46 protein-coding genes (1 of these 46 running past the window's edge) are annotated in these 50,629 nt (G+C 52.7%); 34 read left to right on the forward strand and 12 right to left on the reverse strand.

Annotated features, from left to right (window positions below; translation table 11 throughout):
• Together yghU and QN359_RS04500 are read right to left on the reverse strand one after the other, a co-directional pair.
• On the reverse strand, nt 1-373 hold the 5' portion of the coding sequence (gene yghU, locus QN359_RS04495; RefSeq protein WP_322248297.1) for a glutathione-dependent disulfide-bond oxidoreductase. 491 nt of this gene lie to the left of the window's left edge; 373 of the gene's 864 nt are visible here — the first part of the coding sequence; the start codon lies at nt 371-373; the stop codon falls past the left edge of the window.
• A gap of 74 nt (nt 374-447) precedes the next feature.
• The gene (locus tag QN359_RS04500; protein ID WP_323493556.1) at nt 448-1,221 is read right to left on the reverse strand and encodes an EAL domain-containing protein; all 774 of its coding nucleotides are present in this window, start codon (nt 1,219-1,221) and stop codon (nt 448-450) included.
• Nucleotides 1,222-1,680: 459 nt separating this feature from the next.
• On the opposite strand from QN359_RS04500, the gene QN359_RS04505 reads away from it, so the two are divergent.
• Entirely contained in the window at nt 1,681-2,928 is a 1,248-nt protein-coding gene (locus QN359_RS04505; protein WP_322248299.1) for an MFS transporter, read from the forward strand.
• 153 nt (nt 2,929-3,081) lie between these two features.
• Nucleotides 3,082-4,524: a hypothetical protein gene (locus QN359_RS04510; protein ID WP_322248300.1), complete on the forward strand. Its 1,443-nt coding sequence runs from the start codon at nt 3,082-3,084 to the stop codon at nt 4,522-4,524.
• A gap of 7 nt (nt 4,525-4,531) precedes the next feature.
• On the opposite strand, the gene QN359_RS04515 is transcribed toward QN359_RS04510, so the two are convergent.
• Genes QN359_RS04515 through QN359_RS04525 form a run of 3 tightly spaced genes read right to left on the reverse strand, consistent with a single transcriptional unit; the run spans nt 4,532 to nt 6,605 of the window.
• Nucleotides 4,532-5,275: an NRDE family protein gene (locus tag QN359_RS04515; RefSeq protein WP_322248301.1), complete on the reverse strand. Its 744-nt coding sequence runs from the start codon at nt 5,273-5,275 to the stop codon at nt 4,532-4,534.
• A complete protein-coding gene (locus QN359_RS04520; RefSeq protein ID WP_322248302.1) occupies nt 5,266-5,553 on the reverse strand; it encodes a DUF4936 family protein in 288 nt (95 codons plus the stop codon). The genes QN359_RS04515 and QN359_RS04520 overlap by 10 nt, the downstream gene beginning before the upstream one ends.
• 14 nt (nt 5,554-5,567) lie before the next feature.
• Nucleotides 5,568-6,605, reverse strand: coding sequence for a folate-binding protein (locus tag QN359_RS04525; protein ID WP_322248303.1), 1,038 nt, complete (start codon nt 6,603-6,605; stop codon nt 5,568-5,570).
• A gap of 208 nt (nt 6,606-6,813) precedes the next feature.
• On the opposite strand from QN359_RS04525, the gene mltG reads away from it, so the two are divergent.
• From mltG to QN359_RS04585, 12 genes are all read left to right on the forward strand, one after another.
• Complete coding sequence (mltG, locus tag QN359_RS04530) at nt 6,814-7,800, forward strand: endolytic transglycosylase MltG (RefSeq protein WP_416200189.1); 987 nt, start codon at nt 6,814-6,816, stop codon at nt 7,798-7,800.
• Between the two features lie 11 nt (nt 7,801-7,811).
• Entirely contained in the window at nt 7,812-8,453 is a 642-nt protein-coding gene (gene tmk, locus QN359_RS04535) for a dTMP kinase (protein WP_322251115.1), read from the forward strand.
• Entirely contained in the window at nt 8,450-9,484 is a 1,035-nt protein-coding gene (holB, locus tag QN359_RS04540) for a DNA polymerase III subunit delta' (RefSeq protein WP_322248304.1), read from the forward strand. Before tmk ends, holB begins: the two co-directional genes overlap by 4 nt.
• Before the next feature lie 19 nt (nt 9,485-9,503).
• A complete protein-coding gene (locus QN359_RS04545; protein ID WP_322248305.1) occupies nt 9,504-9,884 on the forward strand; it encodes a PilZ domain-containing protein in 381 nt (126 codons plus the stop codon).
• Between the two features lie 6 nt (nt 9,885-9,890).
• Nucleotides 9,891-10,394, forward strand: coding sequence for an N-acetyltransferase family protein (locus QN359_RS04550; protein ID WP_322248306.1), 504 nt, complete (start codon nt 9,891-9,893; stop codon nt 10,392-10,394).
• A 107-nt stretch (nt 10,395-10,501) separates the two neighbouring features.
• The gene (locus tag QN359_RS04555) at nt 10,502-11,446 is read left to right on the forward strand and encodes a 23S rRNA (adenine(2030)-N(6))-methyltransferase RlmJ (RefSeq protein ID WP_322248307.1); all 945 of its coding nucleotides are present in this window, start codon (nt 10,502-10,504) and stop codon (nt 11,444-11,446) included.
• A gap of 327 nt (nt 11,447-11,773) precedes the next feature.
• Complete coding sequence (locus QN359_RS04560) at nt 11,774-13,426, forward strand: 3-(methylthio)propionyl-CoA ligase (protein ID WP_322248308.1); 1,653 nt, start codon at nt 11,774-11,776, stop codon at nt 13,424-13,426.
• Between the two features lie 58 nt (nt 13,427-13,484).
• Nucleotides 13,485-14,723, forward strand: a complete 1,239-nt coding sequence (locus QN359_RS04565; protein ID WP_322248309.1) for a branched-chain amino acid ABC transporter substrate-binding protein — start codon at nt 13,485-13,487, stop codon at nt 14,721-14,723.
• Between the two features lie 95 nt (nt 14,724-14,818).
• Complete coding sequence (locus QN359_RS04570) at nt 14,819-15,766, forward strand: branched-chain amino acid ABC transporter permease (protein WP_322248310.1); 948 nt, start codon at nt 14,819-14,821, stop codon at nt 15,764-15,766.
• 4 nt (nt 15,767-15,770) lie between these two features.
• Nucleotides 15,771-17,057 carry a branched-chain amino acid ABC transporter permease gene (locus QN359_RS04575; protein WP_322248311.1) on the forward strand — a complete coding sequence of 429 codons (1,287 nt, stop codon included), beginning with the start codon at nt 15,771-15,773 and terminating at the stop codon, nt 17,055-17,057.
• The gene (locus QN359_RS04580) at nt 17,054-17,821 is read left to right on the forward strand and encodes an ABC transporter ATP-binding protein (RefSeq protein ID WP_322248312.1); all 768 of its coding nucleotides are present in this window, start codon (nt 17,054-17,056) and stop codon (nt 17,819-17,821) included. Before QN359_RS04575 ends, QN359_RS04580 begins: the two co-directional genes overlap by 4 nt.
• Nucleotides 17,818-18,537 carry an ABC transporter ATP-binding protein gene (locus QN359_RS04585; RefSeq protein ID WP_322248313.1) on the forward strand — a complete coding sequence of 240 codons (720 nt, stop codon included), beginning with the start codon at nt 17,818-17,820 and terminating at the stop codon, nt 18,535-18,537. The genes QN359_RS04580 and QN359_RS04585 overlap by 4 nt, the downstream gene beginning before the upstream one ends.
• A gap of 33 nt (nt 18,538-18,570) precedes the next feature.
• Here QN359_RS04585 and QN359_RS04590 read toward each other — a convergent pair whose 3' ends face one another.
• Genes QN359_RS04590 through QN359_RS04600 form a run of 3 tightly spaced genes read right to left on the reverse strand, consistent with a single transcriptional unit; the run spans nt 18,571 to nt 23,234 of the window.
• Nucleotides 18,571-20,160, reverse strand: coding sequence for a DUF3369 domain-containing protein (locus tag QN359_RS04590; protein WP_322248314.1), 1,590 nt, complete (start codon nt 20,158-20,160; stop codon nt 18,571-18,573).
• 12 nt (nt 20,161-20,172) lie between these two features.
• Complete coding sequence (locus QN359_RS04595; protein ID WP_322248315.1) at nt 20,173-22,233, reverse strand: sensor histidine kinase; 2,061 nt, start codon at nt 22,231-22,233, stop codon at nt 20,173-20,175.
• On the reverse strand, nt 22,230-23,234 hold the full coding sequence (locus QN359_RS04600) for a substrate-binding domain-containing protein (RefSeq protein WP_322248316.1): 1,005 nt from the start codon (nt 23,232-23,234) through the stop codon (nt 22,230-22,232). Before QN359_RS04600 ends, QN359_RS04595 begins: the two co-directional genes overlap by 4 nt.
• A 343-nt stretch (nt 23,235-23,577) precedes the next feature.
• On the opposite strand from QN359_RS04600, the gene QN359_RS04605 reads away from it, so the two are divergent.
• The 6 genes from QN359_RS04605 (at nt 23,578) to QN359_RS04630 (ending at nt 31,146) form a co-directional block, all read left to right on the forward strand.
• Nucleotides 23,578-25,656 (forward strand): 3-hydroxyacyl-CoA dehydrogenase NAD-binding domain-containing protein, encoded by a 2,079-nt coding sequence (locus QN359_RS04605; RefSeq protein WP_322248317.1) that lies wholly within the window; start codon nt 23,578-23,580, stop codon nt 25,654-25,656.
• 67 nt (nt 25,657-25,723) lie between these two features.
• Complete coding sequence (locus QN359_RS04610) at nt 25,724-26,953, forward strand: voltage-gated chloride channel family protein (RefSeq protein WP_322248318.1); 1,230 nt, start codon at nt 25,724-25,726, stop codon at nt 26,951-26,953.
• Nucleotides 26,954-27,075: 122 nt separating this feature from the next.
• Nucleotides 27,076-28,575 (forward strand): PhoPQ-activated pathogenicity-related family protein, encoded by a 1,500-nt coding sequence (locus QN359_RS04615; RefSeq protein ID WP_322248319.1) that lies wholly within the window; start codon nt 27,076-27,078, stop codon nt 28,573-28,575.
• A gap of 129 nt (nt 28,576-28,704) precedes the next feature.
• Nucleotides 28,705-30,306, forward strand: coding sequence for an ABC-F family ATPase (locus QN359_RS04620; RefSeq protein WP_322248320.1), 1,602 nt, complete (start codon nt 28,705-28,707; stop codon nt 30,304-30,306).
• A gap of 314 nt (nt 30,307-30,620) precedes the next feature.
• Nucleotides 30,621-30,905, forward strand: a complete 285-nt coding sequence (locus tag QN359_RS04625; RefSeq protein ID WP_323493557.1) for a BrnT family toxin — start codon at nt 30,621-30,623, stop codon at nt 30,903-30,905.
• Nucleotides 30,889-31,146: a CopG family antitoxin gene (locus QN359_RS04630; protein ID WP_322248322.1), complete on the forward strand. Its 258-nt coding sequence runs from the start codon at nt 30,889-30,891 to the stop codon at nt 31,144-31,146. Before QN359_RS04625 ends, QN359_RS04630 begins: the two co-directional genes overlap by 17 nt.
• Nucleotides 31,147-31,279: 133 nt before the next feature.
• On the opposite strand, the gene QN359_RS04635 is transcribed toward QN359_RS04630, so the two are convergent.
• The 3 genes from QN359_RS04635 to QN359_RS04645 form a co-directional block, all read right to left on the reverse strand.
• Nucleotides 31,280-31,837, reverse strand: a complete 558-nt coding sequence (locus QN359_RS04635; protein ID WP_322248323.1) for a hypothetical protein — start codon at nt 31,835-31,837, stop codon at nt 31,280-31,282.
• A gap of 352 nt (nt 31,838-32,189) precedes the next feature.
• Nucleotides 32,190-34,091: a ferrous iron transporter B gene (gene feoB / locus QN359_RS04640; protein ID WP_322248324.1), complete on the reverse strand. Its 1,902-nt coding sequence runs from the start codon at nt 34,089-34,091 to the stop codon at nt 32,190-32,192.
• On the reverse strand, nt 34,092-34,385 hold the full coding sequence (locus tag QN359_RS04645; RefSeq protein WP_322248325.1) for a FeoA family protein: 294 nt from the start codon (nt 34,383-34,385) through the stop codon (nt 34,092-34,094). It lies immediately after the preceding gene.
• A gap of 319 nt (nt 34,386-34,704) precedes the next feature.
• On the opposite strand from QN359_RS04645, the gene QN359_RS04650 reads away from it, so the two are divergent.
• Together QN359_RS04650 and QN359_RS04655 are read left to right on the forward strand one after the other, a co-directional pair.
• Nucleotides 34,705-35,523, forward strand: a complete 819-nt coding sequence (locus QN359_RS04650) for a phytanoyl-CoA dioxygenase family protein (protein WP_322248326.1) — start codon at nt 34,705-34,707, stop codon at nt 35,521-35,523.
• A 5-nt stretch (nt 35,524-35,528) separates the two neighbouring features.
• On the forward strand, nt 35,529-36,116 hold the full coding sequence (locus QN359_RS04655) for a class I SAM-dependent methyltransferase (protein ID WP_322248327.1): 588 nt from the start codon (nt 35,529-35,531) through the stop codon (nt 36,114-36,116).
• Here QN359_RS04655 and QN359_RS04660 read toward each other — a convergent pair.
• Nucleotides 36,113-37,153, reverse strand: a complete 1,041-nt coding sequence (locus QN359_RS04660) for a DNA-binding protein (protein ID WP_322248328.1) — start codon at nt 37,151-37,153, stop codon at nt 36,113-36,115. The two genes, QN359_RS04655 and QN359_RS04660, sit on opposite strands and share 4 nt — an antisense overlap.
• Before the next feature lie 184 nt (nt 37,154-37,337).
• Here QN359_RS04660 and QN359_RS04665 point away from each other — a divergent pair, with 184 nt between their 5' ends.
• The 12 genes from QN359_RS04665 (at nt 37,338) to QN359_RS04720 (ending at nt 50,516) form a co-directional block, all read left to right on the forward strand.
• Nucleotides 37,338-38,312: a tyrosine-type recombinase/integrase gene (locus QN359_RS04665; protein ID WP_322248329.1), complete on the forward strand. Its 975-nt coding sequence runs from the start codon at nt 37,338-37,340 to the stop codon at nt 38,310-38,312.
• Nucleotides 38,313-38,698: 386 nt separating this feature from the next.
• The gene (locus tag QN359_RS04670; protein WP_322248330.1) at nt 38,699-39,163 is read left to right on the forward strand and encodes a type IV pilin protein; all 465 of its coding nucleotides are present in this window, start codon (nt 38,699-38,701) and stop codon (nt 39,161-39,163) included.
• Entirely contained in the window at nt 39,157-39,756 is a 600-nt protein-coding gene (locus tag QN359_RS04675; RefSeq protein ID WP_322248331.1) for a GspH/FimT family pseudopilin, read from the forward strand. The genes QN359_RS04670 and QN359_RS04675 overlap by 7 nt, the downstream gene beginning before the upstream one ends.
• Nucleotides 39,757-39,763: 7 nt before the next feature.
• Nucleotides 39,764-40,168 carry a type IV pilus modification PilV family protein gene (locus QN359_RS04680; protein WP_322248332.1) on the forward strand — a complete coding sequence of 135 codons (405 nt, stop codon included), beginning with the start codon at nt 39,764-39,766 and terminating at the stop codon, nt 40,166-40,168.
• On the forward strand, nt 40,165-41,355 hold the full coding sequence (locus tag QN359_RS04685; RefSeq protein ID WP_322248333.1) for a PilW family protein: 1,191 nt from the start codon (nt 40,165-40,167) through the stop codon (nt 41,353-41,355). Before QN359_RS04680 ends, QN359_RS04685 begins: the two co-directional genes overlap by 4 nt.
• Before the next feature lie 3 nt (nt 41,356-41,358).
• On the forward strand, nt 41,359-41,976 hold the full coding sequence (locus tag QN359_RS04690; RefSeq protein ID WP_322248334.1) for a hypothetical protein: 618 nt from the start codon (nt 41,359-41,361) through the stop codon (nt 41,974-41,976).
• A gap of 40 nt (nt 41,977-42,016) precedes the next feature.
• Nucleotides 42,017-45,820 (forward strand): pilus assembly protein, encoded by a 3,804-nt coding sequence (locus tag QN359_RS04695; RefSeq protein WP_322248335.1) that lies wholly within the window; start codon nt 42,017-42,019, stop codon nt 45,818-45,820.
• Between the two features lie 50 nt (nt 45,821-45,870).
• A complete protein-coding gene (locus QN359_RS04700; RefSeq protein WP_322248336.1) occupies nt 45,871-46,512 on the forward strand; it encodes a hypothetical protein in 642 nt (213 codons plus the stop codon).
• 162 nt (nt 46,513-46,674) lie between these two features.
• Entirely contained in the window at nt 46,675-47,187 is a 513-nt protein-coding gene (locus QN359_RS04705; RefSeq protein ID WP_322248337.1) for a hypothetical protein, read from the forward strand.
• A gap of 409 nt (nt 47,188-47,596) precedes the next feature.
• Complete coding sequence (locus tag QN359_RS04710) at nt 47,597-48,790, forward strand: site-specific integrase (RefSeq protein ID WP_322248338.1); 1,194 nt, start codon at nt 47,597-47,599, stop codon at nt 48,788-48,790.
• Nucleotides 48,787-50,169, forward strand: coding sequence for a tyrosine-type recombinase/integrase (locus QN359_RS04715; RefSeq protein ID WP_322248339.1), 1,383 nt, complete (start codon nt 48,787-48,789; stop codon nt 50,167-50,169). Before QN359_RS04710 ends, QN359_RS04715 begins: the two co-directional genes overlap by 4 nt.
• A 53-nt stretch (nt 50,170-50,222) precedes the next feature.
• The gene (locus QN359_RS04720) at nt 50,223-50,516 is read left to right on the forward strand and encodes a transposase (RefSeq protein ID WP_323493223.1); all 294 of its coding nucleotides are present in this window, start codon (nt 50,223-50,225) and stop codon (nt 50,514-50,516) included.
• Nucleotides 50,517-50,629: the final 113 nt, after the last annotated feature.

Raw genomic sequence — 50,629 nt, forward strand, 5'->3', positions numbered from 1 at the left:
ACATCAAAATCGCGCCTGACTCAAAGATGCGGACTGGGCTGGAATCGCTGCGGTCAACCAGCACCGGAATTTTTGAATTCGGATTGATCTCCGTGTACCCGCTGCCGAATTGATCGCCCTCACTGATATTGATCAGCCAAGCATCATACTCGGCACCGCTATGCCCAGCCGCCAGCAATTCTTCCAGCAATACCGTTACCTTGACGCCATTTGGTGTGCCGAGCGAATACAGTTGCAGCGGATGTGCGCCCACCGGCAAGATGCGCGTATGTGTGGGGCCGGCAATGGGTCGATTGATATTGGCGAAGCGCCCGGTGGCGAGCTCTGGGGGTGTCCATATTTTTGCCGGGGTGTAAGTCGACGATTGATTCATAGTGTCGCTGCCTTTATGCACGTGAATGATGAGTGATCAGCTTAAATAGCATGCAAGCTGATCTCCGCTGATACCTAATCCCAAGCGAGCTCGGGAATTTCTCCCAAGCCTTTGAATACAGGTTTGGAAAACCAATACCCCTGCATTAAGTCAATCCCAGATGCTCTCAGGAAATCTCTTTCAGGACGCGTTTCTACGCCCTCGGCCAGGATCTGTATGTCTAAAGTCTTGCAAATGCTGACTAAGCCATTGACGATAGCTTGTCTTGGCAGATTATCGTCAATCCCGCGTACTAAATCCATATCAATTTTAATGATATCGGGCTGGTATTCGGATAATAAATTGAGTCCGGCATAACCGGCACCAAAGTCATCAATCGCAGTATGAAAACCAAAGCGTCGGTACTCCCTGAAAATATTCACCAGATGCGGACGATCTTCGATGCGTTCACCTTCAGTGACCTCGAAGATAATCCTCTCTATCGGGAAATTGAACTTGGTCGCCGCTTCAAAGGTAGTGCGAATACACACTTCGGGACGGTAGATCGCATTCGGCAGGAAATTAATTGACAGCAACTCTTGCATATTCAGGCGAGCCGCACCCTCGATTGCTTTTGAGCGGCAAAGTTGATCAAATCGATAGCGATTGCTATCATTAATTTTGGCTAAAACAGACGCCGCCGACTCGCCATTTGGGCCACGCACCAGTGCTTCATGCGCATAGATGCTGCGAGTAGATAACTTAACAATTGGCTGGTAAGCATACTCAAACTCAAAATCGAAGGGTTCACCGTTTTGACAACCAGCGCATGCTTTGGCCAAGCTCGCTTGATCTGGCAAGCTATTCATGTCCCCTCGATATGACAAATCAGGGTGAATTTGAATCATCGCTATGCCTCCATTTCTGTATCAGAATTAAAACCAAGCACCGTTGCAAAATAAGCCAACTGTCACGTCGATAGGTTCATTATTCGTTTTGGCGATTTTATGTATTTCTTGTAGGTCTACGAGAGACAGCTTGCGAGTGGCTTGACTAATACAAATTAATTGTTTTATTGACACGTCTATCCTATAGGGTAGGTTTTTCGGTGCTTTGATGGTACTCCGAAATACCTGGGCGTGTTGAATTTAGGAAATGTTTGATGGGGCAGGTGCGTTTGGCAGGAACGCGGCTACGGGCGCTTGTGGTGATGATCTGGTAAAGGCCGCAAGCGCTCAGCCTGTCGCAGGCGCGCAGCAGCGGCGTGCGAATCATGGAATAATGGCAGCCTAACCACCACCGAGTCGGCAGCGCTGCCGCGCCTGCCCATGCCTTTTCGCTCCCTGTTTTCGCTGTTTGCGTATGCCGCATTCGGTTTCCCTTTAGCCCTTGTGGCGCTGCCGGTGTATGTCTATGTGCCGCAATTTTATGTGCAACGCTATGGCATGTCGCTAGGCTTGATTGGTGCGGCCTTGCTGGTTTCACGCTTGGCCGACGCTTGCTTCGACCCTTGGATCGGCGCGCAGATCGACCGTCGTGCGGCAGGACATGGCTTCGGGCGCTATATCGTGATCGGTTTACCTTTTTTGGCGGGGGGATTTTTTGCCTTATTTCACCCGCCAGAAGTCAGTATTGGCTTGGTCTATGTCTGGTTTTTTGCCAGTTTGTTACTGGTGTATGCGGGGCTGAGTCTGGCCAGCATCGCCTTTCAAAGCTGGGGTGCGGCCTTGACCCAGGCACCGGGATTGCGCCTGCGCTTGACGGCCGCCCGTGAATTCTGCGGTTTATTTGGTGTAATTTGCGCCGCTGGCTTGGCCCAGCTTGGGGATATCGACTGGCTCAGCGCCGTCTTTTTACTCAGTTTGGGTTTGACTGCCGCACTGCTGTTACGTTATACCCCGACGATAAGCAATGACCAGCGCGCACAAGCAGCTTCACTGACTTGGTCGCAGTTACTGGGCGGGCGCAGCTTTCGCGTCTTGCTGACCGTATTCATTATCAACGGCATTGCTGCTGCCATTCCGGCCACACTGTTTCTGTTTTTTACTAAAGACAAACTGCAGCTCGGTGCGTATGCCGGGTATTTGTTGCTCGCGTATTTTCTTGCCGCAGCACTGTCGATGCCGCTCTGGTTACGCGCTGCTGCGCTCTGGGGGGAGCAGCGTACTTGGCTGATCGCCATGCTGGCCTCGGTGGCCAGTTTCATTTGGGTGTATGGCTTGCAAGCCGGCGACTTGACTGGATTTGTGGTGATTTGCCTGATTTCCGGCATGAGTTTAGGTGCTGATCTGGCTTTACCTCCAGCCTTACTGGCTGCCTTGATTCACCGTGCCGGTCACAGCGGACGATATGAGGGGAGTTATTTCGGTGCCTGGAATTGGGCGGCAAAAATGAATTTAGCCTTGGCCGCCGGGATCTCTTTGCCGCTGCTTGATTACTTCGGTTACCGCCCCGACAGCATGGTGCCGGCGGCCTTACAAATTCTGACGCTCGGCTATGCACTGTTGCCCTGCCTGTTAAAAGGCATTGCTGCGGCGATTCTTTGGCGCATTCCGCTGCACCCAGTGCGCGAATAAACACGGCGTGGCGCGCTATTTCCACAGTATAAGGTAAAAAAAGGTTAAAATAATTTCTTATCATAAATTATATGCCTTAATGCAATGGCTGTAAAGCAAATTATTGATTTTTTTTGCCACTTCGCATATTGCCTTCGCCAACGGAGAAATTGAATGACCCAGCTTGAGTATGAAAAAGTAAATGGTGGAATAGCCCGCGTGCCTGATATGTTTAATCAAATCAATCTGATGAGCATGCCTGAGTTACAGCAGTGGTTGCAAGACGAGACGCACGCAACCCCTTTGATGCGCCAGAATTTGGCGGAAGATTTTGTTGAGGAAGCACGCTTCTTCCATTCTGATGCGAAGAATTTCAGCTTGGTGTTGGGCTTGTTACGTAAAGCCGTGTTGTTGGCGCCGGCGATATTGACCCCTTACTTCTATCTATGGCAATTTTTGGAAGCCGATCAAGTTGCACCGACAGAAATCGAACATATCTTGAGGCGTGTCGTTCGTGATGATGGGCAATCACAGCCACGCTCTATCGCCTACATAGAAGGTTTGCTCAATGGCGTCTATTCTTTTTTGCAGCAATTCAATCATGCTGATGCCGTTGATCAAGTCAGTGAGCGTGCGGTCTTGCATCTGGCGGATGATTTGAGTTATGAAGATATTTTTTACATCGATTCGCTGCAGCAAGTCCATTTCCTCGGACGCATAGATGAGCCGCGCTTGATCTACTCCTCATGGCAGCACAGCAGTTTGTCGCCGGGCGCCCAGACGATTGCCGAAGAAATTATGAAACGCGGCAAAGACAATCGCATTATTCATCACTGTGGCACGGCGCTGACCGTTACTTCGCGCGCGATTTTCGGGCCGGCGATCGATACCCTGTTACTCAATCAAATTATCGTCCATATCGTGCTGAAACACGCGGTGTTTCGTGCCGCCGTCGATACCGCGGTGGAAATTGGCCCTGGCTCGGGGTTTTTGATGTTGACGACGGCGCGTTTGCTGGCCGGTCGAGAGGGGGTACGTTGTTTTGGCTTCGATATTGCTCCTACGGCTTGTCATCACTCGCGCCATGCCAGCAGCTTATTGACCACCGAACTCATCGCAGCCGGACAAATCGCGCCGACCATCAGTATTGTCGAAGATGGTGCCGGCTTGCTGCGCTTTGCCGATGGGGAGGTTGATTTTCTCTACACCAATCCGCCGTATATTCCTCGGCCACCATCCGGTGAGCGCGATGTCTATGGGGCTATTGAGGGGGTCAGTATTTACCAAGAATTGCTGCTGCATGCAGGGCCGCGGGTGCTGAACCGTCAGCGCGGCGTCGCCTTACTGCTGTATTCTTCGCTGACCAACGAGGTGCTACAGGAATTATTACGCAGCACGCCCTTATGTCATGAACTGGTTGGGCCGGAGCTGACGGTGCCACTCGATTTGCATGAAGTGTTGGCAGATCCAGCTTGGTCGGCCGATTTGCGGCGTAACCGCGGCTTGATACGCAACTATACCGGCGACGGTAAAGTGCGGCATCACAGCTTGCGTGTGCTGGCTCTTTACTGGCCCGAGAACGTATTGCGCCAAGAGAATGGGCGGATTTTTTCTTAAACCCGCTTCAGCGCAGGATTTTCTCGGTGAATTCTGGTGCCGCCGCCAGATGCATTTTCAAGAGCGTCGACACGCGCGTGCCATAGTTCTCTGAGACGATGCAAGGTGAGGAGAGCAGGCGTTCCATTTCTATGGAAATGCCGGTATCAGGTAAGCGACAATCAGGTGCTTGCGTGGTATTGCCGAGCATTTCGAAGAAGGCATCGGTCGGTGCCAATTGGCACAACAAGCTGGCGAATTCAGCCTTGGTTCGTATCACTTTATGCCAACAGGTATCGAGCGCGGCATTCGAGACGCCGTAAATGCCCGGTGCCAACGGCACCCCGTTACGCGCGTCATCGCCGTGACGATTGGAAAACCAAATCAACTCCCGGCCGTCACCGAGCAGTAAATTGAATCCATTATGCAAGTCAGGCTGGGTTCGCAAGAGTGCGACATATTCCTGCGCCGTACCGGGAAAATTCAGAAAGTCGACCACCAAATCGCCGCGCGAAGGAGCATTGCTGCGCTTTTCTTCCGGCGCACGAATATTCGTGACGGCCGCGAATTTTTCCGCTGGCAGCGCTGGTGCGGCACTCTGTATGCCTAGCCAAGTGCCACCGGAACGCAGATCACGCCCGGCAAAAATATGCGGGTGATCTTGCCACCAAGCGGCGGGGGCGGCCGGACGCTCGTAAAACTCATCGCGATTCGCAGCGAGCAACAGGGGCGTGCAGGGCAAAATTTTCCAAGCAAAAACAATTAGGCACATACGTCGACATTCAAAAAGTATTCAGCATGACGACCACTGTACTGCAAATCGGGCAAAGCTGTTTGCGCCAACAATTCGGCCAGTTGTATGCTCCAGTCTGGACTGACCTCATGGTAAATTTCCATCCAAGTATGCAGGCCTTCGCTATCGTGCGGCCGGCGCTGCAATTCCATGCTGCGGCCAGTATGCTGCAGCAGCAAACGCTGCAGCAGCGCTTCGGCGGCAAGCACGCGCGCCTCATCGGCCACGCGCGTTTTAAAATAGATATAGCATTCCATTGGTGGCGCTATCCTCAGCGTGTGATGTCGGCAATTTCATACGGCAAACTCAACATCTGTGCCAGTGGGCCGGCCGGACTGCCGCAATGGATCTGGCCCTCTTGTTGGTCGGCCAAAGTCATTTCCAGCAAAGCCAAACTACGGCTGGCATCGAGTGCTTCAACATTGACGATCGCACCGCAGGGCTGATCGGCCGCACCAGCCTTGAATAACTCGTCGCCGGCAGCGAGACCGACCCCGCTGATTTCGGCCAGGATAGTGCGCCGTTTCAGCTTGCCCAGATACTGGCTGCGCGCGACGATTTCTTGTCCCGGGTAGCAGCCTTTTCTGAAGTTGACGCCGCCGATAAGCTCGAAATTCACCATTTGCGGCACGAATTTTTCGCTGGTCAGTGCATTGATCGTGGCGATGCCGGCGCTGATTTCACTTAAATTCCAATCGGCGCTGTTGGTCACCGTCAGCGTCGTTTGCAATGTGCTCCAAGCCGCGTCGGCCAAGGCGAGCGGACACCACCATTGGTAGCGTGCGACGCCAGCGGCATCCGGGCAGCGCAGCAGGGTGCCGTAGTCATTGCTGACGTGCAGATCGCTGGCACTCGGCAAGACTGGAAACCAGTTTTGCAAGGCTGTCGCCGCAGCGCTGCCACCAAGGCCGAAACACACGGTGCTCGCGCTGATATCGGTGAGCTTGGCTTGCGCGCGCATGATGAACATGCTTAAGCGTTTTTGCACGGCAGCGAGCAGCGACTGTGACAGTTGCAGATGGATGAAGTCGCCGACGCGCCAATACACCAAACTGGCTGACATCCGCCCTTTAGGTGTGCAGTAGGCGGCACGCCGCACCGCCGTCGGTGTCAGGTTTTCGACGTCATTACTGAGTTGATTGTGCAGAAATTTGGCCGCATCGGCACCGCTGGCTTGCAGCAAACCGTGCTCGCCGAGCACGCTGACGAAGCCCTCGGCAAAGGACGCCAATCCCCATACTGGAGTGCGCTCAGTGAGTCGGCCGGCTTGGAGTTGCAAATGTTGTTGAGTTAAGAATGCTTGCCACATGATGTGAATTTCTCTCTTTGTTAGCGTCATTTGTGCCGAGCGCCTGCGGGCGTCGACAGCCGATTGTCCGTCAATTATAGTGGTGCTGGCAGAATCGGGTACGCGACAGTGAAATTTAATGCTGCCACAGCGTCGGCCAGTGAGGTTTACTTGCTACACTACGCGGCAATAGCGCCCTCTGCGCTGACTTTTTTTGTTGATGGCACTTATGCGTTTTATTCGAAATATTTTCCTCCTGTTAATCTTCACTGTCGCCGCGCTGGCGGGCGGCGGCTGGTACTGGGCTAATACCGTGATCGATACCGATGGCAAAGCTATCGCGCTGACGATCCGCCCCGGCAGCGGTGCGCGCAGCGCAGGGCGTCAAATTGAACAAGCCGGCATTGCTATCCCAGCCTGGATGTTCGAATTATTGGCACGCGCCAGCGGTCACGAGAGTCGCCTCAAAGCCGGCTCCTACGAACTCGAGCCGGGTAAAACGCCGCTCGACTTGCTGGCTAAAATTGTCAACGGTGAATTCTCGTATGCCTCGGTAGTGATTATCGAAGGCTGGAGCTTTGCGCAAATGCGTAAGCAGATCGATGCCAGCCCCGATCTGCGCCACGAGACCCGCAACTTGTCTGAGCATGAACTCATGATGCGGATAAATTCTATCTATCCGCATGCGGAAGGTATGTTTTTTCCGGACACCTATTTATTTGCCAAAGGCAGTAGCGATCTTTTACTCTACCAACAAGCCCATGCCGCGCAATTGAAATTGCTCGATGAAGCATGGCAGGCGCGTGCCGCCGGCTTGCCCTACGAGAATAAATATCAAGCCCTGATCATGGCCTCGATCATCGAAAAAGAAACCGGGCAAAAATCTGAGCGCGCCATGATTGCCGCCGTATTCACTAACCGACTCAAGACTGGCATGCTGTTGCAAACCGATCCGACCGTGATTTATGGTATGGGTGAGCAGTATCAGGGTAAAATCCGCAAAAAAGATTTACTCACCGATACACCTTACAACACGTATACGCGCGCCGGCTTACCGCCGACGCCGATTTCCTTGGCCGGCTTGGCCTCGCTGACGGCGGCCTTGAGTCCGGCGCGCAGTGCGGCCGTGTATTTTGTCGCGCGCGGCGATGGTACCAGTGTGTTTTCTGAAAGTCTGGAAGAACACAATCGGGCCGTCAATAAGTATCAACGTTGAACTCATTATTTATGAAAAAAACTGGAAAATTCATCAGTTTCGAAGGTATAGACGGGGCCGGGAAATCGACTCACATTGCCTATGTCTCCGAATTATTGCGCGCGCCCTTGGCGGCGCGCGGTGCCGCCGTGGTGTGCACCCGCGAACCCGGTGGTACGGTGCTGGGCGAGGCTTTGCGCGAATTGCTGCTGAAACAAAGCATGCATTTGGAAACCGAAGCCTTACTGATGTTCGCTTCACGGCGCGAACATTTGGCGCAAGTGATAGAGCCGGCGTTGGCACGTGGTGATTGGCTGATTTCCGATCGTTTTACCGATGCCAGCTTCGCCTATCAGGGCGGCGGCCGCCATCTGTCTATCGACAAGCTCAATACTCTCGAACAGTGGGTGCATCCGCATTTGCAGCCCGATCTCACCTTATTATTTGACGTGCCGCTCGAAGTCGCGCGCGCACGGCTCGATGCCAGCCGTGAACTCGATAAATTTGAACGCGAGCAGGCGGACTTTTTTGCCGCTACGCGGGCCGAATATTTACGCCGCGCCGCTGCATTCCCGCAGCGCTTCCGTATCATCGATGCCACCCGCAGCATCAGCGCGATTCGCGCCGACTTACAGCTACTGATCGCCGCATTGCTGGCGACGGAGGCGACATGAACCAAGCTTTATTCAGCTGGCAAGAGCCGGCCTGGGAATATTTCATCTCACTGCGCGAGCGCATGCCACATGCTTTTCTACTGCATGGCCCGCAAGGTATAGGCAAGACCGTGTTGGCTGAACAGATGGCACAATCTTTATTATGCGACGCGCCTGATGCGCGCGGCCATGCTTGCCAACAATGTGGCTCTTGCAATTGGTTTCGTCAATACAGTCATCCCGATTACCGGCGCGTGCGTCCGGAATTGCTCGACGAAGAAGAAGCCTCAGCCGCCGATGTTGAACCCGAAGCCGGCAGCAAAAGTGCTAAGGCCAGCAAAGCGCCATCCAAAGAAATCGTGATCAATCAAATTCGTGCACTGGCTGATTTCATGAATTTGTCTACCCATCGTCAAGGGCGCCGGGTCATCGTCTTGTATCCGGCCGAAGCACTCAATGTTCCGGCGGCGAATGCTTTGTTGAAATCTTTGGAAGAACCGGGTGCCGCCACGGTATTCATTCTGGTTACGCATAGTCCTGATAAATTGCTGCCGACGATACTGTCGCGCTGCCATCAGTTTGCTCTCGGTTTGCCGGCGCCGGCCCAAGCTTTAGCTTGGTTGCAGCAACAAGGCGTCAGCGCAGCCGCTGATTGTCTGGCGCAGCAGGGTGGGGCACCACTGGCGGCCTTGGAATTGGCGCAATCGGAACGCTACACGGAAATCGATGAATTTCTACGCCAATTGTGTAAGCCAGCTATCGATGTGAGCTTGAAATTGGCAGAAAAAATGCAGAAAAGTGAGATGCCAGTCTTGGTCAGCGCCTTGCAACGCTGGCTGTATGATATATTTTCTTTTAAACAAAGCGGCAGAATCCGGTATCATCCACGCTATGAACGAGAATTGAAGGGATTGGCTGCGCGAGTAGACGGCGATGCCTTGCTCAAACTGATAGACAATACCAATGAACGTCAGGCGATTGCTAATCATCCTTTGTCGGCCAAACTGTTTCTAGAAGATATGTTGCTGGAATATTCTGCACTCTTCGCATAAACCACGCGAAAGCATTACGATGTCCGATTTATCAAGCGATTCCGCCATTCCTGCCGTTCCGAACCGTCCTTCGGTGCTGTCTTTGGCGATCAAAGAAAAGGCCGCCTTGTTCGCGGCCTATATGCCGTTCTTAAAGAATGGCGGCATCTTCGTGCCGACCAATCGCAACTATCGTTTGGGCGAAGAAATTTACCTGATTCTCACCTTGCTCGATGATCCGGCTAAATATCCTGTCGCCGGTAAAGTCGCTTGGATCACGCCGGCCGGTGCCGGCAATAACAAGTCGCAAGGAATCGGCGTGCATTTTCCAGAAGATGAAAGCGGCACGCGGATTCGTCTGCGCGTTGAAGAAGCACTGGGGTCTGCACTGCGCTCCAGCCGCGCGACACACACTATTTGATTTACTATGGACCACGTTTTTTCTTATCGCATTGCCCGTTTTGACGACTTGCCTGACATCATCGCGATCTACAACAGTACCGTCGCTTCACGCGAAGTCACCGCCGATACCGAACCGGTCAGTGTTGAATCACGCCATGCTTGGTTTGCCGCGCATGAAGCGAATCGGCGTCCGCTATGGGTTAGTGAACAAGACGGCAAGATTACCGGCTGGTTGTCGTTTTCTGATTTTTACGGTCGCCCGGCCTATGCCGGCACCGCCGAATTGTCGATTTACTTGCATCCGCAAGCGCGGCGTCAAGGTTTGGGGCGGCGTTTCCTCGAACTGGCGATCGCGCATGCTCCCACGGTAGGGGTGCATACCTTGCTCGGCTTTATATTCGGGCACAATATCGCCAGTTTGCGCTTGTTTGAAGTCTACGGTTTCACCACTTGGGCCAATATGCCGCGCGTGGCTACTTTGGATGGCATCGAACGGGATTTGATCATACTCGGCAAGCGCGTGGCCTGACCCGCGCTGTGCCCGCAGCACTTTATTGTGGCAAATGCAGCAGCGAAACGCGGATGACATCCGCGTTTTTCCATCATTTGCCTTTCATTTTTTTATAGGAAATACTCATGCTCAGCTATCGCCATGGCTTCCATGCCGGCAATCACGCCGACGTGCTCAAACACTTTGTCTTGATTCAACTCTTGCAGTACATGAACCAAAAGGATACCGCCTACACCTACATCGACACCCATGCCGGGGCTGGATTGTATGCGCTCGACAGCGGCTATGCCAGCAAAAATGCCGAATTCGAGACCGGTATCGCGCCCTTGTGGGATAAAAAAGATTTACCGCCAGCGCTGGCCGAATATGTCAATTTGGTCAAAGCCATGAACCCGAGCGGTAAAATGCGCCATTATCCGGGCTCGCCGTATTGTGCCGATCAAATCATGCGCGACCAAGATCGTCTGCGTTTGTTTGAGCTGCATTCCAGTGAAATCAAAATCCTCAGTGAAAATTTCCGCAAGCTCGATGCCCACGCGGCCGAGCAGGGCCACCGGCCGACGGTACGCGGCAAACGCGTCATCATTTCCGATGGTGATGGTTTTGAAAGCATGAAGTCATTGTTGCCGCCGCCATCACGCCGTGCCTTGGTGCTGATCGATCCACCGTATGAAGTCAAAGATGATTATCGTCGCGTCAAAGTGGCGCTGGAAGATTCCTTGATCCGTTTCCCTACCGGCACCTATGCGGTCTGGTATCCCGCCTTGAACCGTCAGGATTCGCGCCAGTTGCCGGAAAAATTGAAGCGCTTGGCCAGCAAAGATTGGCTCAATGTTAGCTTATCGATCAGCGGCCCGACTCCGGATGGCTTCGGTCTGCACAGCAGCGGCATGTTCATTCTCAATCCGCCATGGACGCTGGCAGAGACCTTGAAAGAAGTCATGCCCTACTTGGTCAGTGCACTCGGACGCGACCAGGAAGCGGCTTTCGTGATTGAAAGTGGTAAGCCGGTCAGCGGCGCTGGCGTTAATTTACGCCCTAAACGTATTCCGACCCCAAGCACGCGCTGAGTTTCACGGATCGACATTGATTCGTGCTGCGTGCAGCGAATCATTCGGGCCAGGCGGCTGTTACAGCGCCTGGCCCGAATTTTTTTCTCGTAACGTGGTGGATTTCCTACTTTTGCATTCTGTTTTTTGCGCGATGCGGCATGCTGATCAAAGTGCATTGCGGGGCATACATGCTCGAAGTGGCGCAGATCCTTGCTGCAAATGCTGCTACGCAATAGAAATAGTGATTGACGGATTAGTACGGTCGTACAAAAATCACTGATCAGTTGTTTATTACTGTCTATGAAACACCGATCGATCTGTCTTCCGTCACTGTCAGGAGTAACCATGTCTAGCTATCCTATGAGTCCCGTAATGGGGCAAATGATGGATAAACCGATGCTCATTTCCAGCATCATCGAACATGCCGATCGGTATTTCGGGAAAAATGAAATCGTTTCGCGCCGCGTCGAAGGCGATATTCATCGCTATACCTACAGTGATTGCCATCAGCGCGCCAAGAAGCTCGCCAACGTCTTCGCCGGCTTAGGCGTGGTGCTCGGCGATCGCATCGGCACCTTGGCTTGGAACGGCTACCGTCATTTGGAAGCTTACTATGCCGTCTCCGGTTCCGGCGCGGTCCTGCACACCATTAACCCACGTCTGCATCCGGAACAAATTTCCTACATCATCAATCACGCCGAAGATCAGTACCTGCTGTTTGATATCACTTTCTTGCCCATCATCGTAGCCATTGCCGCCCATTGTCCTTCGGTCAAAGGCTATATCATGATGGCCGAGCGCAGTTACTTACCGGCCCAGACCAGCATCCCGAATTTGCTGTGCTATGAAGATTTGCTCGCTGCGCATTCTGATGAATTTGTCTGGCCACTGTTTGATGAAAACTCGGCTTCGAGTCTGTGCTATACCTCGGGTACTACCGGTCACCCCAAAGGGGCGCTGTATTCGCACCGTTCCACTATCCTGCATTCCTATGCCTCGGCCTTACCGGATGGGCTCAATGTATCGGCGCGCGATGCGGTTTTGCCGGTCGTACCGATGTTTCACGTTAATGCCTGGGGCTTGCCGTATTCTGCGCCATTAACCGGTGCCAAACTGGTGTTTCCCGGCCCGCATCTCGATGGTAAATCCTTGTATGAATTATTCGAACAGGAACAAGTCACGTTCTCAGCCGGTGTGCCGACGGTCTGGCTGGGCTTGCTGACCTATGTGGCGCAAAATAATTTACAGTTTTCCAGCTTCAAACGTACCGTCATCGGCGGTTCGGCCTGTCCGCCGGCGATGCTGCGCACGCTGCGTCATACCTATGGTGTCGAAGTGGTACATGCCTGGGGCATGACCGAAATGTCACCGCTGGGAACCGCGAGCACCTTATTGGCGCGCCATCAGGGCTTGGGCGAAGCCGAACTCGAAGCTATTTTGTGCAAACAAGGCCACGTGCTGTATGGCGTGGAAATGAAAATCGTCGATGACCTCGGTACCGAATTGCCTTGGGATGGAAAAACTTACGGCAATCTGTTGGTCAAAGGGCTTTGGGTGATACGCTCGTATTATCGCGAGGAGGGTGGGGCGGTGCTGCAGGATGGCTGGTTTCCGACCGGCGATGTGGCCACCATCGATGCCGATGGCTATATGCAAATCACCGATCGCAGCAAAGATGTCATTAAGTCCGGCGGTGAATGGATAGGCACGATCGACCTTGAAAACGTTGCCGTCTCTCATCCGGCGGTGCTGCAGGCCGCTTGTATCGGCGTGTTTCATCCGAAATGGGATGAACGACCTTTGCTACTGGTGGTAAAAAAACCGGGTGCCGAAGTGAGTAAAGAAACTTTGCTGGCCTATTTCGACGGACGGGTAGCCAAATGGTGGACGCCCGATGATGTGGTGTTCATCGATGCCTTACCGATCGGTGCGACCGGTAAAATTTTAAAAAACAAATTGCGCGACCAATTCAAGGAGCACAAACTGCCAACGATATAAGTCGGGACTTCGTATCAAAAACAGATTTTCATAAGATAAAAAAATTGGAGAGAGACAAATGACATTCCCATTACGCGTATCTTTTGTTGCAGTCGCTTTTGCTTTGCTCGCCCCGCTGTCGCATGCCGACACGGTGAAAATTGCTTATATCGATCCTTTATCGGGCCCGTTTGCCCCGGTCGGTCAAAACATCTTGAACTCATTTCAATTCGTCGCCGATAAAGCGAATGCGGAAAAATGGGCCGGCCCGACGACCACTTTCGAAGTGGTCGGTTTTGATAACAAGGGCAGTCCGCAAGAGTCGCTCAATATCTTGAAAACCGTGATCGACAAAGGTTTTCGCTACATCACCCAGGGCAATGGCTCGGGCGTGGGCTTGGCTTTGCTCGATGCGGTAAATAAATACAACGAACGCAATCCCGGCAAGGAAATCATTTATCTCAATCATGCGGCGGTCGATCCTGACATGACCAATAGTAAATGCAGCTTCTGGCATTTCCGTTTCGACGCCAATTCAGATATGAAGATGGAAGCATTGACTACCTACATGGCGGCCGATAAAAACATCAAAAAAGTCTATGTGATCGGGCAAAATTATTCTTTCGGTCACCAAGTCAGCCGCGCCGCCAAAGAATACATCGCCCGCAAACGTCCAGACATTCAGATCGTCGGTGATGATTTGCATCCTATCGGCCAGGTCAAAGATTTTTCACCGTATATCGCGAAAATCAAAGCCTCGGGTGCCGATACGGTGATTACCGGGAACTGGGGTGCTGATTTGGCCTTGCTGATCAAGGCGGCCAAAGATGCTGATTTGAAAGCGAATTTCTTCACTTACTATGCCTCCACCACCGGCGTACCGACGGCGATGGGCGCCTCCGGCATCGATCGCGTCAAGTACGTAGCGTACTGGAATACCAACAATGAAGGCTATGTCGGGAAAGACATCGTCGAGGGTTTCAAGACCCGTTATAAAGACGATTACTATTCGATGGCGACTTACTCCATCTTGACCGCCATGTCGCAGGCGATCAAACAAGCCAAGTCGATAGAACCGGCCAAGATCGCCTTGGCACTTGAAGGGGCAAACTTCAAAACGCTCAATGGCGAAGTCAGCATGCGCAAGCTCGATCATCAATTGCAGCAGCCGCTGTATATTGCCACTTGGGTCAAAACTAATGACAAAGATGTGCGCTACGATCAGGAAAACACCGGCTTGGGTTGGAAAACCAATCAAAAAATCGATGCATTCGTCGCTGCTCAACCGTCTTCGTGCCAGATGAAACGTCCGCTGTAAACAGTACGGAAAAAGAGGGCCGAGGGGCTCTCTTTTTTATTTTTTAAAAAAATAGAACGACCGTGCATAGAAGTTTTTTGAAAGGGACACACGCTGTGGAATTTACTCTGATCACCCTGCTCAATGGCATAAGCTATGGCTTGTTGCTGTTCATGCTTTCATCTGGCCTGACCCTGATCTTCAGCATGATGGGTGTGCTTAATTTTGCCCATGCCAGTTTCTACATGTTGGGCGCGTATTTTGCCTATATGCTGAGCAGTCGTTTCGGCTTTTGGGTCGCTTTGCCGCTGGCACCACTACTGGTCGGTGTGCTCGGTGCGCTGGTGGAGCGCTATGGCTTGCGCCCGGTGCACAAATACGGACATATCCCGGAACTGTTGTTCACCTTCGGTCTGTCGTATGTGCTGGTGGAAGTGGTGCAACTGATCTGGGGCCGCGCCGGAGTACCGTATGCCATCCCGGCCAGCCTCGATGGCCCTTTATTTACGCTCTACACCACGACCTTCCCGATGTACCGTGCCTTCATGATGTTAGTTGCCTTGCTCATGCTGCTGGCAATCTATTTGCTGCTGACGCGAACCCGCATCGGCCTGGTGATCCAAGCGGCGCTGACCCATCCTGATGCGGTCGAAGCGCTCGGCCATAATGTGCCGCGTGTATTCATGCTGGTGTTTGGCGGTGGCTGTGCTTTGGCTGGCTTGGCTGGCGTAGTTGGCGGGAATGCCTTCGTCACCGAGCCGGGCATGGCGGCCACCTTGGGCAGCATTATTTTCGTCGTCGTCGTGGTCGGTGGCATGGGCTCTTTAGCCGGGGCCTTCATCGCCTCGCTGTTGATCGGTGTGGTGCAAACCTTTGCCGTTGCCATCGATTATTCGCTCTCCAGCATCCTGACACCGCTTGGTCTGCTGGTGCGCGCCGATTCGCCGTGGTATTCGCTGGTCTCACTCAGTGTGGCCCAAGTGGCGCCAGTGATGCCGTATCTGCTATTGGTATTGATACTCATTTTCAGACCGCGTGGCTTGCTTGGCACTCGTGAAGGATAACCCCATGACAAAAATTCTCCATTATCAAGCGCCCAATCTGGCGCGCTGGCTCAGCTGGACCTTGTTCGCCGTCGTGCTCATCGTCGCGCCGTATATTTTCAGCAGCGGTGCCGCCTTGTCGCTGCTCTCGCAGATCGGCACCTTGATGATCTTCGGTCTGTCGTTTAATATGCTGCTCGGTCAAGGTGGTATGCTGTCGTTCGGGCATGCCGTGTATTCCGGGTTGGGGGCATTCTTTGCCATCCATGCGATGAACTTGATTGCGGCCGGCAGTTTGCCGCTGCCTGTGAGTATGATTCCACTGGTCGGCGGTGTGGCCGGCATGGGCTTCGGCGTCTTGTTCGGTTATGTGACCACGAAAAAATCCGGCACCACCTTTTCCATGATTACCTTGGGCATGGTGGAGCTGGTGTTTGCCTGCTCCTTGATGTTCCCGCATTTTTTCGGCGGCGAGGGCGGCATTTCCAGTAACCGCGTCATTGGTGGCGCCGTGATGGGCATTACCTATGGCCCGCAAATCGAAGTCTACTACCTGATCGCTTTTTGGTTGTTCGTCAGTGCCGTCGCCATGTATGCATTTACCGCTACGCCACTGGGACGGATGATCAATGCCGTGCGTGATAATCCGGAACGCGCTGAATTCGTCGGCTACGACACTCAGTGGGTACGCTACATGACCTTGATTTTATCGGCATTTTTTGCCGGTATTTCGGGTGGACTCTCGGCCATCAACTTTGAAATCGTCACGGCCGAGAATGTCAGCGCCATCCGCTCCGGCGCGGTGCTGTTGTTTACTTTTATCGGCGGCATAGGCTTCTTTTTTGGGCCGATGATCGGGGCCGTGATCGGAGTTTTCCTCACCGTCATGCTGTCCGACTTCACCAAGGCCTGGCAATTGTATCTAGGCGTGTTTTTCATTCTCACCGTCATGTACGCACCCGGTGGCTTGGCCAGCATACTCATGCTCAATGTGCGTTTGTTAAAACATGGAAAATTCGCCAAGGTTTGGCCCAGTCTGTGGAAAGTACTGTTGTCGTGTGTCTTGCTGGTGGCCGGCTTGATCATGGCGATAGAAATGCTGTACCAGCGTTCACTTGAAGCCAGTCAAGATCCGATCATCCACGTGCTCGGACTCTCACTCAATTCGGCAGCAGCCAGTGCCTGGCTGCTGGCCGGCGGCTTGGCGGGGCTTGGCGCGCTTGGCTTTATCTTGAGCAAGCAAGGCTTTCGTCTGCAATGGGATCTGGCCAATACAGAAATCGAAGAAATACTGAAGAGGGCGCAAGGATGACTGATTTCTCACTGGAATTAAAAGATGTGCGGAAAAGTTTCGGTCATGCCGAGATCATTCGCGGTGCCAATTTACAGGTGCCACGTGGCGAACGCTTTGCCATCATCGGCCCCAATGGTGCCGGTAAATCGACTTTATTCAATCTGATCTCGGGTCGTTTCGGTATCAGCAGCGGGGCGATTTTGCTTAACGGCAGCAATATTGCAGGTTTGCAGCCGTATCAGATCAATCGTCGCGGTCTCTCGCGCAGTTTTCAGATCACCAATATTTTCCACCGCCTCAGCGTCTATGAAAACTTACGTTGTGCCGTCCTCTGGTCGCTCGGTTATCGCTATTCGTTCTGGCATTGTCTCAATGCCCTGCGTGATGTTCATCAACGTGCCGAAGCGGTACTGGAACAAATCGGTTTGACTCGGCGGCGGCATACCACCGCCGGCTTACTGACTTATGCCGAACAACGTGCACTCGAAATAGGTATCACCATCGCCGGTGGGGCCGAAGTGATTTTGCTCGATGAACCGACTGCCGGCATGAGTCGTTCCGAATCCGATGCCGCGGTCGAATTGATACGCAAGATCAGCGTCGGCAAGACCCTGCTCATGGTCGAGCACGACATGAGCGTGGTGTTTGGACTGGCGGACAAGATAGCGGTGGTGGTCTACGGCGAGGTGATCGCCTGTGACACGCCACAAAACATCCGCAATAATCAACAAGTGAAGGACGCCTATCTGGGCGGCCACGCACCGCAGGAGATCAGCGCATGAGTGCTTTACTCGAAATTCAAGGATTACACGCTTATTATGGCAAAAGCCATGTCTTGCATGGGGTCGACCTGCACGTCAATCACAGTGAGATCGTCAGCCTGTTAGGTCGCAACGGTGTCGGCCGTTCGACCACGGTGAAAGCCGCCATGGGGCAGGTGCAGGCGACTGGCTCGGTACAGTTCAAGGGCGAGCAGATGCTGGGTTTGAAAGCCTTCCAAATCGCCCACAAAGGGCTAGGCTACGTGCCGGAAAATCGCGATATTTTTCCGACTCTGACAGTGGAACAAAATCTTTTACTCGGCGAAAAAAGCAGCGCACGCCGCGCCGGTGCTGCGCCGCCGCGTTGGTGCATCGACGATATGTATCAAATGTTCCCGCGTCTCAAGGAGCGGCGTTCCACCTTGGCCGGCGTGATGTCGGGCGGTGAGCAGCAAATGCTCACGCTATGCCGCACCTTGATGGGTGATCCTGACCTGATCATGATCGATGAACCGACCGAAGGCTTGGCACCGAAAATTGTCGAACTGGTCGCCGAGTACCTGCAAACGCTCAAGCAACGCGGTGTTTCGGTGCTGTTGGTCGAACAAAAATTGGCCATCGCTTTGCAAATTTCACAACGCGTGTATGTGATGGGGCATGGCAGTATCGTGTTTGAAGGGACGCCCGATGAATTGCAGGCGAATCAGCAGATTCGCCGCGAATGGTTGGAGGTCTGAGTTCACGACGCGCTGTTCCAGCCTGGGCGCGTTTCAGTGGCCGGGCGCGATGATCCAGTCTGGCTGTTCGCGCGCCAGAAAATCGAACAGCGCTTGCACTACATCGGGGTCGAACTGCAAACCGCTGCGCTCTTTGATGTAACTGATTACCTCATCCAGTGGCCAAGCTCGTTTGTATGGCCGACTGTGCAGTAATGCATCGAAGACATCGACCACGGCGACAATACGCGCGGCCAGCGGGATGGCATGGCCTTGCAAGCCGCGCGGATAGCCCTTGCCATCAAAATGCTCGTGATGTCCGCCGGCGATCTCGGCACCGATACTCAGACTGCTGACACCACCGATCGAAGTGGCGGCATTGGCCAGCACAGTCTCACCTATCATGGCATGGTTCTCCATGATGGCGCGCTCGTCCGTATCATGTTTGCCAGGCTTGAGCAGAATCGCATCGGGAATTCCGACCTTGCCGACATCATGCAAAATACTGGCGATACCGACAAAGCGCATGAAATTGGTTTCTGTGTCGGCAGGAATTTTTCCAGCGGCCTGCATTTCAGCGGCGATCGCATCGGTTAAACGACAGACCCGGCGAACATGTCCACCAGTATTGGCGTCGCGCGACTCAGCCAAATCAGCCAGCGCGACCACGGTCGCTTCCTGCGTTGTTTTGAGTAATTCAAACATCTGCAAATTATCGAAGGCGGCACCGATGCGATCACAAAAAATATCGAGCAGACTACATTCGAGCGCGCTCAATGGCCGGGTAGGGGAGAAGGCGACGGCAAATTGATGACCGTGCGTGGCAGGAATCGACAACACATTCACCGTTGAGGTGAACAGATTCTTTTTGTCGGCAAAGGTTTGCATGATCGATGCCAGCCATGGATGCGACGCCGATACCAGATCTTCTTCGATCAGTAGGGCGGAACTGCCGGTACTGGCAATTACTCGCGGCAATTCGACATTGCCGGCCACCTTCTTGTGCATCACGCACAGTATTCCTTGTGTTCCGAAATCGAGAATTGCCCCGATTTGTGTCAGTACGCCGGAAGCCAGTTCTTTGAGTGAATTGATCTGGTACAGATTGCTGACTGCCTGCAGTATTTTATCGAGCCCGCGCCGGTTTGCTTCCAAGGCTTTGAGTCCTTCGTAAGCGCGCAGGGAAGCGATCACCGAGGTGAACATTTTTTGGGTTGTCAGTTCCGTCTTGAGCTTGTAATCGTTGATGTCATAATCGACGATGACTTGCTGTTCCGGTGCTTGGCCTGGCTGTCCGGTACGCAAAATAATTCTGACTAAATCATTGCGCAACTCCTGCCGTATCCGTTGCGCCAAGCGCAGTCCGGCATCTTCGGTTTCCATCACAACGTCGAGCAAGATCATCGCGATATCGGGTTCCTGCTGCAAAATCTGAAACGCTTGCTCGGCTGAGTAAGCTGATAAAATCTCGATTTCCTGCATCTTGAAACGAATATTACTCAAAGCCAGGCGTGTCACCGCATGGATGTCCGGTTCGTCGTCGACCACCAGCAAGCGCCATTTACCAAGCGCTTGCTGTGGCGTCGCATCGCTATCCTCATCGTCCAGCAACCAGCCATCGATTTCATCACTCATTCTTGTCATGCTCGTCTCACTTTATCTGTCGGAATTCAATTGCCGGGTGATGCGAGGCATAGCGATGTGAAAGCTCGCCCCTTGCTGCTCATTATTACTCACGCTGATCGTGCCGCCGAATTGCTTGCTGATGATATTGAAAACAATATTGAGACCAAGACCGGTGCCGCCTTGGCCGCGGCGGGTGGTGAAAAACGGCTCGAAGATCTTACTCAGATGCTCGGCTGGAATACCGCAGCCATCGTCACAAAATGTGAGCAGACATTGTTCTTCAAACTGCTCCAGCGTGAGACGAATGTGCCCCGCTTGTCCGGGACGAAAGCCATGGGTAAGCGCATTCATGGTCAGATTAGTCAATACCTGCGCCAGCAAACCGGGGTAGCCATCCATCAGAATAGCGCTGCTGGTGCGGACCACCTCAATGCTGGCATGGGCCTTGCGCAGAGTCGGCATCAGACTGGTGACCAGTTCATCGACGAATTCATTGAGTTCATAATCGCGCCGTTGTTCGCTGGTTTGGTCCACTGCTACCTGCTTGAAACTTTGAATCAGGTGGGCCGCGCGCTCGGCATTGCTGGCAATGAGACGTGCGCTTTCCGTTGCTGTCTGTAAATAATCTGTCATTTGCGTTTTACGCAGCGCCCCCAGCGCTAAACCTTGACTTACTTGCAGTGTGGCTTCGCTGAGTACTGATGCGCTGGTGATGATCACCCCGACCGGAGTGTTGATTTCGTGGGCGATGCCAGCCACCAGCCCGCCGAGTGCCGCGAGTTTTTCCGCTCGTACCAACTCTTCTTTGGCCAGTTGAAGTGTAGCGAGGGTTTGATTGAGTTCGGCATTGGCAGTTTCAAACTTGGCGGTACGCAGTTGCACGCGTGTTTCCAATTGCTGGTTGATTTCGCGTAGCTCGCGTTCATGGCCTTGCCTGAGTCTGTTCACCTCAAGAAAGGCATTGAACCATTTGACCAATTCACTGATTTCATCGGTACCGGATGGTAGCGGCAGGGCTGCCTGCACCTCGTCCGTATCCGTCGCGTTATTATCTGTGGCATCACGGCGCGCCTGCATGCGGCGAAAGCCGGCCGATACGGCTTGTACCGGCAATACCATATTCCGGTGAAACACATGTCCTGCCAAATAAATAATGCACAAACATACCGCGATCAACAATGCCAGCACCTCACTCAAATGCCGCATCGGTGCCAGCAGGGTTTGCTGCGGAATAATTCCGAATACCTGCCAGCCGACATGCTCAAGCCTTGCCATGCTCAGCACACTGTCGCGGCCATTGAATTGCAGCATACGGCTGCCATTGCCGCTCAAAGTAAGCAAGGGGGGCGTTACCAGTTGACCGATACGGCTGCGATCAGGATGATAGATGATGCGTCCGGCGGCATCGGTGACGATGAGGCTGGCATCGCGTCCGAGATCGACCTGACTGAAGTGTTGATATAAATAATCACTGGAATAATTGATCAACAACATGCCGATCGGCTCACTGCTCTGAGATTGTGGCGAATAGTGGCGCACGATTTTTACCGCCGTCAACACATTGCGTGCACTCGATGCGCTGTTGAGGTTATCGCTTAGTCCCAGCCAGTGCAAAGTCTGCGGTGCTTGCAGGGCCGCTTGGTAAATCTTCGCGCGCAGCGCTTGGTCGACCGGCGTCACCGTCAGGGTGTCTCCGACATAGAAACGGTGGCCTTGCAGGCTGAATAAATCGATCGATACCACGCCCTTCAGGCTGCTGTAAAGGTTAAGGCTTTCGCGAATTTTCGCTTGCGTTGACAAATTATCATAGGCATCCCGACTGACGGCCCCAGCGGCATCGCTTTTCGCCAGCACGATACCGATGTCTTCTATGCTGGCGATGCGATTGGCCAGATTTTCCACTTGATCTAATTGTAATTGCAAATAATCGCGCTGATTGAGCAATAACTGGCTGCTGTATTGGCCCGTCAGGTCAAGAATAGTGCGCCGGACAATATGGTAGGAAGTGACAGCAAACAAAGACAAGGGCAGTACACTGACGATCAGCAGGTAGGCGATGAGCTTATACATCAACTTCATCTGCAATTTCATGGTCGCTCGCGCTGCTTGAGCAGTTCCGCAGTCAGTACTTGGGCCGCCACCGGCAAGCGTGCCGGCAGTGTTTCACCCTTGAGCGCACGCAGGGCCAGCATCACCCCCTGATAGCCTTGCTCATCGGCCGCTTGATCGACGGTCGCCACCATGGCCCCGCTGCGCAGTGCCTGCTTGGCTTCATCGATGGCATCATAGCCGATCACCGCGACCTCAGTGCGACCACTTTCCTGCAGATAGCGCACCGCGCCGAGCGCCATCATATCGTTAGCACAGAACAGCAGGGTGATATGCGGATGTTGGCGAAACAAGTCTTTACTTACGCTATAGGCTTCATCAATCTTCCAGTGCGCCGTCATCGCGGCGACCTTGCTCACGCCATGCTCGCGCAGGGCACGACGCGCGCCGGCGCTGCGCAGGCGGCCATTTTCAGCGCCCGGCATGCCCTCGATCAGCGCCGCCTCCGCAAGCGCCGGCATGTGCGCGAGCACTGCCTTGACCGCCGCATAACTGGCAGCTTCATTGTCGACACTGACAAAGGGAATCGCCTGCATGTGCAGTTGACTCAAACGCGCCGAGTCGAGCGGGTTATCGATATTGATGATCACCATGCCGCGTTGCTGGGCTTTCTGCAGCACCGGCAGCAGGCGTTGCGAGTCGCTAGGGGCAATCACCAAGGCTGGCACTTTGTCTTCAATGAGTTCGTCGACAATCGCGATTTGCTGTTCGATCGCCGTTTCCTGTGCCGCCGTCCGTACTTCGAGTACGACGCCCGACTGCGCCGCGGCACGGCGTGCGCCGCGTTCGATCGCGATGAAAAATGGATTACTCAGGGTTTTTAATACCAAGGCGATGCGTGGTGTTGCCGCTGCGGTTTTTTGTTGTTGCTCAATAGCAACAGCAGTGGAAGCACTGCCTGCGCTACCGGGTTCGGTATTGCCGCATGCGCAAAACAGCGTGCACAGCACGCCCAGTCCTAAGATGCCGGCAAATTTCATCATATTCCCTCGTGCTCGTGACGAGCGCATGATCGTTTTTGCTTCGGTTGGCAGCTGCGCCGCATGGTATTTGTGATTTTCAGTCTGTGGTTTGGCACGCAAATATGTGTTTTCAATCACACCTTTCCAGAAGCTAAAGGAAAAACGCCGTTCTGTCTATAGTTTGATCAAGAAAGTAGTTTGAGCATTTTACTGATGTAAAAAAAACTTTCATTTGAAATAAAACGATCGTACTATTTTGCGGTATAGTGAGAAAAGAATCACCCTCGGTGCCGAATCGCCAGCGCAGCGCCCGCGATTGGCAAACCGGCATAATAAAAGCTGTATTTCAACCTTAGGAAAAGACATGAGTGCAGAATACCAAGTCAATGGCAGCACCGCCATCATTACGCTTCACAATCCGCCGGTTAACGGTTTAGGGCATGCCACGCGCCAAGCCATCGTGGCGGGTATGAAGCAAGCGCAAGATGATGCGACGATCACAGCGATTATCATCACCGGTGCCGGCAAGGCTTTTTCGGGTGGTGCCGACATCAAAGAATTCAATTCCCCTAAGGCCTTTGCCGAACCGGGTCTGCACAGTGTCATCAGTATCATCGAATCATCCGAGAAACCGGTCATCGCGGCCATCCATAGTGTCTGCATGGGCGGCGGGCTGGAACTGGCCTTGGGTTGTCATTACCGTATTGCCAGCCCGGGCGCGCAGATTGCGCTGCCTGAAGTCAAGCTTGGCATCTTACCTGGGGCCGGCGGTACGCAACGCTTGCCGCGCGTGGTAGGGCTGGAATTAGCGCTCAATATGATCGTTTCCGGCACGCCGATTGCCTCCGAAAAACTGGCCAAGACAGGCTTGTTCAGTTCCATCGCTGAAGGCGACCTGATGACGGCCGCGCTGGCGCTGGCCGAACAAGTGGCCGATCAACGTCCCTTGCCACGGGTGCGCGACATCAAAATCGATTACCCCAACTACGAAGCGTACTTACAATTTACGCGCAATACCGTGCGCGCCATGGCTGGCCCGTTCCCGGCACCGCTCAAATGTGTGGAAGCAGTCGCCGCGGCGATGACGCGTAAATTCGACGACGGCATTCAAATCGAGCGCGCACTGTTTCTCGAATTAGTCCAGAGCACCGAATCGAAAGCTCTGCGCCACGCATTTTTCGGCGAACGCGCCGCCAGCAAACTGCCCGACGTACCGGACGACACGCCGCTGCGCAGTATCAAAACCGTGGCCGTCATCGGTGCCGGTACCATGGGCGGTGGGATCGCCATGAATTTTGCCAATGCCGGTATCCCGGTGCAAATTCTGGAAATGAAGCAGGAAGCACTCGACAAGGGTTTGGCGACGATACGCAAAAATTATGAAAATACGCTCAAAAAAGGCAAGCTGACGCAAGAAAAATTCGAGCAACGTGTAGCGCTGATTACTGGCACCTTGTCTTATGAAGCGATCGGTCAGGCTGATTTGGTGATCGAAGCGGTATTCGAAGACATGGGCGTAAAAGAACAAGTATTCCGCAAGCTCGATGAAGTGATGAAGCCCGGTGCGATTCTGGCCTCGAATACCTCGACGCTCGATGTCGATCAAATCGCCGCCTTCACGAAGCGCCCGCAAGACGTGGTCGGTACACATTTCTTCAGCCCGGCGAATGTCATGAAGCTGCTTGAAATTGTACGCGGCAAGCACACCGCCAAGGATGTGTTGGCGACCGTGTTGGCGATTTCGAAAAAAATCAAAAAAACCGGCGTGGTGTCGGGTGTTTGCGACGGCTTCATCGGCAACCGCATGATAGAGCAATACAGCCGCCAAGCCGGATTCTTATTGGAAGAGGGCTGCACGCCGGAGCAAATCGATAAAGCAGTCGAAAAAATGGGCTTTGCGATGGGACCGTTCCGCATGGGCGATTTGGCAGGCAATGATATCGGCTGGTATATCCGCAAACGTCGCTACCTCGAAAAACCACAGATCACTTATTCGAAAACCGCTGATTTGCTGTGTGAAATGGGCCGTTACGGACAAAAAACCGGTGCCGGTTGGTATGACTACAAGGCCGGCGACCGTAAGGCTTACCCATCCGAGTTGGTCAATCAAATGATTATTCAGCACTCGGCCGATATCGGTGTCGTACGCCGCAAAATCAGTGATACTGAAATTATCGAACGCCTGATTTATTCGCTGGTCAACGAAGCCGCCTACATTTTGGAAGAGGGTATCGCTACACGCGCCTCCGATATCGACATGGTCTACCTGACCGGCTACGGTTTCCCGCTGCATACCGGTGGGCCGATGTTCTATGCCGATACGGTCGGCCTTGGGAATGTCGTATTGGCGATGGAGAAATATGCCAAAGGACGCCATGGCGATGCCTGGATTACTGCGCCGTTGCTGGCCACACTCGCAGCACAAGGAAAAACTTTCAACTGAGGCAAGAAACCCGAGTAAGCAAAAAAAAGCGCAGCTCAGGCTGCGCTTTTTGTTACCATAGTAAGCTATGAAAAACACCAGCAATACGCGCCTGTTGAGCAGCTTTCTGCACATCATCAAATGGACCTTGCTGGCCGCGCTGGTGGCCGTCTTGGCTGGTAGTGCATCAGCTTTTTTTCTATTTGCCCTCGAGCGCGCCACGGCGGCTCGCTTAGCGCACCACGCTCTGCTGCTACTCTTGCCGGTGGCTGGTTTTGTGGTTGCTTACTTGTATCTGCATTATGGCCAGCAGGTCGAAGCTGGCAATAATTTGCTCATCGATGAAATTCACAATCCCAAAAAAATCATCCCTTTGCGCATGGTGCCACTGGTACTCGCCGCCACCGTGACTTCGCATCTGTTCGGGGCCTCGGTTGGACGTGAGGGCACCGCCGTCCAAATGGGCGGTGCCTTGGCCGATCAACTGAACCGCGCCATCGGCCTCGCTGCCGAGGACCGGCGCATCATGCTGATGGCCGGCATCAGTGCAGGCTTTGCCTCGGTATTTGGCACACCGCTGGCCGGGGCGATTTTCGGTTTGGAAGTCTTAATCATCGGCCGCTTGCGCTACGAAGCCCTGCTGCCATGCTTGATCGCCGCCGTTCTGGCCGATCAAGTCGGCTTATTTTGGGGGGTACAGCACACACATTACCTGATCACGCAGATCCCGCCGCTGAGCTTGCGCAATTTGCTGATGATGATCATCGCCGGCGCTTGCTTCGGCCTGTGCGCGCGCCTGTTCGCCACCTTCACGCATCGCGGCAGTGCTTGGTTTACAGCGCGTATCGCGTATGCGCCGCTGCGGTCGTTTTTCGGCGGCTGCCTGATTCTTGCCATCGTTTGGTTCGGCGCGGCCGAGCGCTATATCGGACTGGGTATACCGGTCATCGTCGAAGCCTTTGCTCAACCCGTGCCAGTCTACGATTTCGCTGCCAAGGCCATGCTGACCATTGCCTCACTCAGTGCCGGCTTCAAGGGGGGCGAAGTGACTCCCTTGTTTTTTATCGGTGCCACGCTTGGTAATGCGCTGGCACCGCTGTTGCAACTGCCATTCTCACTGTTAGCCGGCATGGGTTTTGTCGCCGTCTTTGCCGGTGCCGCCAATACGCCGCTCGCTTCCACTTTGATGGCCATCGAACTCTTCGGTGCCGATGTCGGGGTTTTTGCGGCCATCGCTTGCGCCGTCAGCTTTCTTTGTTCCGGGCATGCCGGTATTTACCGTGCGCAAGGTCGCGGCGAAAACCAAGTGGGTCCCTAACGAGGAAACTGATTGAATTGATTCAATGTCTAAAAAATAATCTTTATCCCATGGAATTTTTTGGAACTCGGTCGGTCAAATACGACTTACAGCTATCCAATCAAGCTACTGCGAGAAACTCCATGCAAAATTCGTTTACCAAATTACTGGCACTGTGCTGCCTGCTTGTGCTCAGCGGCTGTGGTGCCGGCCTTGCGCGCGCCGAGGGCAGCGCCACACGCTGTTTACAGCAGCGTGATTATCGCCATAGCGAAGTATTGGCTTGCTATGTCGCGGCACAAGCGGAACAAAAACTGGTCTACCTCGACAAGGGCAGTAGTCAAGTCGACGGTGTCGAAAAACGGCGTTACGAATTGACTTCACAAAACTGGTCGCCGGCAGGCATGGTGACCCCAGCGGTCTGGAAACACGATGTCGAGATCTACATTCCCGCAGACGCACTCAACAAGACTGCGCTGCTGGTCAGCAATAACGGCATCAATGTAGCGGCCGGGCAAAATGGGCTGCGACCACTGTCCGATATTCCCGAAGCCATGGCCGTGGCGATCGCCAAAAAGACCAGAACCATCGTGATTTCGGTCAATAACATTCCGAATCAATACCTGACTTTTGCCGATGATGCTCAGGCACGCCGCGAGGATAGTGCCGTCGCCCACAGCTGGAACTTATTCATGCAGGATACAAAAGCACATGCCTTCCTGCCCATGCACCTACCGATGGCGGCAACGCTGGTGAAAGCCATGGATTTGGCGCAACAAGAATTACTGGCTTGGAAAATCGACCGTTTCATTGCCACCGGCGCATCCAAACGCGCCTGGGCTGTCTGGTTGGCCAGCATAGCCGATCCGCGCATCACGGCAATCGTGCCGTTCGTGCTCGATATACTCAATATGGATCGCGTCATGCAGCATACCTATGACAGCTATGGTCAGCAATGGCCGCTTGCCTTCGCCGATTATCAACGTGCCGGCGTTACCAGTGCGCGCCAAAGCACGGCATTTACACAACTGTTGCAGATCGAAGATCCCTTGCGCTATCTCGATAGCCCCTATGCGGCGCGACTCGCCATTCCTAAATATATAGTCAATGCCAGCGGCGACGACTTTTTCGTGCCCGACAACACACAGTTTTTCTATGCCCGTTTGCCGGGCGAAAAAACCTTGCGCAGTGCCCCCAACTCCAGCCACTACGGCATTCGCGATGTGGTCGAAAACTCGCTCGTCAGTTTCATTAATCGGATGCAGCGCGGCCAAGCGCTGCCACAAATTACGATCGAGGCCGCCGGCAATAACAGCAAAGACCCTGGGCAACTCACCGTGCGCTTCTCGCACACTCCGGTGAAAATCACACAATGGAGCGCACACAATCCATTAGCACGTGATTTTCGCTTTGCTTGCGGCATACGCTATACACCGAACAGCTTGGAGCTTGCCAACAGTGTGACTGTCATGCAAGCAATACCGACTGCAGGGTGGAGTGCCAGCTTCGTCGAAGCCGAATTTGCCGATGGTATGGTGGTAACGACGCCAGTGCAAATTCTGCCGCAGCGCTATCCTGAACAGCCGGCGCTTGGTACTGGGCCGGCTTGCCAAACCATAGGCGAGAAAAGCACGACAAAATAGGCCGTCGGCTTTGCCTATCCGTGCGCCTGTCATAAATATTTCCACGGACGGCACTGACAACAAAAGCCAGTCGCAGAGGCGATGTTATAATATACGGTTAATTCATATCATTATTGCAAAAGGTTTTCTGTGCTTTCTACCGCAAATATCACCATGCAGTTCGGCCCCAAGCCGCTGTTTGAAAACATCACCGTCAAATTTGGCGAAGGCAACCGTTATGGTTTGATCGGCGCCAATGGTTGCGGCAAGTCGACTTTTATGAAGATTCTCGGTGGCGATCTCGAACAATCGTCGGGCACAGTCATGCTCGATCAGAACGAACGTCTGGGTAAATTACGCCAAGATCAATTTGCCTTCGAAGACATGCGTGTGCTCGACGTCGTCATGATGGGGCATACCGAAATGTGGGCCGCCATGGCCGAACGCGATGCCATTTACGCCGACCCCGAAGCGACTGACGATGACTACATGAAGGCCGCCGATCTCGAAGCCCGCTTTGCCGAATACGATGGCTACACGGCCGAAGCACGGGCCGGCGAACTGCTGCTCGGTGCCGGTATTCCAACCGATCAGCATCAGGGCAGTATGAGCGCCATTGCGCCGGGATGGAAGTTGCGTGTGCTGTTGGCGCAAGCCTTGTTTTCCAATCCCGATATTCTGTTGCTCGACGAACCGACGAATAACCTCGACATCAATACCATTCGTTGGCTCGAAGATACGCTCAATGAGCGTAATTCGACCATGATCATCATTTCCCATGATCGCCACTTCCTCAACCAAGTGTGCACCCATATGGCCGACATGGATTATGGCACCTTGAAGGTGTATCCCGGCAATTACGATGATTACATGCTCGCTTCGACGCAAGCGCGTGCGCAGCAAATGGCCAACAATACCAAGGCCAAAGAGAAGGTCGCCGAATTACAAGATTTCGTGCGCCGCTTTTCGGCCAATAAATCCAAGGCGCGCCAAGCGACATCGCGCGCCAAACAAATCGACAAGATCAAGATCGAAGAATTCAAGCCTTCCAGCCGTCAGAATCCTTTCGTGCGTTTCGATGGCGAAAAGAAATTGCATCGTTTGGCTGTCGAAACTCAGGGTTTGAGCAAAGCCTACGAGCGTACTTTGTTTAAAAATGTCGATCTGATGGTCGAAGCCGGCGAACGTATCGCCATCATCGGCTCTAACGGTGTCGGTAAAACCACGCTGTTGCGCTGTATCGGCGGTGATGATATCGCTCATCTGCATGCTGATCGCGGCTTAGTGAAATGGGCGGAAAATGCCAATGTCGGTTATATGCCGCAAGATCCGACCGAAGAATTCGCTGCCGATAAAAACCTCACCGACTGGATCGGCCAATGGACTCAAGAGGGCGACGATGATCAAGCCGTGCGTTCTATCCTCGGACGCTTGCTGTTCGGTGGCGACGATGTCAAGAAATCGGTCAAAGTTTTATCGGGTGGTGAAAAAGGGCGCATGATGTACGGCAAACTCATGCTGGGACGTCACAACGTCTTGTTGATGGATGAGCCGACCAATCACATGGATATGGAGTCGATCGAATCACTCAATATTGCCTTGGAAAAATATGCCGGCACCCTGATTTTCGTGTCGCATGATCGCGAATTCGTCTCGTCGCTGGCAACGCGGATTTTGGAAATCAAAGAAAATGAAATCATCGATTTCCGCGGTACTTATGAAGAATACCTGAGCAGTCAGGGCATCGAGTAAACTTCTTGATTGGCCCATTGGGAGCGAAACTGTAATAAGCGATATTCGGGGAAGCGTAGATTTAATCCAAGCGGTTTGCCCGCCGCCACTGAGGCGCCTTGCATTGCATCCTCATTGGCAACGGACAATTCCACTGCGATTTAATCTGCGTCGGCTCAGGCTCCTGGGGCGACTTGGTGCTACTCGAGAAGAAGCGAGCTTGCCCGCGGAGTCGGCACGTGGTCAACACGCCTACCAGCTTGCACTTGGGCGTGTCATGAATACCGTTTTAGCCGATAGTCTATTTTGTATAGACAAACGTGTATAGTATGAAGATGAAAATAACAGGCTTTGATTGGGATGACGGTAACTGGCCGAAGTGCGGCAAACACGGCGTATCCCGTGAGGAAATTGAACAGGTTTTATTGGGAACGCCTGCCGTTATGAAAGACCCTCACCCGGATGAGCCGCGCATGAGGGCTATCGGAAAAACGAAGGCAGGGCGCTACGTCTTTCTGGTCTTCGTTTTGCGCAAGCTTAATGGAAATGCGATGCTTCGCCCCATCAGTTCACGCTACATGCACCAAAAGGAGATTGATCACTATGAAAACCAAAGCTAAACCCATGCCATCGCTTGTGAGTGATGCGGATGCTGAGCAATTCGTTGATACCGCAGATCTTTCTCGGTACGACTTATCTGGTTTCAAGCCGATGAACTTTGAGTTTGCGCCGAAATCTGCGGCGATGCACATGCGCCTTCCTCAAAATCTGCTCGATGCTTTGAAGGCCAAGGCAAAAGCCAAAGGAATACCTTACACGCGCTATGTCCGAATGCTGCTTGAGAGTGATGTTGCACGCTGATCATCGGCTACGCCCGGCACCCGGCCCCAGTGCTCGACGAGGATGTCGCCAAGCTTTCACCATTTGCTCACGGGCACATCAATAGATAAGTGGGGGAATGGCAATCTGTACGAAAAGTACGATTGCGCCTCACTTACAAATCGTCGACCAGGCTGTCCCGTACCAGCGCTGAATTGATCCCTTTGTCACCTTGATAGAGTAAATGATCGAGGCGGTCGCGCAGGCTGCGTGCGGTTTCGCGGCCTTTCGATTTGAGAATTGCTTCAATATAAGGATGACGCAGCTTTTTGAAGTCGTCCAGCGTTTGGGCGCGCTCCGCTTTCAATTGCAGGGCGAAGCCACGCAAGCCGAGCATGCTTTTAATGGTTTCATTGAAAAAAGTATAAATCGCCTCGATTTGCGCCAATTCGCGGGCATGCTCGGTATTGTTTTCCGTACGTTCCGCTTGGACTGTCACCACAGTGACTGGCTCTGGCAGTACCGGCAAGGCCGCGATGTAGTCATTGGCAATCAACTCGGCCACATTGCTTTCATCGAGCCCAAGTGCTGCCACTCGGGCCAATAATTGGGTCGCACTTTGCTTGCCGTCGACCATTACCAGCAGGGTGCGTAGTCGTGTGCTGAGTTGGTGTTTGCGGGTCGCGATTTCCTCGCGACCTTTGTCAGTTTTATCGTAAATGCTAGCGAACATTGGCGCAGTGTCCCGAAATGGTGCTTGGAATCAGAATTCATTTCTGATAATGCACACAAGCATACCTGAGGCTGGCCGAGTACGCTATAGCAGCTTCGGGCAGATCAGAGCTTACGCATAAAAATTACCGGCTTTTCGCTGACAACTGGGGGCGACGATTGACAACTATTACACGAGGATGAGCAAGAGCTGGCACAGGATTTTTGCGCATGCTCAAAACGCGTCGCCAAGCGTGGATGATGGTCTGCCAATTTCGCGCCTATCCGCCGCCGCCATGAGGAAGGCATCCACTTCAACAACAAGTAGATGGCGGCAGTAAATAAAATCAGGAAGGTAATGAAAGTCTGCATGATCAGTGACGCATGAAAAAACTGGCTGTCTCAAAGGTGATGAACGAGGCGAAGTAGGCCAGTCCGAACAAATACGCCGCCATCATCAAAGGGTAGCGCAAGGTATTGGTCTCACGCTTAACGACGCTGAGCGTCGCAATGCACTGCGGAGCAAATACATACCAAGCCAGCAGCGATAAGGCGGTTGGTAAACTCCATGATTGCGCGATCAAGGGTTCGAGCGAGCGGGTCAAGTCGTCGCCCGATTGTGACAGTGCATACACGGTGCCGAGTGCCGCAACAGCCACTTCGCGCGCTGCCAAACCTGGCACCAAGGCGATACAAATCTGCCAATTGAAACCGATGGGAGCAAACACCACCTCCAGCATACGCCCGAGGTAGCCGGCAATGCTGTAGTAAATCGGTGGCTGGGTGGCATGCTCAGGCGCACCCGGGAAACTGCTCAAAAACCACAGCAAGACCATCAGCGCTAAAATAATTGTGCCTACCCGAGTAGTGAAAATTTTCGCGCGCTCATACAAACCCATAGCCAAGTTGCGCGAATTAGGCCAGCGGTAATCGGGCAATTCCAACATCAAAGGATGTTGCTGGCTCAGGCCCCATTTTTTCTTGAACACCAAGGCCACCAGCATCGCCGACGCAATACCGGCCAAGTATAAAATAAACAAAACCAAGCCCTGCAGGCTGATGATGCCGAACACCGAGCGTTCCGGTATGAAGGCGGCAATGATCAATGCATACACTGGCAAGCGTGCTGAACATGTCATCAGCGGCGCGATCATGATCGTGACGAGGCGATCGCGCGGATCTTGTATGGTGCGGGTTGCCATGATGCCGGGAATGGCGCAAGCGAAACTCGATAGCAAAGGAATGAAGGCGCGTCCGGATAAACCGACTTTACCCATAATTCTATCGAGCAAAAACGCCGCGCGGGGCAGGTAGCCCGAGTCTTCCATCACCAAGATGAAGAAGAATAAAATCACAATTTGCGGCAAGAATACCAACACGCTGCCAGCCCCACCGACTACACCTTTGACTAATAATCCTTGCAGCATGCCATCCGGCACGACGGTCTCGAGCACGCTGCCCAAATGATCCATGCTGTCCTTGATGAACGCCATCGGCCACTGGGCCCAGGCAAACACGGCTTGAAATACTAAAAACATCAAGGCAGCGAAGATCACTGGCCCACACAGGGGATGCAAGATCCAGCGATCAATGCGATAACTGAGTGGTAATTCCAGCCTCGCATTGTCTTCCCCACCTTGGACGCAAGCTTGCAGTATCGTATTGGCTGCTGCCTGTATCGCTTCTGGCGTCGCGCGCTCTTGCTGGGCAATCGTCGTGGCGTTGGGCAAGCTGCGCGCCAGCGTTTCCAAGCTGACTTGCAAGGCCTCCAGTCCGTGAAATTCAACGGCAATCGTTTCCACCACCGGCACACCGAGGTGCTGTTGCAAAGCTTGAATATCGATCTTGATATTGCGTTTTTTTGCAACGTCCATCATGTTGACGGCCAACACCAGCGGCAAGCCCAGACTTTTTAATTCCAAAGCCAAGCGCAGACCGCGCTTGAGATTGGTCGCATCGACCACGCACAGCACCGCATCCGGCAAGGCTTCGCCGGCACGCAAGCCACGGATAACTTCCTCGGTAATTTTTTCATCCGGGGTAATCGCGTGCATGCTGTAGGTGCCAGGTAAATCGAGTACCTGCCATTCCCGACCATTACTGGCCGTAAATTTGCCAAGCTTGCGCTCTATCGTCACGCCGGCATAGTTGGCGACCTTTTGACGCGCACCGGTCAAGCGATTGAAGAGGGCTGTTTTGCCGCAATTGGGATTGCCTACCAAGGCGATGCGTGGTGAAAACAGGCTGGCATTGCTCATATTACTTATGTTGCTCATTTAAGCCGTCCGCGGTTTGGTGACAGCAATCAGGGCGGCTTCGAATTGCCTTAATGCAAATGTTGACTGCCCGATACGCACGGCCAGCGGTTCGCCACCGAAATAGCCTTTATGTAAGACCTTCACGGTCTCGCCACGAACAAAACCGAGCTCCTTCAAGCGCCGCGCGATATCGCGCATGGAACTCGAGGTATCGGCCTGGGTATGTTCAACATCGTCAACCAGCGCTGTTTCGCCGATTTGCAGGCGATCGAGCGTGGTGGTCGTTGTTGCATCAATTGGAAAACTACTCATGAATCATATCTTTTAATCAAGGTTGAAGCGCTAAATGATAATGAGAATATATATCAATATCAGTTAGCATTCAATTGTTATACACGGTTTTATTGATCTGCATCCAGTTCAAGCGCCCGAACAGAGGATAAAGTATTGCTATTAGTATAATTGTCTGTGCCGTCACCCTAGCTTATCTTCCTGAGGATTGCAGATAGTATTTTCTAAAAGATCACACTACAATGCTGGGAGCCTGTAGGACTTAGGGAATCGAAGCGATTGTGCAGCCGATTACTCCTAATTCCGGCAGACTCCTAGAGCTTACTCATCAGGAAATTTAATGCCTAAAATCCAAGCCCCAGTCGAGCAGTTGCAAGAGCTGATATGTGCAAAAGCCTATATGTCGGAGGTGCTTGATCATGCTGTGCTCAAGCAAATGGGGGTGTTTTTGCTCAAGAATGCTTTGCCGGCCACGCTCATTGAGCCTTACCTCGCCTCGTATCTGTCAGAAATCAAGCAGGGTGGATTGACTAAGACGGCGCACCATTTGACTGAGGTGAAGATAGGTGCCGGGCAATTTCTGAACCAGATATTACGCGAACCGGCGTTTATCCATATTGCCGGCCAATTTTTTAATGGGCAAGTCGGTGCCGACTTCCTGCGCGTGGTTAAAAAAGATGAGCGTGACTATGCCGCCGTATTTTTGCATCAAGATTGTTGCTATCAAATTGGCAGCTTGGAGCGTTATTCTTTATTCATTGCACTGACCGACTGCGGCCCCGAGAATGGTGGCCTGCGGGTTTACCCGGGCACGCATCACTATGGTTCTTTGGGGGATGCCGGAGAAATTGCCGACATTCTGCCGCCTGGCTATCCTTCGCTTGCCGCAGAACTGGCAGCCGGGGATATCTTGATTATGAACTCGGCCATATGGCACCAATCGCCCGAGAATGTCAGTCGAAAAAACCGCATCTATTTGGAAGTGCATCTGCAGCACATTGATGAGCCGACCACCGTAATGGAAATTTGCGGTGTCAGACAATCGCCGTGGCGCTTAGCCATGAGTCCGGATGAGATCTTCGCCAATTCGAGAACGCAAAGACTGCGTGCTCTGTATCAACAAATCGACCAACTCAGCCCTAAACTTAGCGAGCAATAAATACTATGTCACTGCCATCAGAATTTGATAACACTTATTTTCCTCTGCATCGCCAATTCATCAATGCGTATATCGATGAGAGCAAAGCCATCATCGAACAATTTCAATCGACCGCTGAGTGGTTGGAAATCGGCCCGCAAAAACAAAGCCACATTCGTTCGGTCTATGCAGATAAGAGCATTTTATCGCTCGATATCGATGATACCTATACGCCAGATGTCATTGCTGATCTGACGATCACCAATCCCGGCTTGGCGAGCGGGCGCTTCGCCGGCATTTTTTGCATGGAAGTGCTGGAGCATGTGGTCGACCCCTTCGCGGCCGTCAGTGAGATCGCGCGGATACTCGAAGACGGTGGTTTTGTCGTCGTTTCCACTCCGCTCAACGCGCGCATACATGGTCCGGTTCCCGATTGCTGGCGTTTCACTGAATTTGGACTGAAGGTCTTGTTCCGCAATTTTGATATTATCGACTTTAAAAAGCTCGATACGCCGGATCGCAATTTATTTCCACTGCATTACGCCCTGATTGCGCGTAAAAATACGCAGAAAAATATCGATGCTCGAACAATGCAGTTTTCTTATATCGATTAAATTTGCGTGCTCTCGGGCATATTGGTCGCGGCGGTCGGCGCCTCGACCGGTTTGATCAGCGCCAGCAGTGCGCTCTGTTGATCTTCAATCATGCGGCTTTGTTGCGCCAATTGCGCGCTCAGTAAATCCTTCACTTCCTCTGCCGCACGCCGCCCGAGTTGCTCCTCACGCTGCGAGAACTGGCAGTGCTCGAGCATGCTGCGCAGCGTCTCTTTGGTCAGCAGCAACTCACGCATTTGCTCGGCGCTTCGCTGCTTCTCCACCTCAGTCACTTCCAAGGCGGCCGCTTGCGCCGCATTCTCACTGAGTAAGTCGGTATTGCTCGCTTGCTGCTGCCCTAGCATGGCTTCGAGTCGAGTCGCACGACTTTGTGCCTGCATGAATTGGCTGCGGCCGTGTTCCAGCTCCGCATCGGCTTGCCGGATCCGGCTCTCATAGCTGTGTCTGTCGGCCGTGCGCTGCTGGCCGCTGGCTTGCTGAAAGTGTTCAAATTGAGCTTGTGCCGTTTGTAATTGTTGCTGCAAGCTTGCTATCTGCGCCTGTCCATCTTCCCAGCGGGCCGTCAAGCTGGTGCGTTCGGCGAGAACGTCACGCCATTGCTGGGTCAAGCTTCGCACCTCATCCTCAAGATCTTTGATACGCCCATTAGCTAGTGATAATTCAGCTTGTAAGCGCGCCGACTGCGTCGTCAAGCTGCCGATTTCCGCACGCTGTTGCGCCGCCAAGCGCTCTGCCACCAAACAAAATTGCTCATGTATCTCTTGCTGTTTAGCTAATTGCTCTGTGCATTCCGCTTGCAGTAATTCGTGTACGTTGCGCAGCGCCCCGAGCAGGGTGGGGGGTAAGCCTGCTTCATCTTGTGAGCGGTGGTTTTGTCGCTCTTGCTTCCATTGTTTTAGTAGCGGGGCAATGGTGCTTTTGCTGCCGGTATTGCCGAGCGCGGCGCGCACCAAATCCACCGTTGGTGCCTTGCCTTGCTGCTCGATTTGCAGGGCTGCTTTGTTGATATCTGAATAATCAATTCCTGGTCGCGCCATTTTTTTTCCTGATTTTGTAACGTATTTGTATTACGTAATATTATCTTATTTAATGAAATAATAAAAAGAAACTTTTCCTTTTTTTTAACATGCGATAAGATATATTATCGCGTGTGATAAGCAGCAATTTTTGCACATTCCATATGCCTCGCCAGCACCATTACACCAGAAAGCTTTTCGCACCATGTTGAAAAAAAATGCGCTGATTTCACCGGAGACGCAAAATGCGCCGAGCGACTTAGCCAGCGTAGCGGCATTGCAAGCGCAATTTTTAAGCGCCGCCACCGCTGACAATACCCGTCGCGCGTATCGCTCAGCCGTGCGGCATTTTTTAAACTGGGGGGCCAGCTTGCCGGCCGATGAGGCGAGCCTGACCCGCTATCTGATCGCGCACGCTCAAACACTCAATCCGCGCACCCTGAGTTTGAAAATAACCGCGCTCTCTCAATGGCATAAACAACAAGGTTTTCTCGACCCATGCGCCGCGCCACAGGTGCGCAAAATCCTCACCGGCATCATGCGCATCCACGGCAAGCCAAAAAAGAAAGCGCGCGCCTTGATGATCGAAGACTTGGAAGTCATCGTCGCCATGCTCACTCCGAGTGAACAATTAAGCGACCAACGCGATAACGCCTTGTTGCAAATTGGCTACTTTGGCGGACTGCGGCGCTCCGAGCTCGTCGCCTTGCAATTTGAAGATATCAAGTGGGAACGAGAGGGCATCACAATCACGCTGGCGCGCTCGAAGACCGACCAACTTGGTGTCGGTATCCAAAAGGCGATACCGTCCAGTGACGGCCTGTGCTGCCCGGCGCGCGCACTGCAGGTCTGGTCCGGTGCTGCCGGTATCGTCAGCGGGCCTGTGTTTCGGCGCATCGATCAATGGGGCAGGGTGGGGCAGGCAGCCTTACATGCGGCCAGCATCAACGCCATTTTAACAACAGCGGCGAGTCGCGCCGGCTTGGCCGAAGTGGGCAGCCTGAGCAGTCACAGCCTGCGTCGCGGCATGGCCACCAGCGCCCACCGCGCCGGGGCGACTTTCCGTGCTATCAAACGGCAAGGCGGGTGGCGTTTTGACGGCACCGTGCATGGCTATATCGAAGAGGCCGACCAATTTAAAGAAAACGCCTTAACTAAGCTGCTGGGTCGAAAGCAGTGATTGTTAAATTTCTTTAGCGAAATGTATTAATAGATATTTTATTGCCTCAAGAAAACATCTATAGTCCTAGCACAGAGACATACTTACTTACAATTTATCAAAGCTTATTGCTGCGTGGAGACATGTCTTGGCTTATGATGTGATGCAATGCGCAAGTTTTGTTATTGGACGTTCAAGCCGTGTCCATCGATACTGTTGATGTGACAATATTTGATGAAATTTTGCCATTCCATTGTTTTTAATGTTCTAGTGCTTTAGTACAATTACGCTAAGGGCTGCAACATCATAGAATCAAAGAGTGTCATCTCTATGGTGCTCAGATAATAAAAATGTTCTATGGCCATTGTTCAACACATCATTCCCCACTGGGGCGCGGAGAAACTGTAATGCAAGCTAAATCAGATCAAGCAGTCGCTTACCGATCGTCCGGCTTTACCCTGATTGAACTGATGATCGTGGTCGCCATCGTCGCGATCTTGTCTGCCATTGCCATCCCCAACTATACCGATTTTCTGTTGCGCGGAAAAATCGTCGAGGCGACTAACAGTCTGAGTTCCGTGCGCGCTTCGATGGAACAGTATTACCAAGATAATCGCACCTATCTCAATGTCGGCACTACCATTATCTCCCCCTGCAACAGCCTGCCGACTTTGAAATATTTTGCCTTAACCTGTCAACCCTTGACCGCCACGACCTACACCATTCGAGCCGCCGGCGTGGCCGCTACCTCGACCGCCAATTTCAGCTACTCGGTGACCAATGCAAATGTACAGAGTTCCAGCACCGGCGCAGTCTGGGGCAGCACCACCGGCACCACCTGTTGGCTGATGAAAAAGGGTGCCACATGCTGAGAGCGGCTAAGCTGCGCGGCTTCACGATCATTGAAGTCTTGATCACAGTATCGCTGATGTCGATACTGATGTTTCTTGGCCAATCGGTATTTACTACTTGGACCGCCAATGCCAAAGCGCGCAGCCTGGCAGAAGCCATACAAAATGGCGTGCGCGCGGCGCAAGCCGAAGCCGTCAGGCGCAATCGCCAAGTCGCTTTCGTCCTGACAAATGCCGCTCCGGCTGCCAATGTGGCGGCGGTAGCCAATGGCCGTAACTGGTATATTCAAGTGCTGCCGATTGTGGCCGGTGAAACGGTGAATACGCCTTACGTGCAAGGTTCCTCGACGGGCTCACTGACTGCCGGCATGAGTGTCACCGGGCCGGCACTGATTTGCTTCAATTCTCAAGGACGCATCACGACAAACAGTGCTGCCGCGGTGACCACCGCTTTCGGTATGACGTGCGCGGCCACCACAGCCAATTATGCCGTTACCAGCACAAGCGCCAACGTCACCGACCGCACGTTTAATGTTCAAGTGGCTATGGGGGGGAAAGTGCGCATGTGCGATGCCAGTCGCACTCTCTCGACCACCAATCCGGACGGGTGTTGAGATGACTATGCTCAAGATCGCAAGCAAAAAACAACAGGGCATGCTGCTTATCGAAGTCTTGGTGTCACTGGTGATTTTTTCCGTTGCCGTGCTGGGCTTGATCGGCTTGCAAGCCGTGGCTACCAAAACATCCTACGATGCCGAAGACCGCAATCGCGCATCCGTCTTGGCCAATGAAATTATTACTGCCATGTGGACGCAAAACACCAGCTCGCTGCCAACGGCAATCGTTACGGCCTGGCAAACTCAAGTAGCCAACAATGCCGCCACCGGCTTGCCCTCCGGCACAGGTGCCATCAGCGCACCGGACGCCAATAATGTCGTCACCGTTACGATTACCTGGAGTTCACCTAACCGTAAACCCGGCGATCCTGCCAGCCAGTACATTACCCAGCTCAATGCCTTGCCATGATTAAGCTTATACGCAATAGAAAATCCGCTAACGGCTTCTCCTTGGTCGAGCTGATGGTGGTGATCGTGCTGGTTTTGATGATGTCACTGGCGATTTTCGGCATTTTATCGACCAGCGAAGGAAAAAAGCGCACTTTAACGTCGGTCAATGACATCAATCAAGCCGGCAACTATGCCATGTATCAGTTGGAAAAATCCTTACGTGCTGCCGGTTCCGGAATTTCACAAAATTACCAAACCGTGTTCGGCTGCCCATTGCGCGCCGCCTTGTCGGGCAATCAAATTTTGCCGTTCACCGGCACCATGGCCGCACCGTTTGCGGCACTCAACACCGCTTTGACCGGTAATTTCAGACTCGCGCCCTTGATCATCGCTAAAGATGCCACGACACCGAACATGAGTGGCAGCAAATCGGACGTGATCATCATGATGTCGGGCACTGCTGGCTATGGCGAAGTGCCGACCGCCTTCAATAGTATTCCTGTGTCTAATAATTTAAGCTTGATCAATACCGTCGCATTCAATGCCAATGACCTCATACTATTGATGGACCAAAGTGCCGGTACACCATGTTTTCTCTCGCAAGTCGATGCCGCCTTCACTACGGCAGTCGGTGTGACGACTTTACCTATGGCCGGCAGTTTTTATTCCGATACGATAGCCGGCAACTCAATTTCCAGCTTGCCCGGCACGGCTATCGCTATGAACTTGGGCAATGCCACCGGTAATCTGCCGAACTTCCAAATGTTTGGTGTTGGCAATAATAACACTTTATTTCAATACGATTTATTACAAGGCGGGACCTTGAATACACCATTGGCGATTGCCGATGGTATTTTTGAAATGCATGCTTTGTATGGCGTTGCCTCTGCCGCTGGTGGCGGCCTTCTTGATACTTGGGTAGATCCGGCAGCCGCCGGCTTCGATTATCTGACTTTGGAAAACGGCAGTGCCCCAAGTACCAAGACCTTGGTCACGATTAAAGCGATACGCGTAGGCTTCATCACGCGCACTTCACTGCCGGAAAAAGCCAGCACACCGCCGGCCACGACTGGCCCGATTAAGCTGTTTTCTGATCTTGGCCCGACAGTCACCTACACCCGCACGCTCACTGCTGCCGAACAGAATTACCGCTACCGTACCGTTGAGTTGACGATACCCTTACGTAACTCTTTATTTCTGAACTGAGCCATGAATCACGTCACCCCTCATTTTGGCACACAGGTCATGGCCCGCGGCAGCATGGTGCGGCAGCGCGGGATCATTTTATTCGTCACCTTGATTGCACTGGTGATACTGATGATCAGCGGCATAGCCTTGGTGCGTTCGTTCGATACGAGCTTATTGTTAGCCGGTAATTTGGCCTTCAAGCGCGATTTAATCAACCAAGGTGAGCGGGGCATCGCCGCGGCGCGCACGGCACTGTTGGCCGGTGGTACCCTGGGCAGCGATACCTTGCGTCTGACCAGCTTGGCAAGCAGCAATTACTCGGCAACGATCTTAGCGTCGGATGCACGCGGTTTGCCGCTGATGCTCACCGACGACAGTTTGTGGACCATGACCGGCAGTGACATCGTCGACAACACCAGTGGCGTGACGATTCGTTACGTGATCGACCGCTTGTGCAATTTAAGCGGAAGCACCAGCACGGCCAACTGTGTACTCGGATCTACCTCCGCGCCGCAAGCGGCGAGCGCAAACATTCAACCTATTGTGCCAAGTGGCTCGGTGATTTATCGGGTCAGCATCCGTGTCAGCGGCCCGAGAAATACCCAAAGCTATATGCAGTCGACTTTATCCACTTTATAAGATGTCAGCATCTGTCCGCCGCCACGCAAAGGAATTCACCATGAAGCAGCCTGCATTATTGACACGTTTGCCGCAGATCTTGTTCGGCGCATTCGCGCTCTCTTCGCTGCTGACGCCGCTGGCAGCCCATGCCCAAGTCGCCTTGGGGGATCAGCCGCTGTTTACCTCGATCGCCGTGCCGGGCAACTTGCTGCTCTCGCTGTCGGTAGAATATCCGACGGCGCTGAGCTGGGCCTATCCCTACAATACCAATCCGTATAGCCCGGCGACCAATTATCTCGGTTATTTCGATCCCGCCAAATGCTACACCTATCAAGCTGTGGTGACGGCGCCGGAAACTCCGTATTTTCAATCTTATTCAGCGGCCACTAGCCACGCCTGCACCACCACCAGAACTGTCTCGCTGTGGAGTGGTAACTGGCTCAATTGGGCTGGCATGCAAACCATCGACACTTTCCGCTGGGCTTTGACGGGCGGTTTTCGCTCCACCGACACAGCCTCGACCACGGTACTCGAACGTGCTTGGGCTTCGGGGCAGGGTGGTTCGGGCGAAACACCGACCAAAACCATTCCTAAGTCGGGCAACCCGGCCAGCGATGTCTCGGGTGCGACGCCATTTACTTGGGCCAGCGTGACTTCGCGTGTCTGGGGCGCGGGCAATCAAATTTGGGTTTCGAATATCTCGGCCGGCTCGCTCGATAGCGTCAACGCCGCCGGTACCACGGCGTATTCCGGCCAAAGTTCACTCAGCACAACGAATCCGGCCAACACCAACGCGACCTATGCACTCAACGTGCGCGTGCGGGTGTGTGACACGACTGTCAATCTCGAAGCCAACTGTATCAGCTATGGCAACGGTGCCAAACCGGAAGGCTTGATGCAACAGTATGCGCAGAAGATGCGTTATGCCGCCTTCGGCTACCTCAATGACGGTTCTATTAACCGCGATGGCGGCGTTTTGCGCGCTAATATGAAATACATTGCGCCGACCCAGCCGGTACCGGGGGCACCGAGCATCAGCAACACCATGGCCGAGTGGAGTGCCACCGATGGCACTTTTATCGCTAATCCCAACCCGACGGATGCCACCAATTCTGCTGTTACCAAGAGTGGGGTCATGAATTACCTCAATCAATTCGGACAAGCGGCACATACCTATAAAATTTACGATCCGGTCAGCGAACTGTTTTACGCCGGCATACGCTATTTTAAAAATCTCGGCAATGTCACTGCCTACACCAGTGGTGCGACAGCGGCAATGATCGATGGCTTCCCTGTCATTACTGCATGGAATGACCCGATTTTGTACTCATGCCAGAAAAACTTCATCGTTGGTATTGGTGACGTCAATACCCATGCCGATGCAAACTTACCTGGAAGTACGCTGACCTCCAGTTATGAAAGGATCGCCGATAAGCCGGTCGACACCACGGTCAATGTGCAAACGGCGACCGCCATGGTTGGCACTTTGGAAGGCATTACGACGACCGCGTTGAGAGGCGATAACGCGACCAATTTCATCGCCGGCTTGGCCTATGATTCGCATGTCAAAGACATGCGTCCGAATGATTTCCCCAACAGCGACGGTACTACCCCGAAAACTTTAATACAGACCGTCTCGACCTACTGGATCGACGTGCTGGAAAATCAAAACTATTCGAATAATAATCAGTATTATCTGGCAGCGAAATACGGCGGCTTCATCATCCCCAGTGGGTTTCAGCCGTATGCAAGCAGCAATGCTAAAAACTTGCTGACGATAGGCGGCGGCACCACGCCCTTGACCACCACCATGTGGCATACCAATACCGATACCCTAGGCAGTAATAGTCGCCCGGATAACTACTTCAGTGGTGGTCAAGCCGATAAAATGGTTGCCGGATTAACTAACGCCTTTGCCAGTATCGCCAGTAATATTTCCGGCTCGACCACGGCGTTTTCGACTGTTTCCACCAAGCTGACCGCCGCCAATAATATCAGTTACGCGTCCGAATACAGCTCCTCTAACTGGACCGGCAATCTTTTGGCCAGCACGATTACCTACGACAGTTCCGGTAATGCCAGCAGTGTTACCAACTGGTTTGCACAGAGTTTGTTAACCTCAACGTCGACACGAAAAATTGTGACTTGCTGCACCACAGCCGGTGCCGCCTTTCCATTTCAAGCCAGTAATTTGTTGAATTCCAACCCGAGCAACTACGCGACCTTTGCCACGGTTCCCGGCGTGCCGACTGCCTCGCAATCGTCGCCTAATTATCTGGCTTATTTACGTGGCAGCCAAACTTTGGAAATCGGTCAAACCAATGGAGTTTACCGCACGCGTGCCGCATTGCTTGGCGATATAGTCGGCTCTAAGGTGGCAGCGGTCGGCCCACCTGATAGCGGCTTTTCAGAAAGTGCCAACCCTGGTTACAAAGCGTTCAAGACCTTGTATGCCAATCGCAAGACCGTTGCCTATGTTGGTGCCAATGACGGTATGTTGCATGCTTTCGATGGTTCGCTCGCCGGTGGCACGGAAATGTTTGCGTATATTCCCAGCTTTCTTTACGGTAGCAGTACCAGCGCACCGCTCACTGGCTTGGCGTCGCTCGGCAGCAGCAGCTTCGTCCATCATTATTTCGTCGATGGTTTACAACAAGCCTTTGATATCGATCTCAATGCCACTTACCAAAGCAGCGACAGCAGCGCGGCGTGGAGTTCGGTACTCATAGGCGGACTGGGCAAGGGCGGCAAAGGCTATTATGCGATCGATGTTACCGATCCTGCCAGTTGGACCACTGAAACCGTACTTTCTGGTAAAGTATTGTGGGAATTTACCGATAGCCGCATGGGCTATTCGTATGGCCCGCCGGTGGTGGTGAAAACCAAGAAATACGGCTGGACCGTGATCTTCACCTCGGGCTATAACAACAGCGATGGCAATGGCTACCTGTTTTTCGTCAACCCCAAAACCGGCGTATTGCTCGAAGCCGTCGCCACCGGCACCGGCAGTGCCACTAACCAAACTGGCCTGACCTATGCGACGGCCTTCGTTAATAATTTCAGTGACAGCACGGCCGATGCGATCTACGCCGGCGATTTGCTGGGCAATGTATGGCGTGTTGACCTGACCACCAGCACGGGCACCTATGCGGCACCGACTCAACTTGCCGTACTCAAGGATAGCAGAGGTAATGTACAACCGGTAACGACGCGCCCCTTGATTGAAGTTCAACCGGGTGCCTTCAAGCGCTATGTCTTGATCGGCACCGGGCGTTTGCTGGCAAGCCAAGATATTGCCAGCCCGAATATCCAAAGCTTTTATGCCATCGCTGATGGTAACGCCACGAAATTTTACACGACGACCACCTTACCAAGCGGTGTAGTTTTCCCGATTCAACGCAGTAATATGGTGGCCAATACCAATCTGTTAAGCGGCATAGGCACGGCACCGGCGAATCCTATGGGCTGGTACTATGACCTCGGTGTCAGCAGCGGTAACGGCGTGGCCGAACGCATTATTATCAACCCTACCAGCACCAATGGCTTCGTGGCATTTGCTTCGACCACGCCGAACGGCGATGTCTGTAACCCATCCGGTACCGGCGCAGTCTATGCAGTCAATTTCGCGACCGGCATCACTGCCTTGGTCGATGCGACCGGACGCTCAGTCGTGTCAGTGGCCTCATCGGTGATCAGTAACATTCAGTTTTACAATGTTGCCGGCCATCTGAGGCTGCAAATCGGCACTCAGAGTGTCGGCAACGGTTCCGGCTTACCAGCACCAACCACGGTGCAATCTGTTACGGAAGCACCGGTTAATTTTAGATCAGTCAACTGGCGTGAATTACCAACTGCGGATTGATCGCTACCTGCATGTGTAGTCTGTTTCGATATCAAAAACCCGGCAATTTTGTGTGCCTGACAAAATTGCCGCGTCTGAACAGCCGACTGCTGGCATGTGTCCTTACCCTGGCAGTGCACGCTGGTGTGATTATTTGTGCGCTCGACGCCAAGCTAACGGATCAGCCTACGCGCGAAAATCTGTCGGCCCGTCCCATGACCGTGTATGTTGGCTTTGGCAATGCCCGACCAGCCAAGCTGAGTACGCTTAATAATGCGCCAACAGCTTTGCCACAGCCGCCGCAGCCTGGTCTTAGCCATCGTGGTGCCGGAGAACTCGGCGCAGCCGTACCGATGTTCCTCACCAAACCAAGGGCAGTCGGGGGCAATGAGCAAGCCTTGGCCTCATTTTTACCGTCGAATCAAATGGATTGGTCGGCCATGCCGGTGTCAGAACCGGATTTCGCGGCGCTCACCGATCTGGTCGACTCACCATCGCCCTTGAAGGCGCGCATCTATGTCGATCAGAATGGTCAAGTCATACGCGTGCTGTTTTTACGCACCAACGGCTTGCGGCCGGGCAGTCTTGATCAGATCGAGGGGATATTGAAAGCCACGCGCTTCATTCCAGCTCGCCTCAACGGCAAGGACAGTGCCTCTTACCTCGACTTGGAATTGCATGTGGCTGAAGTGGAGGGCAGTGGGCTACCTTGAACATCCTTGGTCGGTTTGAAACAAAGCGACTGCATTTTTCGGAAAGCTTGGCCTAGGATCGGTATTTTCAGAAAATTCTTACAGAAATAACTTACTGAACTTTTTTCGGCCCAGCTATGATGAAGCCACAGGGGGAGCGACATCACAGAGAGGAGTTTCAATATGAAGCAACTACCCGAACACCGTCGGCTTGAGTTTCAACGCATCTTGGAAAATCTAGGACTGGGGCATGCCAGTTTGTACATTGATGCAGACGAATTGGACCGACAAGAAGCGATCGACACCAATGTACTCACTTCACTGCAAGCCTTTGAGCTAATCGTGCCATCGCTGTGGGACCCGGCCATGGATGCCGCCGACAACAGCGACGATACCTTATACAAAGTGGTGCGCTCGTATCCCAGTGCTTTCGGCCTCGACGACGAGCCGAGTACCGAGCAAGTGCGCTCGGCCATCATCACCATGCTCAGAGACAGCGCCGATCTGACTTTCTCTTTGGTCTATCTGGCCGACGATGACAACGAAGCGGCCCACTTGTATTGGCCGGAGTACGGTGAAACCTTGCAAGATTACTGGGTGTGGCTGGTACGTGGCAGCGAATTGCCGCATGGTCCAACTTGGGCATTAATCGACCGACAACAAACCGACGGCGCGTATCACTACGGTTACTGGTAAGGATAAACGGCGTGCACTGTTGCCATGCAATTTATCCCCTTGCGCGTGGCAATGTGTGACCAACTCCGAATCAACAGCTTACGTAAGATGCTTAATTTCATCCAAGTGATCGCCATTTTCAGCATCTTTTGCCCCCTGTGTAGGTACACCTTCAATTTCGCATAATTTATATTATGTTAAACGACGACCCAAGTTGTAGATGTTCATAATTGCTTTGATTGGCTGTATTGAGCGCCCCCTCTGGAAACGAATATCTAAAGTCCTCCCTGTTCATAACTGAAAAGAAAGCTTATTTATAGATCTAGCCCTTTTGTTACGGTTTAAACCCTAGTATCCTAGCGGCTTTGCGCTGCTGGGTCACAAGTTGCCATACATCGTTCAAACCGTTCGTTTCGAATCTGGAGAGCAAATGCCTCTCCTTTGTTGGTCGGACTCCGCGCAACCAGTTTTACTTCCTTTGATTTACTTGATGCTGCGCCGGCGTCATAAATCTGTAAACACGATCCGCCGCGACGTTTCAGTTCTTAAATGGCTATACGAATGGGCAGAAATGTCGCTTGGCTTAAATATTGATGCCCAAATTTTTGCAGGCCGCATTGAAAAAATCTCAGGACACCTCGACCAATTTGCCTATTGGCTTAGGTCAGGCCGTGTTGCCCTAAATGTTGTCGGCCGAATTGGCCGGTCCGAGCCTGCAGATTGGCTACATCCAAGAACTTATAACGAATACCTTGCAAGCCTCAGGCACTTCCTTTTGTGGGCTGCTGAAAGATACCCGAGTCAGTCAGAAACAGAATCGAGCTTGCGTCAGCAAATAGCCGACATCAAAAATAAAATCCACTGGAAATTTGAAGCCTTGACCTTGGGTGGTAAGACTGAAGTCGATGTCAAAGGCCTTGACTCTAGCCAAGTCGAGCGAGTCAAATCATTAATGTTTTTTAATGCCCCAGGCAATCCATTCCGCAATACCGCCAGGCTTCGCAACTGGATTGTCGTCAACGTTCTGCTCGAAACAGGCATGCGCCGCGGCGAGCTCTTGAAGCTGAAAACTACGGACCTTCACGAGATCGATGGAAAATTCTATTTGGTGATACGGCGCGAACCCGATGACCCGACCGACAGTCGAGCAGTTCAGCCAGCACAAAAAACTCTTTCGCGCACTGTCAGTATTAGTACGGCACTATTTTCCGATATCGAGCAGTACATATTGACTGCGCGCCGGCCGACCAGAAACAAGCGCCGCATAGTGCTCAAACATCAGTTCCTACTAACATCTGAGCGTGGAACACCACTTTCCTTGTCGGCAGTGAACTATTTATTTGATGTAGTGCATGCCCATCTATTTCGGCAGTCAGATGTTCCTTTCCACCCGCACATCCTCAGAAATACGTTCTGCAATAACTATTTGGAATGGCGCGTGGACGACAACGGTGCGGTTCTTGACTCCGCTCTGGATGAGCTCAGACAAATCTGCGGTTGGAATTTGACCTCCAAAATGCCATTACGCTATGCCGCGAAATGGATATCCGCGCAAGCGAATGAACACAATCGGCGACGGATTAATGCAGTGTGGAATGAGATAAATCGAAAGGATCAATTTTGAAACAGCGTTTCTTTGATTTTGACAATTCACATGAAACGGAATCTCTCCCGACTGAACAGATGGCACCTAATGCTGGGCCAAAAGTTCCGAGCCGAGTGCGTATTCGAACACGTTATCACGAAGATGAAATTTTTGTAGAGACCAGCGGCGATATCTGGCAGCACAGCAGATATTGCTCTATCAAGTGGCGGAAATGTCAGTTTGATGGCCCCCTATTGGCGGTCTTCCGGCACTTTATCTGGTACCGCTTGTCGTCCTGTTCACCTAAGACTGCCGAAAGTGATTTTATTAACGTCGTTTCAATACAGGATTTCATCAACAAGTATTCTTTTCCTTGGTCCCTTTCCGCAGCTAAGGAAATTTTGACCCTGTGCACATCCAATAGATCTGCATTTTTCAGCTTTCGTCTTTTCTATCGCTGGTCGGCTTTAAAGGGCATACCAGGATTTTCGTCTGAAATCGCGTCATCGCTTGATGATCTTGCTAGCCCCTACTTTGATCCCTATTTGTCCGTAAAGTCGAGAAGCCAAGTCCTTACTCCAACCGAGGAAATTTTGCTGCTTCGCGCGATAGACGAGCTCGGCACGGATGATGATTATTTTTCATTTCAAGACAACGTTATTTCCCATCTTAGCTGGGAATTGGGATGCAGGCCCGAACAAATCGCCGGCATTGAACATGGCCACTACTCTGAAACTGTTGGACCAAATGGGTCTACGTACTACGATCTCAAAATCATTCGATTAAAACAAGGCAATTACTCTTCAAGTTATCGAAAGCGAGTAATTTCGGAACGTGTCGCCTTGAAAATAAAAAAACTGATTCTTCTAAAAGAGGCCTACTGGCAAAAGACGAGTCAACCCGAAACTCCCCTATTCCTAACAATGGCTGGCCGCCGCATCAAAACTGATACCGTGCGACTCGCTATTGCTGGTACTTTTGAATACGCTGTTGCGAAAAGCGGAACGAGCACCCTTCTACGCCATAACATGGCCCAAAAACTCGCTGATCAAGGTACTCCTGGGGACCTCATTTCAGACCTACTTGACCATACGACGAAGATAGCTGCGCGGCATTATGTGGCTGCGACGCCTGAGATAGGTCGCATAAAAACACGGGCGCTAGGGAAAAATGAAACATACAAAGAATTGATGGGTTTAATGACGGGCACCCCGATCAACAGTAAAGATGTAAAAGATGGCCACGCTGTAGTTAAAGGCGTCGTCGCCACTAGATATATAGGAAATATAGGCGCCTGCGGCCTCGATACGGACACACATTGCGACAAGAACCCAATCTACTCTTGCTATAGCTGCAGAAAATTTCATCCTTTCATTAATGGTGATCACGATGAGGTAGTGTCAGCTGTAATGGTCTAATGTTTACGGACACCTCAATAGGAGGAATAATTACCTAAACGAGGAAAATAAAGATGACTGGGAATAAAAAATACGAAGCTACTTTTAAACTTGAAGTGGCCCGGATGGTGCTGGATCAAGGCGTAGCGGTTGCTAAAATCGTGAAAGATATGGGTATTGGAGAAACCGCCGTGCGGCGCTGGGTTGAACAATATCGCGCTGAACAAGGTGGCCAGGCTGGCATAGGGAAACCACTGTCTGCCGAGCTGCAACGGATTCGCCAACTCGAACAAGAAAACCGTCTACTGCGTTCGGACAATGACCTGTTAAAAAAAGCATCGGCCTTCTTTGCACGCGAAATGAAATGATCTACGAGTTAGTCGATCATTGGCAAACGAAGGCCTCGGTAGCACAACTGTGTCGTCTCTTGGGAGCGAGCCGGTCTGGCTACTACGCAGCAAAAGCAAAGACAAAAATGACC

It is taken from the genome of Undibacterium sp. 5I2, assembly GCF_035019605.1.
Lineage (GTDB): Bacteria > Pseudomonadota > Gammaproteobacteria > Burkholderiales > Burkholderiaceae_D > Undibacterium.

Excerpts from the sequence above, each read along its gene's own strand:
- QN359_RS04500 (WP_323493556.1), bottom strand. The coding sequence starts at position 1,221 with ATGAATAGCTTGCCAGATCAAGCGAGCTTGGCCAAAGCATGCGCTGGT.
- QN359_RS04505 (WP_322248299.1), top strand. The coding sequence starts at position 1,681 with ATGCCTTTTCGCTCCCTGTTTTCGCTGTTTGCGTATGCCGCATTCGGT.
- QN359_RS04510 (WP_322248300.1), top strand. The coding sequence starts at position 3,082 with ATGACCCAGCTTGAGTATGAAAAAGTAAATGGTGGAATAGCCCGCGTG.
- QN359_RS04515 (WP_322248301.1), bottom strand. The coding sequence starts at position 5,275 with ATGTGCCTAATTGTTTTTGCTTGGAAAATTTTGCCCTGCACGCCCCTG.
- QN359_RS04520 (WP_322248302.1), bottom strand. The coding sequence starts at position 5,553 with ATGGAATGCTATATCTATTTTAAAACGCGCGTGGCCGATGAGGCGCGC.
- QN359_RS04525 (WP_322248303.1), bottom strand. The coding sequence starts at position 6,605 with ATGTGGCAAGCATTCTTAACTCAACAACATTTGCAACTCCAAGCCGGC.
- mltG (WP_416200189.1), top strand. The coding sequence starts at position 6,814 with ATGCGTTTTATTCGAAATATTTTCCTCCTGTTAATCTTCACTGTCGCC.
- tmk (WP_322251115.1), top strand. The coding sequence starts at position 7,812 with ATGAAAAAAACTGGAAAATTCATCAGTTTCGAAGGTATAGACGGGGCC.
- holB (WP_322248304.1), top strand. The coding sequence starts at position 8,450 with ATGAACCAAGCTTTATTCAGCTGGCAAGAGCCGGCCTGGGAATATTTC.
- QN359_RS04545 (WP_322248305.1), top strand. The coding sequence starts at position 9,504 with ATGTCCGATTTATCAAGCGATTCCGCCATTCCTGCCGTTCCGAACCGT.
- QN359_RS04550 (WP_322248306.1), top strand. The coding sequence starts at position 9,891 with ATGGACCACGTTTTTTCTTATCGCATTGCCCGTTTTGACGACTTGCCT.
- QN359_RS04555 (WP_322248307.1), top strand. The coding sequence starts at position 10,502 with ATGCTCAGCTATCGCCATGGCTTCCATGCCGGCAATCACGCCGACGTG.
- QN359_RS04560 (WP_322248308.1), top strand. The coding sequence starts at position 11,774 with ATGTCTAGCTATCCTATGAGTCCCGTAATGGGGCAAATGATGGATAAA.
- QN359_RS04565 (WP_322248309.1), top strand. The coding sequence starts at position 13,485 with ATGACATTCCCATTACGCGTATCTTTTGTTGCAGTCGCTTTTGCTTTG.
- QN359_RS04575 (WP_322248311.1), top strand. The coding sequence starts at position 15,771 with ATGACAAAAATTCTCCATTATCAAGCGCCCAATCTGGCGCGCTGGCTC.
- QN359_RS04580 (WP_322248312.1), top strand. The coding sequence starts at position 17,054 with ATGACTGATTTCTCACTGGAATTAAAAGATGTGCGGAAAAGTTTCGGT.
- QN359_RS04585 (WP_322248313.1), top strand. The coding sequence starts at position 17,818 with ATGAGTGCTTTACTCGAAATTCAAGGATTACACGCTTATTATGGCAAA.
- QN359_RS04590 (WP_322248314.1), bottom strand. The coding sequence starts at position 20,160 with ATGACAAGAATGAGTGATGAAATCGATGGCTGGTTGCTGGACGATGAG.
- QN359_RS04595 (WP_322248315.1), bottom strand. The coding sequence starts at position 22,233 with ATGAAATTGCAGATGAAGTTGATGTATAAGCTCATCGCCTACCTGCTG.
- QN359_RS04600 (WP_322248316.1), bottom strand. The coding sequence starts at position 23,234 with ATGATGAAATTTGCCGGCATCTTAGGACTGGGCGTGCTGTGCACGCTG.
- QN359_RS04605 (WP_322248317.1), top strand. The coding sequence starts at position 23,578 with ATGAGTGCAGAATACCAAGTCAATGGCAGCACCGCCATCATTACGCTT.
- QN359_RS04610 (WP_322248318.1), top strand. The coding sequence starts at position 25,724 with ATGAAAAACACCAGCAATACGCGCCTGTTGAGCAGCTTTCTGCACATC.
- QN359_RS04615 (WP_322248319.1), top strand. The coding sequence starts at position 27,076 with ATGCAAAATTCGTTTACCAAATTACTGGCACTGTGCTGCCTGCTTGTG.
- QN359_RS04625 (WP_323493557.1), top strand. The coding sequence starts at position 30,621 with ATGAAAATAACAGGCTTTGATTGGGATGACGGTAACTGGCCGAAGTGC.
- QN359_RS04630 (WP_322248322.1), top strand. The coding sequence starts at position 30,889 with ATGAAAACCAAAGCTAAACCCATGCCATCGCTTGTGAGTGATGCGGAT.
- QN359_RS04635 (WP_322248323.1), bottom strand. The coding sequence starts at position 31,837 with ATGTTCGCTAGCATTTACGATAAAACTGACAAAGGTCGCGAGGAAATC.
- feoB (WP_322248324.1), bottom strand. The coding sequence starts at position 34,091 with ATGAGCAACATAAGTAATATGAGCAATGCCAGCCTGTTTTCACCACGC.
- QN359_RS04645 (WP_322248325.1), bottom strand. The coding sequence starts at position 34,385 with ATGAGTAGTTTTCCAATTGATGCAACAACGACCACCACGCTCGATCGC.
- QN359_RS04650 (WP_322248326.1), top strand. The coding sequence starts at position 34,705 with ATGCCTAAAATCCAAGCCCCAGTCGAGCAGTTGCAAGAGCTGATATGT.
- QN359_RS04655 (WP_322248327.1), top strand. The coding sequence starts at position 35,529 with ATGTCACTGCCATCAGAATTTGATAACACTTATTTTCCTCTGCATCGC.
- QN359_RS04660 (WP_322248328.1), bottom strand. The coding sequence starts at position 37,153 with ATGGCGCGACCAGGAATTGATTATTCAGATATCAACAAAGCAGCCCTG.
- QN359_RS04665 (WP_322248329.1), top strand. The coding sequence starts at position 37,338 with ATGTTGAAAAAAAATGCGCTGATTTCACCGGAGACGCAAAATGCGCCG.
- QN359_RS04670 (WP_322248330.1), top strand. The coding sequence starts at position 38,699 with ATGCAAGCTAAATCAGATCAAGCAGTCGCTTACCGATCGTCCGGCTTT.
- QN359_RS04675 (WP_322248331.1), top strand. The coding sequence starts at position 39,157 with ATGCTGAGAGCGGCTAAGCTGCGCGGCTTCACGATCATTGAAGTCTTG.
- QN359_RS04680 (WP_322248332.1), top strand. The coding sequence starts at position 39,764 with ATGCTCAAGATCGCAAGCAAAAAACAACAGGGCATGCTGCTTATCGAA.
- QN359_RS04685 (WP_322248333.1), top strand. The coding sequence starts at position 40,165 with ATGATTAAGCTTATACGCAATAGAAAATCCGCTAACGGCTTCTCCTTG.
- QN359_RS04690 (WP_322248334.1), top strand. The coding sequence starts at position 41,359 with ATGAATCACGTCACCCCTCATTTTGGCACACAGGTCATGGCCCGCGGC.
- QN359_RS04695 (WP_322248335.1), top strand. The coding sequence starts at position 42,017 with ATGAAGCAGCCTGCATTATTGACACGTTTGCCGCAGATCTTGTTCGGC.
- QN359_RS04705 (WP_322248337.1), top strand. The coding sequence starts at position 46,675 with ATGAAGCAACTACCCGAACACCGTCGGCTTGAGTTTCAACGCATCTTG.
- QN359_RS04710 (WP_322248338.1), top strand. The coding sequence starts at position 47,597 with ATGCCTCTCCTTTGTTGGTCGGACTCCGCGCAACCAGTTTTACTTCCT.
- QN359_RS04720 (WP_323493223.1), top strand. The coding sequence starts at position 50,223 with ATGACTGGGAATAAAAAATACGAAGCTACTTTTAAACTTGAAGTGGCC.